This window comes from Kribbella sp. NPDC026596 (assembly GCF_040638415.1).
Taxonomy (GTDB): Bacteria; Actinomycetota; Actinomycetes; order Propionibacteriales; family Kribbellaceae; genus Kribbella.
The window spans coordinates 1-56,425 of record NZ_JBEZYF010000001.1 but is presented as its reverse complement, the minus strand read 5'-3'; the positions used below and the strand labels follow the sequence as shown (position 1 = coordinate 56,425).

General features: G+C 68.4%; 54 protein-coding genes and 1 tRNA gene. 16 read left to right on the top strand and 39 right to left on the bottom strand.

Annotated elements, in window-relative coordinates:
* Positions 1-50 precede the first annotated feature (50 nt).
* From AB0E63_RS00275 to AB0E63_RS00265, 3 genes are all read left to right on the top strand, one after another.
* Positions 51-428 carry a DoxX family protein gene (locus AB0E63_RS00275; protein WP_360358982.1) on the top strand — a complete coding sequence of 126 codons (378 nt, stop codon included), beginning with the start codon at positions 51-53 and terminating at the stop codon, positions 426-428.
* Positions 429-596: 168 nt separating this feature from the next.
* Positions 597-1,673, top strand: a complete 1,077-nt coding sequence (locus AB0E63_RS00270) for an FAD-dependent oxidoreductase (RefSeq protein WP_360358980.1) — start codon at positions 597-599, stop codon at positions 1,671-1,673.
* A 2-nt stretch (positions 1,674-1,675) separates the two neighbouring features.
* Positions 1,676-2,758 (top strand): amidohydrolase family protein, encoded by a 1,083-nt coding sequence (locus tag AB0E63_RS00265; protein WP_360358978.1) that lies wholly within the window; start codon positions 1,676-1,678, stop codon positions 2,756-2,758.
* Positions 2,759-2,797: 39 nt separating this feature from the next.
* On the opposite strand, the gene AB0E63_RS00260 is transcribed toward AB0E63_RS00265, so the two are convergent.
* The 6 genes from AB0E63_RS00260 to AB0E63_RS00235 form a co-directional block, all read right to left on the bottom strand.
* Complete coding sequence (locus AB0E63_RS00260; RefSeq protein WP_131517625.1) at positions 2,798-3,091, bottom strand: co-chaperone GroES; 294 nt, start codon at positions 3,089-3,091, stop codon at positions 2,798-2,800.
* A gap of 41 nt (positions 3,092-3,132) precedes the next feature.
* On the bottom strand, positions 3,133-3,396 hold the full coding sequence (locus AB0E63_RS00255; protein WP_360358976.1) for a DUF3618 domain-containing protein: 264 nt from the start codon (positions 3,394-3,396) through the stop codon (positions 3,133-3,135).
* A gap of 77 nt (positions 3,397-3,473) precedes the next feature.
* Positions 3,474-4,517: a glucose 1-dehydrogenase gene (locus AB0E63_RS00250; RefSeq protein WP_360358974.1), complete on the bottom strand. Its 1,044-nt coding sequence runs from the start codon at positions 4,515-4,517 to the stop codon at positions 3,474-3,476.
* A 4-nt stretch (positions 4,518-4,521) separates the two neighbouring features.
* Complete coding sequence (locus AB0E63_RS00245) at positions 4,522-5,346, bottom strand: transglutaminase family protein (RefSeq protein WP_360358972.1); 825 nt, start codon at positions 5,344-5,346, stop codon at positions 4,522-4,524.
* Positions 5,347-5,393: 47 nt separating this feature from the next.
* Entirely contained in the window at positions 5,394-6,338 is a 945-nt protein-coding gene (locus AB0E63_RS00240) for an alpha-E domain-containing protein (protein WP_360358970.1), read from the bottom strand.
* Positions 6,339-6,354: 16 nt separating this feature from the next.
* Positions 6,355-7,953, bottom strand: coding sequence for a circularly permuted type 2 ATP-grasp protein (locus AB0E63_RS00235; protein ID WP_360358968.1), 1,599 nt, complete (start codon positions 7,951-7,953; stop codon positions 6,355-6,357).
* A 186-nt stretch (positions 7,954-8,139) separates the two neighbouring features.
* Between AB0E63_RS00235 and bcp the strand changes: the two genes are divergently transcribed.
* The 3 genes from bcp (at position 8,140) to AB0E63_RS00220 (ending at position 10,731) form a co-directional block, all read left to right on the top strand.
* Positions 8,140-8,607: a thioredoxin-dependent thiol peroxidase gene (gene bcp / locus AB0E63_RS00230; RefSeq protein ID WP_360358966.1), complete on the top strand. Its 468-nt coding sequence runs from the start codon at positions 8,140-8,142 to the stop codon at positions 8,605-8,607.
* A gap of 387 nt (positions 8,608-8,994) precedes the next feature.
* Complete coding sequence (locus AB0E63_RS00225) at positions 8,995-10,599, top strand: substrate-binding domain-containing protein (protein WP_360358964.1); 1,605 nt, start codon at positions 8,995-8,997, stop codon at positions 10,597-10,599.
* A 51-nt stretch (positions 10,600-10,650) separates the two neighbouring features.
* Positions 10,651-10,731 (top strand) — tRNA-Leu (locus tag AB0E63_RS00220).
* A gap of 18 nt (positions 10,732-10,749) precedes the next feature.
* Here the strand turns inward: AB0E63_RS00220 and AB0E63_RS00215 are convergent.
* Genes AB0E63_RS00215 through AB0E63_RS00200 form a run of 4 tightly spaced genes read right to left on the bottom strand, consistent with a single transcriptional unit; the run spans position 10,750 to position 13,528 of the window.
* Complete coding sequence (locus AB0E63_RS00215; protein ID WP_360358962.1) at positions 10,750-11,337, bottom strand: hypothetical protein; 588 nt, start codon at positions 11,335-11,337, stop codon at positions 10,750-10,752.
* Positions 11,338-11,341: 4 nt separating this feature from the next.
* A complete protein-coding gene (rdgB, locus tag AB0E63_RS00210; RefSeq protein ID WP_360358960.1) occupies positions 11,342-11,947 on the bottom strand; it encodes an RdgB/HAM1 family non-canonical purine NTP pyrophosphatase in 606 nt (201 codons plus the stop codon).
* Positions 11,944-12,660 (bottom strand): ribonuclease PH, encoded by a 717-nt coding sequence (gene rph, locus AB0E63_RS00205; RefSeq protein ID WP_360358958.1) that lies wholly within the window; start codon positions 12,658-12,660, stop codon positions 11,944-11,946. The genes rdgB and rph overlap by 4 nt, the downstream gene beginning before the upstream one ends.
* A 10-nt stretch (positions 12,661-12,670) precedes the next feature.
* The gene (locus AB0E63_RS00200; RefSeq protein WP_360358956.1) at positions 12,671-13,528 is read right to left on the bottom strand and encodes an SGNH/GDSL hydrolase family protein; all 858 of its coding nucleotides are present in this window, start codon (positions 13,526-13,528) and stop codon (positions 12,671-12,673) included.
* A gap of 157 nt (positions 13,529-13,685) precedes the next feature.
* Between AB0E63_RS00200 and AB0E63_RS00195 the strand changes: the two genes are divergently transcribed.
* A complete protein-coding gene (locus AB0E63_RS00195; protein ID WP_360358954.1) occupies positions 13,686-14,858 on the top strand; it encodes a Gfo/Idh/MocA family oxidoreductase in 1,173 nt (390 codons plus the stop codon).
* Positions 14,859-15,021: 163 nt separating this feature from the next.
* A complete protein-coding gene (locus AB0E63_RS00190; protein WP_360358952.1) occupies positions 15,022-15,870 on the top strand; it encodes an SAM hydroxide adenosyltransferase in 849 nt (282 codons plus the stop codon).
* Between the two features lie 6 nt (positions 15,871-15,876).
* Here the strand turns inward: AB0E63_RS00190 and AB0E63_RS00185 are convergent, their stop codons facing one another.
* From AB0E63_RS00185 to murI, 6 genes are all read right to left on the bottom strand, one after another.
* Entirely contained in the window at positions 15,877-19,416 is a 3,540-nt protein-coding gene (locus AB0E63_RS00185; RefSeq protein ID WP_360358950.1) for a PQQ-dependent sugar dehydrogenase, read from the bottom strand.
* Between the two features lie 118 nt (positions 19,417-19,534).
* Positions 19,535-20,134 carry a TetR family transcriptional regulator gene (locus AB0E63_RS00180; protein ID WP_360358948.1) on the bottom strand — a complete coding sequence of 200 codons (600 nt, stop codon included), beginning with the start codon at positions 20,132-20,134 and terminating at the stop codon, positions 19,535-19,537.
* The gene (locus tag AB0E63_RS00175) at positions 20,131-21,648 is read right to left on the bottom strand and encodes a DHA2 family efflux MFS transporter permease subunit (RefSeq protein WP_360358946.1); all 1,518 of its coding nucleotides are present in this window, start codon (positions 21,646-21,648) and stop codon (positions 20,131-20,133) included. The genes AB0E63_RS00180 and AB0E63_RS00175 overlap by 4 nt, the downstream gene beginning before the upstream one ends.
* 84 nt (positions 21,649-21,732) lie before the next feature.
* On the bottom strand, positions 21,733-22,572 hold the full coding sequence (locus AB0E63_RS00170; protein WP_360358944.1) for an alpha/beta hydrolase: 840 nt from the start codon (positions 22,570-22,572) through the stop codon (positions 21,733-21,735).
* On the bottom strand, positions 22,553-23,299 hold the full coding sequence (locus AB0E63_RS00165; RefSeq protein WP_360358942.1) for an MBL fold metallo-hydrolase: 747 nt from the start codon (positions 23,297-23,299) through the stop codon (positions 22,553-22,555). Before AB0E63_RS00165 ends, AB0E63_RS00170 begins: the two co-directional genes overlap by 20 nt.
* Positions 23,300-23,390: 91 nt before the next feature.
* Positions 23,391-24,194 carry a glutamate racemase gene (murI, locus tag AB0E63_RS00160; protein ID WP_360358940.1) on the bottom strand — a complete coding sequence of 268 codons (804 nt, stop codon included), beginning with the start codon at positions 24,192-24,194 and terminating at the stop codon, positions 23,391-23,393.
* Positions 24,195-24,359: 165 nt separating this feature from the next.
* Between murI and AB0E63_RS00155 the strand changes: the two genes are divergently transcribed.
* On the top strand, positions 24,360-24,707 hold the full coding sequence (locus AB0E63_RS00155; RefSeq protein WP_360358938.1) for a hypothetical protein: 348 nt from the start codon (positions 24,360-24,362) through the stop codon (positions 24,705-24,707).
* A 16-nt stretch (positions 24,708-24,723) separates the two neighbouring features.
* Here the strand turns inward: AB0E63_RS00155 and AB0E63_RS00150 are convergent, their stop codons facing one another.
* The 7 genes from AB0E63_RS00150 to clpS form a co-directional block, all read right to left on the bottom strand.
* Positions 24,724-25,674, bottom strand: a complete 951-nt coding sequence (locus AB0E63_RS00150) for a cysteine synthase family protein (protein ID WP_360359618.1) — start codon at positions 25,672-25,674, stop codon at positions 24,724-24,726.
* Positions 25,674-25,952: a MoaD/ThiS family protein gene (locus tag AB0E63_RS00145; RefSeq protein ID WP_360358936.1), complete on the bottom strand. Its 279-nt coding sequence runs from the start codon at positions 25,950-25,952 to the stop codon at positions 25,674-25,676. The genes AB0E63_RS00150 and AB0E63_RS00145 overlap by 1 nt, the downstream gene beginning before the upstream one ends.
* A 3-nt stretch (positions 25,953-25,955) precedes the next feature.
* Positions 25,956-26,411 (bottom strand): M67 family metallopeptidase, encoded by a 456-nt coding sequence (locus AB0E63_RS00140; protein ID WP_360358934.1) that lies wholly within the window; start codon positions 26,409-26,411, stop codon positions 25,956-25,958.
* 72 nt (positions 26,412-26,483) lie between these two features.
* A complete protein-coding gene (locus tag AB0E63_RS00135) occupies positions 26,484-27,461 on the bottom strand; it encodes an aldo/keto reductase (RefSeq protein ID WP_360358932.1) in 978 nt (325 codons plus the stop codon).
* A 10-nt stretch (positions 27,462-27,471) separates the two neighbouring features.
* Positions 27,472-30,552 (bottom strand): isoleucine--tRNA ligase, encoded by a 3,081-nt coding sequence (ileS, locus tag AB0E63_RS00130; RefSeq protein WP_360358930.1) that lies wholly within the window; start codon positions 30,550-30,552, stop codon positions 27,472-27,474.
* Positions 30,553-31,107: a DUF2017 domain-containing protein gene (locus AB0E63_RS00125; protein WP_360358928.1), complete on the bottom strand. Its 555-nt coding sequence runs from the start codon at positions 31,105-31,107 to the stop codon at positions 30,553-30,555.
* Positions 31,104-31,391 (bottom strand): ATP-dependent Clp protease adapter ClpS, encoded by a 288-nt coding sequence (gene clpS / locus AB0E63_RS00120; protein ID WP_360358926.1) that lies wholly within the window; start codon positions 31,389-31,391, stop codon positions 31,104-31,106. The genes AB0E63_RS00125 and clpS overlap by 4 nt, the downstream gene beginning before the upstream one ends.
* Before the next feature lie 49 nt (positions 31,392-31,440).
* Between clpS and AB0E63_RS00115 the strand changes: the two genes are divergently transcribed.
* Positions 31,441-32,787 (top strand): nicotinate phosphoribosyltransferase, encoded by a 1,347-nt coding sequence (locus tag AB0E63_RS00115; RefSeq protein ID WP_360358924.1) that lies wholly within the window; start codon positions 31,441-31,443, stop codon positions 32,785-32,787.
* The gene (locus AB0E63_RS00110) at positions 32,784-33,314 is read left to right on the top strand and encodes a MarR family transcriptional regulator (protein ID WP_360358923.1); all 531 of its coding nucleotides are present in this window, start codon (positions 32,784-32,786) and stop codon (positions 33,312-33,314) included. The genes AB0E63_RS00115 and AB0E63_RS00110 overlap by 4 nt, the downstream gene beginning before the upstream one ends.
* Positions 33,315-33,418: 104 nt before the next feature.
* On the opposite strand, the gene AB0E63_RS00105 is transcribed toward AB0E63_RS00110, so the two are convergent.
* From AB0E63_RS00105 to AB0E63_RS00075, 7 genes are all read right to left on the bottom strand, one after another.
* Positions 33,419-34,126: a hypothetical protein gene (locus AB0E63_RS00105; RefSeq protein ID WP_360358921.1), complete on the bottom strand. Its 708-nt coding sequence runs from the start codon at positions 34,124-34,126 to the stop codon at positions 33,419-33,421.
* A gap of 112 nt (positions 34,127-34,238) precedes the next feature.
* Entirely contained in the window at positions 34,239-35,552 is a 1,314-nt protein-coding gene (gabT, locus tag AB0E63_RS00100; RefSeq protein WP_360358920.1) for a 4-aminobutyrate--2-oxoglutarate transaminase, read from the bottom strand.
* Positions 35,549-36,358 (bottom strand): ABC transporter permease, encoded by an 810-nt coding sequence (locus tag AB0E63_RS00095; RefSeq protein WP_360358918.1) that lies wholly within the window; start codon positions 36,356-36,358, stop codon positions 35,549-35,551. Before AB0E63_RS00095 ends, gabT begins: the two co-directional genes overlap by 4 nt.
* On the bottom strand, positions 36,358-37,149 hold the full coding sequence (locus AB0E63_RS00090) for an ABC transporter permease (RefSeq protein ID WP_360358917.1): 792 nt from the start codon (positions 37,147-37,149) through the stop codon (positions 36,358-36,360). Before AB0E63_RS00090 ends, AB0E63_RS00095 begins: the two co-directional genes overlap by 1 nt.
* A gap of 53 nt (positions 37,150-37,202) precedes the next feature.
* Positions 37,203-38,414 (bottom strand): ABC transporter substrate-binding protein, encoded by a 1,212-nt coding sequence (locus tag AB0E63_RS00085; protein ID WP_360358916.1) that lies wholly within the window; start codon positions 38,412-38,414, stop codon positions 37,203-37,205.
* A gap of 70 nt (positions 38,415-38,484) precedes the next feature.
* Positions 38,485-39,561, bottom strand: a complete 1,077-nt coding sequence (locus AB0E63_RS00080; protein WP_360358915.1) for an ABC transporter ATP-binding protein — start codon at positions 39,559-39,561, stop codon at positions 38,485-38,487.
* Positions 39,558-40,994 carry an aminobutyraldehyde dehydrogenase gene (locus AB0E63_RS00075; RefSeq protein WP_360358913.1) on the bottom strand — a complete coding sequence of 479 codons (1,437 nt, stop codon included), beginning with the start codon at positions 40,992-40,994 and terminating at the stop codon, positions 39,558-39,560. Before AB0E63_RS00075 ends, AB0E63_RS00080 begins: the two co-directional genes overlap by 4 nt.
* Before the next feature lie 131 nt (positions 40,995-41,125).
* Here AB0E63_RS00075 and AB0E63_RS00070 point away from each other — a divergent pair, with 131 nt between their 5' ends.
* Together AB0E63_RS00070 and AB0E63_RS00065 are read left to right on the top strand one after the other, a co-directional pair.
* Positions 41,126-41,872 (top strand): FCD domain-containing protein, encoded by a 747-nt coding sequence (locus tag AB0E63_RS00070; protein ID WP_360358911.1) that lies wholly within the window; start codon positions 41,126-41,128, stop codon positions 41,870-41,872.
* Positions 41,869-42,591: a cache domain-containing protein gene (locus AB0E63_RS00065; RefSeq protein WP_360358909.1), complete on the top strand. Its 723-nt coding sequence runs from the start codon at positions 41,869-41,871 to the stop codon at positions 42,589-42,591. Before AB0E63_RS00070 ends, AB0E63_RS00065 begins: the two co-directional genes overlap by 4 nt.
* On the opposite strand, the gene AB0E63_RS00060 is transcribed toward AB0E63_RS00065, so the two are convergent.
* Positions 42,584-43,816 (bottom strand): D-arabinono-1,4-lactone oxidase, encoded by a 1,233-nt coding sequence (locus AB0E63_RS00060; RefSeq protein WP_360358907.1) that lies wholly within the window; start codon positions 43,814-43,816, stop codon positions 42,584-42,586. The genes AB0E63_RS00065 and AB0E63_RS00060 overlap by 8 nt on opposite strands.
* Before the next feature lie 178 nt (positions 43,817-43,994).
* Here AB0E63_RS00060 and AB0E63_RS00055 point away from each other — a divergent pair, with 178 nt between their 5' ends.
* Positions 43,995-44,993 (top strand): YdcF family protein, encoded by a 999-nt coding sequence (locus AB0E63_RS00055; protein WP_360358906.1) that lies wholly within the window; start codon positions 43,995-43,997, stop codon positions 44,991-44,993.
* On the opposite strand, the gene AB0E63_RS00050 is transcribed toward AB0E63_RS00055, so the two are convergent.
* The 3 genes from AB0E63_RS00050 to AB0E63_RS00040 all read right to left on the bottom strand — a co-directional run bounded on the left by AB0E63_RS00050 (position 44,990) and on the right by AB0E63_RS00040 (position 48,776).
* Positions 44,990-45,754 carry a sulfite exporter TauE/SafE family protein gene (locus AB0E63_RS00050; RefSeq protein ID WP_360358904.1) on the bottom strand — a complete coding sequence of 255 codons (765 nt, stop codon included), beginning with the start codon at positions 45,752-45,754 and terminating at the stop codon, positions 44,990-44,992. The genes AB0E63_RS00055 and AB0E63_RS00050 overlap by 4 nt on opposite strands.
* A 33-nt stretch (positions 45,755-45,787) precedes the next feature.
* Entirely contained in the window at positions 45,788-47,059 is a 1,272-nt protein-coding gene (locus AB0E63_RS00045) for an MFS transporter (protein WP_360358903.1), read from the bottom strand.
* A 175-nt stretch (positions 47,060-47,234) separates the two neighbouring features.
* Complete coding sequence (locus AB0E63_RS00040) at positions 47,235-48,776, bottom strand: fibronectin type III domain-containing protein (RefSeq protein WP_360358901.1); 1,542 nt, start codon at positions 48,774-48,776, stop codon at positions 47,235-47,237.
* 181 nt (positions 48,777-48,957) lie between these two features.
* On the opposite strand from AB0E63_RS00040, the gene AB0E63_RS00035 reads away from it, so the two are divergent.
* Positions 48,958-49,737, top strand: a complete 780-nt coding sequence (locus tag AB0E63_RS00035; RefSeq protein ID WP_360358899.1) for an SDR family oxidoreductase — start codon at positions 48,958-48,960, stop codon at positions 49,735-49,737.
* A gap of 83 nt (positions 49,738-49,820) precedes the next feature.
* Complete coding sequence (locus AB0E63_RS00030; protein ID WP_360358897.1) at positions 49,821-50,399, top strand: nicotinamidase; 579 nt, start codon at positions 49,821-49,823, stop codon at positions 50,397-50,399.
* Here AB0E63_RS00030 and AB0E63_RS00025 read toward each other — a convergent pair.
* The 5 genes from AB0E63_RS00025 to AB0E63_RS00005 all read right to left on the bottom strand — a co-directional run.
* Positions 50,392-51,924 (bottom strand): AbgT family transporter, encoded by a 1,533-nt coding sequence (locus AB0E63_RS00025; protein WP_360358895.1) that lies wholly within the window; start codon positions 51,922-51,924, stop codon positions 50,392-50,394. The genes AB0E63_RS00030 and AB0E63_RS00025 overlap by 8 nt on opposite strands.
* Positions 51,921-52,853: a poly(3-hydroxybutyrate) depolymerase gene (locus AB0E63_RS00020; RefSeq protein ID WP_360358893.1), complete on the bottom strand. Its 933-nt coding sequence runs from the start codon at positions 52,851-52,853 to the stop codon at positions 51,921-51,923. The genes AB0E63_RS00025 and AB0E63_RS00020 overlap by 4 nt, the downstream gene beginning before the upstream one ends.
* An 88-nt stretch (positions 52,854-52,941) precedes the next feature.
* Entirely contained in the window at positions 52,942-53,670 is a 729-nt protein-coding gene (locus AB0E63_RS00015; RefSeq protein ID WP_360358891.1) for a creatininase family protein, read from the bottom strand.
* 59 nt (positions 53,671-53,729) lie between these two features.
* Positions 53,730-54,419 (bottom strand): FCD domain-containing protein, encoded by a 690-nt coding sequence (locus AB0E63_RS00010; protein ID WP_360358889.1) that lies wholly within the window; start codon positions 54,417-54,419, stop codon positions 53,730-53,732.
* A 224-nt stretch (positions 54,420-54,643) separates the two neighbouring features.
* Positions 54,644-56,425: 5'-nucleotidase C-terminal domain-containing protein (locus AB0E63_RS00005; RefSeq protein WP_360358887.1), on the bottom strand; the 1,782-nt coding region annotated here is incomplete at its 5' end.

Sequence of the window (56,425 nt, the reverse complement as noted above, 5' to 3'; positions counted from 1 at the left end):
ACCCGAGCTACCTTTGGGTTGACGCATCAACTGATGACCGAGAGTGAGACATGAACATCTTTCTGTGGATCGTCGCCGGAGTCCTGGCCGCCTTCTTCCTGGCCGCCGGCGCGACCAAGCTGACCCAGAGCCGGCGCAAGCTGCTGGCGAACCCGAACATGAAGTGGGTCGAGGACTTCTCCGCCGGCACCATCAAGCTGATCGGCACCGCCGAGGTACTCGGTGCGCTCGGCCTGATCCTGCCCGGCGCCCTCGACATCGCCCCGATCCTGGTCCCGCTCGCCGCGACCGGGCTCGGCGTGATCATGATCGGCGCGATCATCACGCACGGCCGCCGCAAGGAGGCGCAGCCGATCGTGATCAACGCTGTCGTACTGATCCTGGCCGCGCTGGTGGCCATCCTCCGTTTCGGCCCCAACAGCTTCTGAGCCACCTGCCACGTCCTGCTCCGTCATAGCCTCCTACTCTGCCGGGAGTTGGCGGCAGCGTTCACCCTGCACGCGGAGCAGGTCCCCGCGAAGGTGAAGATGGGTCAGAACCGGACCGAGGGCGACCGAGGGACGATGGCCGCACACGACCGTGCAAAGGGGTGAGGGATGACGTACGACGTGGCAGTGGTGGGGGCCGGGGCTATGGGGTCGGCGGCGGCGCGTGCACTGGCGGCGGCCGGGCGTGAGGTCGTCGTACTGGAGCAGTACACGCTCGGGCACGACCGTGGTGGGTCGCACGGAGCCACGCGGCTGTTCCGGCCGTCGGCGGACAACGCGGAGGTGGCGCGGCTGACCGAGCAGGCCAGGCCGCTGTGGCGTGAGCTGGAGGAGGACTCCGGTCAGACGCTCTTCGAGGTGACCGGGGGTATCGACCATGGCGCGGATGACGCGATGGTCGAGGCCTTCCGGTCGTTGCACGCGGCAACCGGTGAGGTGCTCGCCCCGGAAGCGGCGACGGAGCGCTGGCCAGGCTTCCGGTTCGAGACGCCGGTGCTCTATCAGCCGAACTCGGGACGCCTGTACGCCGATCGCACTGTCAGAGCACTCCAGTCCGTGGCAACGCGGCTGGGTGCGGAGTTCCGGGTGCAGTCGCCGGTGCGGGCGCTGCGGGTCCACGACGACCTGGTGGAGCTCGACGTACCGGGTGGTGCGGTGCGGGCGCGGCACGTGGTGGTGACGGCTGGGTCGTGGGCGCCCAAGTTGCTGACCGGACTGGTGCCGTTGCCGGAGTTCACGGTGACGCAGGAACAGCCACGGTTCTTCGCGCCGGTGTCGGACGAGCTGGACTGGCCGAGCTTCGTGCACTCGGGTCCTGGCAGCTACGGGTTGTTCGAGCCCGGGTCCGGTGTAAAGGTCGGACTTCACGCAACTGGTCCGGTGGTCGACCCGGACATGCGTGACTTCGCGGTAGAGCCGGAGCGGGACGCCAAGCTGCTCCAGTACGTCGAGGAGTGGTTCCCCGGCCTGGACACCGGGAATTCGACGGCGATCAGCTGCCTGTACGACAACACACCGTCGGACAACTTCGTCATCGACCGGGCCGGCCCGATCACGGTCGCGGTGGGCTTCTGCGGCCAGGGCTTCAAATTCGTACCGCTGGTCGGCGCTTTCGTTCGCGACCTGGTGCTCGGCGAGGGCGCTGTCCCGGCACGGTTCCGCCTCGCGAGCCACGCGGGGGTCTAGCGTTGTTCACCGACGATCTGGCGTTGATCGACCACCACGTGCACGGGGTGGCCCAGGGCCCCTTCGACCGTGCGGGCTTCGAGCAACTGATCACCGAGTCCGACCGTCCAGTCCCGCCCTGGATGTCGACGTTCGACTCTCAGCTGGGCCTGGCGATCCGCCGGTACTGTGCTCCCCTGCTCGGACTGGAGCCACATGCGTCGGCCGACGACTACCTGGCTGCGCGGGCCCACCAGGACGAGGGCGTCTTCCTCAGGGCGGCGGGTGTCAGCGACTATCTCGTCGACACCGGATACCTGGGTGACATGGACGGATTGGCGAAGGTGAGCGGGGCACGCACCCATGAGATCGTCCGCCTCGAGACGGAACTCGAGTACATCGCGGCCCACGAGTCCACGGCGTCCGGCGTACCAGATGCGTTGGTACGGCGGCTGGAGGCTCGGACTGCTGACGCGGTGGGCCTGAAGAGCATCGTGGCCTATCGGCACGGGTTCGACTTCGATCCGACCGAGCCGAGCGTCGCAGAGGTCCAGGCCGCGCTCGACCGTTGGTACTCCGCGGGTGCCGACCGCGTGACCGACCCCGTGCTGCTGCGCTGGCTGCTCTGGCTGGGAGCGCGACGCGGTCTCCCGTTACAACTGCATGTGGGCTTCGGCGACCCGGATCTGAACCTGCGGACCGCCGACCCGCTCCTGCTGACCGAATGGCTGCGACTGGTGGAGCCACTTGGCACACAGGTCGTGTTGCTGCATTGCTACCCGTTCCACCGCGAGGCCGGATACCTCGCGCATGCCTTTCCCCACGTGAGCTTCGACCTCGGCCTCACCACCATGTACGTCGGAGCACGCGCGTCCGCCGTGATCGCGGAGGGGCTGGAACTAGCGCCGTTCGCGAAGCTGCTCTACTCCTCCGACGCCGCCGGTCCGGCCGAGCTGCACTACCTCGGCGCCCTGTTGTGGCGGCGGGCCGTCGACACTGTCCTCAGTGGGTTCGTCGAGCAGGGCGACTGGTCCGCCACCGATGCCCATCGAGTCGCGACACTGTGGGGCCGCGACAACGCCCAGCGGCTGTACGGGATCGAGTGACAGTGACGAGTGTGTGCTGCGGGCAACGAGACAGATGACCTACAGGTAGAGGCCGGTCTGGCCGTCCTCGAGGCGGCCGGCCGCGACCGCGTGCAGGTCGCGTTCGCGGAGCAGGATGTAGTCGTCGCCGCGGACCTCCACCTCGGCCCGGTCCTCCGGGTCGAACAGGACCCGGTCGTCCACCTCGACGGTCCGGACGTTGGCGCCGATCGCGACCACCTTCGCCCAGGCGAGCCGGCGGCCCATCTGCGCGGTGGCCGGGATCAGGATGCCGGCCGACGACTTCCGCTCGCCCTCCTGCTCGACCGAGACCAGCACGCGGTCGTGCAGCATCCGGATCGGCAGTTTGTCGTCGGACAGCCGCTTGCGAGAAGTCACCGGCGACCCACCAGCCGGCGGATCAGCAGCAGGACGGCGATCACGCCGACCGCGGCGCCACCGACCGCGACGATCTTCTGGGTGCGCAACTGACCGCTCTCGTCGAAGACCTGGGCCTTGGCCTGCTCGACCTGGCGCAGCGCGACGTTCTTCGGGTTCGCCCGGTCGACCAGCTCGTCCACGGTCGAGGCCAAGCGCGCCCGGGTGGCGGCGATGTCCGCCTCGATCTGCTCGGCGGTCCGAGCCTTCGTGTCCGACACCTGTCGACGCTCCCTTCACATATCGGGCCTGCTCCGGGATGGCCGGGCCTGCCCCTGTCTGCTCCCATCCTCGCAGGTCATCCCCGCAAGTCCACGACCACCTTGATGTCATCCGGCTCCCGGACCAGTGCCGACGGCCAGTCCGACAGCGGCACGGTCCGCGTGATCAGCCGCTCCAGCCAGGACCGGTCGGCCGCGAGCAACACGTCCACAGCGTCCGCGTAGTGGCGCTTACCCGCGTTCACCGACCCGACCAGAGCCACGTTGCGGACCACCAGTTGCCGGATCAGTGCGTCCAGCTGGACGTCGATCGACGCCGGTCCGGGTGAGATGCCGGTCAGGCACATCACTCCGGCAGGCGCGAGCAGCTTCGCGCAGTCGAACACCACCTGCCCGGCCCCGGTCGCCTCGATCACCACATCGGGTACGACGTCCAGGTCGCTCAGGTCGGTCAGGTACGTCCCACCAAGTGCCCGCACCAACTCCGGTTTCGGCCCGTCCACGACCCGGTCCAGCACATGTACGTCGTACCCACGCTGGCTGGCGATCAGTGCGGCGAGCAGGCCGATCGGTCCGGCGCCGGTGACGAGCACGTGCTTCGGGCCGAACCACGACCGCCCGCCGACCTGGTCCACCTGCTCCCAAGCCTTTGTGAGGATGCTGGCCGGCTCCACGAGTACGCCGAGGTGCCCGAGCTCACTGGGGACCGGTACGGCGAAGTACGGGTCCACGCGCCACCGCTCGGCGCCGTACCCGTCCATCTCCTTGATGCCGCGCTCGGTGTACAGCCCGTTGCGGCAGAAGTCCCACTCACCGCGTGCACAGGCCGGACAGGGCTCCGGGTCGGGCCTGCGAACCACACCGGCGACCAGGTCCCCACTGCCGAAGCCAGAACCTGCTGGAGCCTCCAACACGCGGCCCAGCGACTCATGGCCGAGGACAAGATGGTCGGCGCCTGGCCTGCCGCTCCCGAACGCACCGGAGACCAACTCGATGTCGGTCCCGCAGATGCCGGTGAACAGGCCCTCCACCAGGACCGATCCATCGCCGTCGGGTGGCGCTGGTACCTCTTCGACCCTGGCCGAGTCGGCTTTCCCCGGCGTGACTGTCATGGCCCGCATGCGCTCAGGCTAACCGGGTCATGTCGACGGTGACCTCGATGGCGGTCGCCGCGCCACCGGAGTAGATGCCCTTCAGCGGTGACACGTCGGCGTAGTCGCGGCCGGTCGCGACCCACACGTGCCGGTGGCCGATCGGGATGTCGTTGGTCGGATCGAAGCCCCACCAGTTACCGGTCCACGCCTCCACCCACGCATGGCTCTCGCCCACCACCGTCTCACCGACAGCGGCGTCGGGCTTGGTGTGCAGGTAGCCGGACACGTACCGCGCTGGTACGCCGACCGCACGCAGCATGGCGAGCGTGAGGTGCGCGTAGTCCTGGCACACGCCCTCACCGGCCTGCCACGCGTCGATGGCGGACGAGTGCACCCCAGTGGTGCCGCGCTGGTACTTCAGCGTGTCGTGCACCCACTGGGAAACGGCCAGCACCGTGTCCTGCGGCGTACGGCCGGTGCGCAGGGACCTGGCCACCGCGGCCAGCTCACGGTGCTTCGGGACGTAGTCGGTCCACTCGAGGTACTCGGCGTACCTGTCGAGGGTCTCGTGGGCCCGGATGTCGGGCCAGCTCGCGTCGACGGCCGGCGGTGGCTCCGCGGTGGTTTCGACCACAGAGGCCGCTATCACCTTCAGCTCGGTGTGCGGGGTGTGCAGGTCGAACGAGTTGACCTCAGTGCCCCAGTAGTCGTTGTACTTGTACGCACGGGTCGGGGGAACCGTCTCCAGCCGGGCGACCATGAGGTTCTGCCGGGCATCACTGCGTGGAGTGAGCCGCGCCTCGTTGTAGGACTGAGTGACTGCGGTCGCATAGCGATAGCCAGTGGTGTGGACCACCCGGAGACGCCATGCTTGATTCCTGCCCCGCCCCACCGCCCCGGTCTTCACAGGTTCACCTCCGCGTTGTTCCACTCGATCCAGGGCACCGCATGGAAGTACTGACGCGACACTGCCTCGCCCACCTCGCGGACTGTGGTCTGGAGCGCCTGCAGTCTGCCGGTGAGGTCGTCGAGCAGCTCGGCCGGTCGCAGGAACTCCAGATCGCTCCGGGCCTTACCCAACAGCCGTGATGCCTCAGCCCCCGCGCCGATCCGGGCGGACGGGCCATGGTCGAGCGCTTCGAGGCACGACTCCGCCTGCATAAGTGCGTGGAACGCGGACCGCGGGAACAGTCTGTCCAGCAACAGGAACTGCACCACCCGGGACGCATCCAGTGCACCCCGATAGGTGCGCAAGTACGTGTCATGTGCACCAGCGGAACGCAGTACTGTCACCCAGCCCGGCGATGTCGGCTTGTCACCCACACGCGACATCAGCAGCCGGACAATCATGTCCACCCGCTCCACCGACCGTCCGAGGACCAGGAATCGCCATCCGTCGTCCCGGCTCATCGTGGAGTCGGTCAGCCCGGCGAACATCGCGGCCCGGTCCTCCACGAACGTGAAGAACTCGTGCGGCCCCACTCGGCGCGCAGCTCGCTGCCGCTCGGGTACGGCGTTCCACATGGCGTTGATGCATTGCCACAGCTCGCTGGACACCACCTCGCGGGCGACCCGGGTGTTCTCGCGGGCGCTGCCGATCGAGGAGACGATCGAGCCGGACTCCGGCGACATCGCGACCAGCTCGGTCAGTCCCCACACGTCCAGCGGGGTCCCGTCGGGTGGCGTGATGCCCAGAACCGCGAGCAGCGTGCGGCTGGCCGTATCCGCGTCGACTGTGGCGTCCTCGAGCAGTTGGTGAACCGACACGTCGAGGATCCGCGCGGTGTCGTCCGCGCGTTCGACGTACCGGCCGATCCAGTACAGCGACTCGGCGTTGCGTGCGAGCATCGTCAGCACCTCCTCATCACTGTTGCTGCTGCTGTTGGGCGACGTTCAGCTCCGGACCGCGCTCTGGGGTGGACGCCTCGTCGGACTTGAGCCCTGTCGCTCCCAGGCCCTGCCCGCGCAGCTCCGCGTCCTCACCGGACGCTCTGGGCGCCAGCACCCAGGTGTCCTTGGACCCGCCGCCCTGTGACGAGTTCACGATCAGACTGCCCTCGGGAATCGCGACTCTGGTCAGCCCACCGGGCAGGACGAAGACGGAGTCGCCATCGTTCACCGCGAACGGCCGCAGGTCCACATGCCTCGGCTGCAGCCGCTCACCCACCTTGGTCGGCACGGTGGACAGCTGAACGACCGGTTGCGCGATCCAGCCGCGCGGGTTGGCCTTGATCCGTCGCCGCTGGGCCTGCAGCTCCTTCGTCGAGGCGTCTGGCCCGAAGACGATGCCATAGCCGCCAGAGCCCTCCACAGGCTTCGTGACAAGCTCGTCCAGCCGGTCCAGCACTTCCGCCTGCTCTATGGGCAACCAGCAGCGGTAGGTGTCCACGTTCGGCAGGAGCGGCGTTTCACCCAGGTAGTACTTCAGAATCTCCGGCAGATACGTGTAGATCAGCTTGTCGTCGCCCACGCCGTTGCCGATCGCGTTGGCGATCACCACGTTGCCGGCCCGGGCCGCGTTCACCAGGCCCGCGACACCGAGCACGGAGTCCGGTACGAAGTGCACCGGGTCCAGGAACTCGTCGTCGATCCGCCGGTAGATCACATCCACCCGCTGCTCGCCCTCGGTGGTGCGCAGGTAGATCACGTTGTTACGGGCGAGCAGGTCCCGCCCTTCCACCAGCTCCACACCCATCTGGCGCGCCAGCAGGGAGTGCTCGAAGTACGCCGAGTTGTAGACGCCTGGCGTGAGCACCACGACGTTGGGATCGGTAGCACTCGGCGGAGCCGCAGCCCTGAGCGACCTGAGCAGATGTACGGCGTAGTCGCCGACCGCACGCACCCGGTGCTTGGCGAACAGGTCCGGGAACACCCGGGCCATCGTCCGGCGGTTCTCCATCACGTAGGACACCCCGGACGGACTGCGCAGGTTGTCCTCCAGTACCCGGAAGTCACCCTGCTCGTCGCGGACCACGTCGATGCCGGCCACGTGGATGCGGACGCCGTTCGGCGGCGCGATACCGGCCGCCTGCCGGTGGAAGTGCTCGCATGAGGTGATCAGCCGGCGCGGCAGGACGCCGTCCGCCACGATCTGCTGCTCGCCGTAGATATCGGCCAGGAACGCTTCCAGGGCCCGCACCCGCTGCACGATGCCGCGCTCCAGCCGGGACCACTCCGACGCCGTGATCACCCGCGGCACCAGGTCCAGCGGGAACGGCCGCTCCTCCCCGGACAGGCTGAACGTGATGCCTTGGTCCACGAGCGCCCGGTCGAGTGCATCGGCCCGGGTAGTGAGGTCCGCGGGTTGCAGTGGCGTGAGTGAGTCGTGCAGCCGCTTGTACGCCGTACGGACGCCGTCGACCGGGTCGAACATCTCGTCGTACGCACCGGCGTGCGGGCGGCGCGGGTCCAGGTACCCGTCGAACAACTGGGGACCCGCGGGGCGGGCGGATGCGTTGCTCATCCACGTCCTCGCTTCGCTCCGGGCGCGGATGAGGCTCGAAGGGCGCTGTGTTGAATGATGACCTCGCTCCGCTCGCTCATCTGCGCATCTTCACCCACTCCGGCTCCGCTCGCACCCTGACGGCCCGGCAGTTATTCCGCACGTAACATTGCGAGGAGTTCACTAGATCCCCCTGTGGAGGGCCTGATGTCCGAACGTCTGTCCGCCGGCGACACCGCACCCGACTTCACGCTGCCCGATGCCGACGGCAACGAAGTGGCACTGAAGGACCTGCGCGGGAAGAACGTGATCGTGTACTTCTACCCGGCCGCGATGACCCCGGGCTGCACCAAGCAGGCCTGCGACTTCCGCGACTCGCTGGACTCGCTGCAGGCCGCGGGGTACGCCGTACTGGGGATCTCACCGGACAAGCCGGCCAAGCTGGCCAAGTTCCGGGAGCGCGACGGTGTGACGTTCCCGCTGCTGAGCGACCCGGACAAGGACGTCCTGACGGCGTACGGCGCCTTCGGCGAGAAGACCATGTACGGCAAGAAGGTCACCGGCGTGATCCGGTCCACCTTCGTCGTGGACCCCGAGGGCAAGATCGCGGTGGCCCAGTACAACGTCAAGGCGACCGGTCACGTGGCCAAGCTCCGGCGCGACCTCGGTCTGTAAGCCAGGTGGTGACCTGCGCCGATAGTGAAATGGCAACCTTGTCAGGACGTAGTCCGGAGGGAAACCTTCGACCGTTTCATGTGCGTGGTCCATGGAACGGTCGTTTGAGCCAAGTCGTTCGTGTGATTTGGGTCACACGCTGATCTCACCGGACCGCAGCCGAAGGACTACCGTCGGTGAGTTTTCCAGCGTTCCTGCGAAAGAGCGATACTCCCCGGACCACCCGCGTCCAGCCAACGGTGTGTCAAGAACGGCCGGGACCTTCGCCGTGACCAGCCGAAACCGGGTAATCTGCGCGCGCAGTCAGCCTCTGGGAGGGAGGGACCTGCCGCGATGGGAAAACATTCCTCTGCGGTCACGCGAAGTAACAACAACAACCGTCGGTCGGTGTACATCACCGCGATCGGGCTACTGGTGCTGTCTCTGGGCGCCGTGTTCGTGGTTCGCTCCTTCGGATCCGAGTCGGGAGCCGATGGCTTCCTCGGTGGCTCCAAGTCGTGCGACGACCCGGCACAGATCCAGTTGACCACGACGCCCGAGATGCAGTCCTCGCTGGAAGCGGCCGCCAAGTCGCTGTCGAGCAAGGGCGGCAAGGACGGCACTCCGTGTCTGCAGTTCACCATCACCGCGGCTCCCTCGTCGAAGGTCGCCCAGGACGTCGCCAACGGCGCGGACAGCCGGCCCGACCTGTGGGTCCCGGACTCGTCGCTGTGGGTCGCCCAGGCCGATGACGGCGACAGCGTCCCGACCATCGCCGTACCGTCCATCGCGACCTCACCGCTGGTGCTCGTCGGCCGCAACTCGAACTTCGCCGACACCTCGTCCTGGCTGCGCAGCCTCGCCGGAGTCAAGGCGCCGGCCCTGCTGGACCCGCTGAGCACCTCACCCGGTGCGCTCGCCCTGCTGGCGATCCAGTCGGAGCGGCAGAAGACGTCCGCGCCCGACACCGTGGTGAACCAGCTGGTCGTGCCGCTGGCGCAGAGCCTCGGCTCGATGGCCAAGCCGTACACCGACGTCAACGTGGTCTTCGGTCGCGCCGCCCAGGCCGACAGCCAGACCGTCGTCCCGGCGTCGGAGCAGAGCTTCGTGCAGTACCAGGAGCAGCACCCCGAGGCGCAGCTGAAGGCGATCGTGCCGGGCACCGGGACGCTCTTCCTGGACTACCCGATCGTCGTCACCGCGAAGTCGGAGACCGAGCAGGCCACCTCTGCCGCGAACGCACTGGCCGGCGAGATGCTGTCCGACGCGTTCGGGCAGGCTCGCGACGACGCCGGATTCCGGGACTCCTCGCAGAGCCCGCTCAGCGGCGGCCGGGGCGTCGGCGACGTCAACCAGCTGACCAAGCCGACCGCCGAGGCGATCGACAAGACGCTGCTGAACTGGACCCGGCTGTCGCTGTCCACGCACTCGCTGGCGGTGATCGACATCTCCGGCTCGATGGCGGAGAAGGTCCTCGGCAAGACCCGGATGCAGCTGACCATCGAGGCGGCCGGTGGCGGCCTGTCGCTGTTCCCGAACAGCGCCTCGCTCGGCCTGTGGACGTTCTCGACCAAGATCGGCCCGGACGACGCCGACTACAAGGAACTGGTCCCGATCGCTCCCCTGTCGGCCGTGCAGCGAAGCAAGATCCTCAGCCAGCTGAAGATCCAGCACCCGGTCCCGAACGGCGGCACCGGCCTGTACGACACCGCGATCGCGGCGGTCCGCGCGGTCCGGAAGAACTACGACTCGAAGGCGGTCAACTCGATCCTGCTGTTCACCGACGGCAAGAACGACGACCCGGGCAGCCCGACCCTGCAGGAAACCGTGCGGACGCTCGAGGGCCTGACCGACCCGGCCCGCCCGGTCCGGATCATCGCCCTGGGCATGGGCCCGGACGCCAACCCGGACGAGCTCCGCACTCTGGCCAAGGCCACCGGCGGTCTGTCCTACGTCGCCCGCAACCCCGGCGACCTCCGCCAGGTCTTCATCGACGCCCTGCAAAGCCGCTGACACAGGCTGCTCCCCCTTAGGATGTCTCTCCGAGGGGGAGCAGCCCCTCCAGCCAGAGTGGTGGAACGGCAGACACGCCGGCTTTAGGTGCCGGTGCCCCCGGGCGTGCGGGTTCGAGTCCCGCCTCTGGCACCCGCGTGACGCGAGTTCCTAATCCAAGGTCGCCAGGTAGGCGGTGCCTCGGGGGCTCAGTTCGTAGCCGACTTCGAGGCTGTGGGTCAGGCCCAGGTTCTTGAGTTTGCGGACGTCGAGTTTGAAGGGCGCGGTTTCGCGGCCTACCGAGGCGGCCAGGTCGGCGGCCCGGACAGCGGGCTGGGATTGGATCAGGCGGAGGGTGTCCGTGGTCCAGGCGCCGTGGTGGCTGGCCTCGTCGAAGCGGGCGAGGCGGTCGGTGAGGTCCGCGAGGTCGTCGGGGGTCAGGGTCGTCTGGGCCGCGAGCTGCTCGCGGGGGTCGGGGCCTTCGACGAGGTGGAAGCGGATCAGGAACGTCGGCTGGCTGTCGTTGCCGCGGAGGCGGCGGCGGACGTCCTTGGCGTTGCGGCGGTCCGCGTCGGCGACATCGGCGTCAGTGTCGGCGATCAGCTCCGGGTTCACCTGGCGGACGCTGTCGATCTCGATCCGGCCCGCGTTGGTGCGGTAGATCCGGCCCTCGACCACGCGCGCTTCGGCCCACCGCCGGTACGCAACGGTGATCTTTCCGTTCGCGACCCCGTCGCGATCCGATCCGGCGAACAACATGGCGTTACCCTCCCAGCGCCTTCGCGACGATCGGGGCGAGCGCACGCAACGCCTTGCCCCGGTGGCTGATCGCGTCCTTCTCCTCGATCGACAGTTCCGCCGTGGTCCGGTCGTACCCCTCGGCCTGGAACAGCACGTCGTACCCGAACCCGCCGGTCCCGCGCAGCTCGTGGATGACCGATCCGCGCATCTCGCCGAGCACCAGTTCGTCGGCGGCGTCGGGCCGGACGAAGGCGACCGCGGCGATGAACGACGCACCGCGGCGCTCGTCGGGTACGTCCTCGAGCTGCCCGAGCAGCAGCAGGTTGTTCGCGTGGTTGTCCTTCAACGGCCCGGACCAGCGCGCCGACAGTACGCCGGGCATCCCGTTCAACGCGTCGACGCAGATGCCGCTGTCGTCCGCGATCGACGGCAATCCGGTCGCCGCCAGGGCCGCATGCGCCTTCAGCAGCGCGTTGCCCTCGAACGTGGGCTCGGTCTCGGCCGGCTCGTCGTACGCCGGTACGTCGCCCAGCCCGAGCACCTCGATGCCCGGCACGATCGGGGTCAGGATGCGGCGCAGTTCCTCGAGCTTCTTCGTGTTGTTCGAGGCGAGGAGGACCTTGGTCACGCGAGAGCCTCCTGCTGCAACTTCGTCAGCTCCGCGCACCCCGCCGTACCGAGCTCCAGCAGGCTGTCCAGCTCGGCGCGGTCGAACGGCGCGCCCTCGGCCGTGCCCTGCACCTCGATGAACTTGCCGTCGCCGGTGATGACCAGGTTCATGTCCGTCTCGGCCCGCACGTCCTCCTCGTAGCAAAGGTCGAGCATCGGAGCGCCGTCGATGATGCCGACCGACACCGCGGACACCGAGCCGGTCAGCGGCTCGCTCTTCAGCAGCTTCCGCTCACGCAGGAAAGACACCGCATCGGCGAGCGCGACGTACGCGCCGGTGATCGCCGCGGTCCGCGTCCCGCCGTCGGCCTGCAGTACGTCGCAGTCGAGCAGGATCGTGTTCTCACCGAGGGCCTTGTAGTCGATCACGGCGCGCAGCGAGCGGCCGATCAGCCGGGAGATCTCGTGCGTCCGGCCGCCGATCCTGCCCTTCACGGACTCGCGGTCCGAGCGGGTGTTCGTCGCCCGCGGCAGCATCGCGTACTCGGCGCTGACCCAGCCGAGGCCGGAGCCCTTCCGCCACCGCGGCACGCCCTCGGTCACGCTGGCCGCGCACAGCACCCGGGTCCGCCCGAACTCCACCAGCACCGACCCTTCGGCGTGGTCGAGCCACTTCCGGGTCAGCGTCACGGGCCGAAGCTGATCCGCACTACGTCCATCGATACGTGCCATGGATCAGACCCTATGCCTCCAGGCGCTGGACCTCCGAACTGGTGGACGGCGGCAGCGCCAGCGGGCTGGGCGACGGACGGAACTGCGTGACGGCCATCCGGGCCGCCCACGGAACCAGGTCGTTGGCCCGCCGGCCGAGCCAGGGGACACCTTCCCGGACCAGCCAGACCGCGTCCGCCCACTTGCTCGGCGGCCGGTACGCGCAGTCCAGCTCCGGCCGTACGTCGATCCGCAGCCCGCGCCGCGCGAGTTCGTCGGCGAACGCCCGGGCCAGCTTGCGGTGACCGCGTTCCCCCGGGTGCAGCCGGTCGATGCTCCAGAAGTCCCGGCGGTACACCTCGGGGTAGTCGGCCATGTCCAGCCGGATCCCGCCGTACCTCGCGTGCAGGTCGTCGTACGCGAGGTTGACCTGCTCGATCCGCTGCCACAGTGGCCGGCGCAGCCACACCGGCAGGCCGAACACCTGGCCGTGGTCGTGGAAACGAACGGTGAGCAGCAGTGCGCCGCGGGCGGTGAGTTGCTCCGCGCACAGCTGCAGGCTGTCCCGGATGCGGCCCGCGTCGAAGCTGGATCGCAGGGTGTCGTTGACCCCGACGATGAGGGAGGCGACGTCGATCGGACCGGTGGACACAGCCTCGGGCAGTTGCTCGGTCGCCACCGCGGACACGGTCGCACCGCTGGTCGCGAAGTTGGAGAACGTCACACGGTGGGAGCTGGCCAGGGAGTCGGCGAGCAGCGAGGCCCAGCCCCGCCACCCTTCGCCCGGGCGCGCGCCGGCACCGGAGAGGTCGGTCGTGCTGTTGCCGTTCATCGGGTCCCCGACCCCTACGGTGGTCGAGTCCCCCAGTGCCACGTAGTGGAGGCTCACATTCCGCCACGGTGACGGCACGGAGCGAGGTCCCGGTGAGACCGAGGTTGCCGTCATGTCAACACCAACCGAGCATTGGGGATCGGATCACCATTGAGTGACGGAAATGCTCGGAGTTAGGGTGTTGCAAACAACTATGTGCAGGAGTTGCTAGCTGATGAGTGATCTTCGGTTTGGTCTGGTGGGACTCGGCTCCCGGAGCCGGATCGCGCAGTACGCCCACAAGCCCGGCGAGGGCTCCACGATCGTCGCAGTCTGCGACCCGGTCGCGGGCCAGCGGGATCTTGCCGTGGAGCGCTACCCCGGTGCGGCGGCGTACGCCGACCACACCGAGCTGCTCGACCAGAAGCTCGACGGGGTCTTCCTGACCACCCCGGACGATCTGCACGAGCAACCGGCGATCGACTTCCTCAAGGCGGGTGTCTCGGTCTTCGTGGAGAAGCCGCTGGCGATCACCACCGACGGATGTGACCGGGTGCTGCAGGCGGCGTACGACTCCGGCGCCCGGCTGTACGTCGGGCACAACATGCGGCACATGCCCGTGGTCCTGACGATGCGGCAGCTGATCCAGGACGGCGCGATCGGTGACGTGAAGGCGATCTGGTGCCGGCACTTCGTCGGCCACGGCGGCGACTTCTACTTCAAGGACTGGCACGCCGACCGCAGCCGGACCACCGGACTGCTGCTGCAGAAGGGTGCCCACGACATCGATGTGATGCACTGGCTGGCCGGCGGCTACACGACCCGCGTCAACGCCATGGGCGCCCTCACGCTGTACGGCGGGATCGAGGACCGGCTCGACCGGTCGGGGCAGCGGTTCGGCGACTTCGTCAGCGAGAGCAACTGGCCTCCGCTGGAGCAGAAGGGCCTGGCGCCGGTGATGGACGTCGAGGACATCTCGATGGCGAATCTCCTGCTGGACAACGGGGTCTTCCTCACCTACGAGCAGTGCCACTACACGCCGGACTACTGGCGCAACTACACGGTGATCGGCACGCACGGCCGGCTGGAGAACTTCGGCGACACCGCCGGCGGCGTGGTGAAGGTCTGGAACAGCCGTCGCTCCGGCTACCGCGAGGACGCCGACCAGGTCGTCGAGATCTCCGGCGAGACCGACCACCACGGCGGCGCCGACCCGCACCTGGTGGCCGAGTTCATCCGGTTCGTCCGCGACGGCGGGACGACCCTCACCTCTCCGGTCGCGGCCCGTGCCGCGGTCGCCGCCGGTTACGCCGCGACCATGTCGCTGCGCTCCAACGGCACCCCGATCGACATCCCGGCGCTGGACCCGGCCCTGGTCACCTATTTCGACAACGGGCAGTCGCGGTGAGGGTGCTACTCTCTCCGACATGACCCGGTACGCCGCTGTGCGAATGCTGAGCCCTCGATGCGGAGGACTCTAGCGGCGTAGGCGCATGTGCTTGCAGCGAGAGGCCCCCGATGTCGGGGGCCTCTCTCTTTTTGTTCTCAGCTGCAGACACCAGGAGCCACGCATGTACCCGATCACCTATGTCACCGACTGTTCGGACGGTAACGCCCGGGCCAGACTCAGCACCCGGATCGGCGCCCTGTTCGGGCAGTCGCCGACTATCGTCGCGGCCGACGGGCCTGATCCGGAGTCGTTCGCTGCACTCACCTTGCTGGATTGTCTACAATCCGCGACCACGTTGGGCGAGGCCGGCCATCCCACCATCACGCTGCTGAACATCGCGCCCCGCGACGGCGTCTGGCCGAACGGCGTCCCGTTCTGCTTCTTCACCTACGGGCGGCACCTGGTCGCCAGTACCTTCAACGCTCGCGCGCTGTCCCTGGTACGACGTGAACTCGGTGTCGACCGCGTCTACGTCACCGACATCCGCGAGGTCGTCGAGGCGGCCGGCGCTTGGGCCGACTTCAGCGCCACGGAGATCGACAAGATCGTCGGCACCCAGTTCCGCAGCCTGTGGTACCTGCCCCTGCTGGCCAAGTGGGTCGCCGACGGGCACGCGGTCCCCGCGACCGAGACCGCCGTACCTCACACGCTCGACGACGACCCGACCGTGAGCGTCGTCGACAACTTCGGCAACTGCAAACTCGCCTGCCGACCCGAGGACCTCGGTTTCACCCTCGGCAAGTCCCTCCCCGTCACCCGCCGCAACCCCGACGGCACCACGGACGAGGTCGACGTCACCTGCTACTCCCACCTGACCGCCGTACCGAGTGGTGCCGCGGGCCTCATCGTGGGCAGCTCGGGCACGGGGTTCGTCGAGTTGGTGGTGCGCGGTGGCTCGGCTGCGGGCAGATTCGGGCTCCAGGCCGGCGACCGGCCGCTGCGGCGTACTGCCGTGGAGTACGCCGCGTGACCGGCGCTAGCTGATTCCGGTGTCCCGGTCGGCCTGGATCTCGGTGGTGGTCAGGGCGCGGTTGTAGATGCGGATGTCGTCGATCAGCCCGCGCCAGCGTTCGCCGCCGCAACTGCTGCAGGCGGACTGGCCGAACACCAGTGCCTGGGTGTTGGGGACCGGCGAGACGGTCTGCGCCGCGGTCAGGATCGCCGTGCCGTTGAGGTAGAGGGTGTACGTGTTCGCGGTGTCGTTGAAGACGGCGGCCAGATGCGACCACTGGTTGAGCGGCACGGTTGGCGTCGTGCTGACGAACTCACGGCATCCGCCGTTGCTGAATCCGCTGGCGATGCGGTTGCCGGTCGTCTGCAGCCAGTAGCCGCAGCCACCGGTCACCTCCTTGATCAGGACGGTCTCGTAGTTGCTCAGTGCGGTCGGGTTGACCCAGGCCTCGAGGGTGTAGCTGGAGCTGAAGTTGAGCGAGGCGGCGTTCGGCACGGTCACGTTGCCCGACGAGCCGTTGAAGGACAGGGCTCCGCCGTACTTGCCGGCCGTGGTCCTGGTAACGCCCGCACCAGACATCGTCCCGTTGTTCCCACTGCCGGACGAGTCGCTGGCCGTCGTACCGGAGACCTCGTTGAAGCCCCACGCACCCACCAGTCCGGTCGGGAGTTGCGTCGCGGTGTACGTCGCCACGTAGCTCTGCGGGGTGTCGGGCACCGTGATGGTGTGTTGCTGACCGCCGCCGTCGGACCACGACGAGAACGTGTACGACGTGTTGCCCGCGGTCTGGTTGCGCGCCTCGACGACGTGGTTGTAGCCGATCAGAGTGTCGGCGACGAACGGCGTGGCCCGCGCGATCCCGTCGAGATACAGCGTCCGGCCCGTTGGCACGGTGTCGAAGTTCAGGTTCACCTTGTCCGGCCAGACCGTGACCGACTGCGTCGAGGTCAGGCCGGTCGAGTCGCGGACCGTCAAGGTGATGCGATACCTGGTGTTCCCGGTGAAGTCGTGTCCCGTCACCGGGATGGTGAACGTGCCGCCCGTGACCCCGGTGATCGGCGTCCCGGGATGCACGTGGCCGTCGTGCAGGAAGTCGATGTTCCAGGTGAAGGCGCTCGCGGGCAGCGCGCCGTCGTCGGGATCGTTGCCCGCACCGCTGTAGGTGATCACGTCCCCGGCCCGGAAGTGGACGCCGTCGGTCGGCGAGAGGATAGTTGCCGTCGGCACACTTCCCGCGCTGATCGTGAGCGGTGTCGAGAGCGAGCTGTTCACCCCGTCGGACACGGTCAGCCGAACCTGGTACGCGCCGGCGGTCGTGTACGTGTGGGTCGGATTCGCCTCGGTGGATGTCGTGCCGTCGCCGAACGCCCAGGAGTACGTGAGCGGTTGGCCCTCGGGATCGGACGAGCCGGCGCTCGAGAACGACACGTTCAGCGGTGCCGGGCCCGACGTGGGTGTGGCCGAGGCGTTGACGATCGGTGCCTGGTTGTTCTGCACGTACTTGATCCGGCGGATCTTGCTGACTCCGAACTGGCCACTCTCGTCCGAGTAGCCCAGATCCGCGTAGTACAAGGCGCCGTCGGGTCCCTCGGCCAGGTAGACGATGTCGCCGTACGGTCCGTCGACCGAGCCGTCGGCGGGCTCGAAGTTGAAGGTGCCGGCGACCGCGCCGTTCGCGTCCAGGGTGAGACCGCGGATCCAGTTCTGCGTGTAGTCGGCGTAGAAATAGGCGCCGCGGTACGCCGGCGGGAACGCGGTGCCGTGGTAGACGAAGCCGCCGGTCACCGCAGCGTCACGACCGCTGTGCGGGTACCACAGCAACGGGCTGGTGCACGGCGCCGAACAGGGACCTTCGGTGGCGGGCCACCCGTAGTCCGCACCGCGTACGCCGAGATCGATCTCCTCCTTCGAGGTGGAGGGATCGTTGCCTCCGACATCACCGATGAACAAGCGCCCGGTCGGCGGGTCGTAGTACGCGCGGAACGGGTTGCGCAGACCGCGGGCCCAGATCGTGTCGACGTTCGGGCCCGCACCGTCGTAGAACGGGTTGTCGGTCGGCGCGGTGCCGTCGGTGTTGATCCGGTGCACCTTGCCGCGCGGACTGGTGAGCAGCGGCGCGGCCGACGGGACGAAGTGCTCGCCCGTGGTGAACAGGAGCTTGCCGTCGTTCGCGAAGTTCAGCGCGCCGCCGTGGTGCTCGGCGTTCGCGTCCTGCGGATCCTCGTACAGCACGAACTCGCTGCCGGCCACGGTGCCGTCCAGGTTGGCGTTCGCGGTGAACCGGGAGACGCGGTCGTGGTTCGGCGTACCGAGTGTGTAGAAGACGTAGTAGAAGTGGTTCGTCGTGAACGCGGGGTCGAGGACGAGGTCGTAGATGCCCTGCTGGACACCCGCCTGACCGATGTTGGTGATCTGCAGGAACAGCGTCGGACTCGGCGTCGTGTACGGCGGCGGCAGCACCTTGATCTTGCCCTCGAGCTCGGCGACCAGCATCCGGCCGTCGGGCAGGAACTCGAACGTCGTCGGCAGGTCGAACCCGGTCGCCAGGATCTGGTTCTGGAAGTAGTTCGTGTTCGTGACGTTGACGTTCACCACCGCCGACGTCGTCGTGTTCCCGGACGCGTCCCGGACCCGCGCGGTGAGGGTGTGTGCGCCGTTGCCGACCGTCCGGCTGTCCCAGGTCAGCGCGTACGGCGACGCCGTGTCCTCGGGCCCCGTCGCCGTACCGTCGACGAAGAACTGCACGCCCGCGACGCGATCGTTGTCGGCGGCATCGGCTGACACCGTCACGATGTCGTTGACCGTCGCCATGTTGGCCGGTGAGGTGATGGCGACTGTCGGCGGTGTGGTGTCGGCAGGAGTCGAGTCGGCCTTGAAGGCCACCATGTGCATCACCCAGGAGGCGCCGTTCTGGGTGGCGGTGGCGTTGTACGGCCCCGCCGTACTGACGATTTTGTCCTCGGTCCGGTTGCCGAAGTTGCTGCGCCGGGTGGTGAAGCCCGTACCGGCAGCGTTCACGTTGCTGGTCGACGCGCCCGCACCGAAGATCAGGTCCGACGCGTTGGTGGTGGTTGCCGTACCACTGTCCATCGCGGCCGTCGTGCCGACCGCGGCCGACGACACGTCGAGCGGGTTTGTCTTGTCCAGGCCGGAATATTCGTGGATGTACAGGTCCGCCCACGCGGTGATCGCGGCCGAGAACGTGGCCCGCACGGTGTTCGCGCCGGCGCCGATGTTCTTGGCGTAGAACACCTGCGAACTCCAGGTGTTGTTGTTCCACCGCGTCACCGGCGCGGCCGCGGCGTACGCGTTGCCCCTGGTGTCGGACATGGTCACCGACGCGCTCGTGTTCCAGATCAGGTAGACGACGATCAGGTTCCCGGCCGTGTTCGCGGACGAGAACGCCAGGCTGTTGAGCGTGCCCGAAGTGATCTCCTTGGCCCGGCTCTGGACATGCGCCGGCGTTGCCGCCACGGCCGGCCCCGTGGTCGCGACCAAGCCCACCGCGGCCAACGCGAGCGCAAGCAGAATCCCCAGCGGTTTCCAGGCACGTCGACGCACCATCGCCCCCACCCCCAACACGAGCTCCACGCGCCCCCCGCGCGCCCCCCAACCCTGGATTGCAGTGTGATCCGATCCGGGGCACCACGGCAAGGGGGGGCTTCGGGGTGTGCCGACCCGGCTACGGTGCGAGTGGCAAGCCGGCACCGAGGAGGTCGAAGGCGCGGTCGATCGTGGCGAGGTACTCGAGCATGGGAGCGTCGACGGCTCGTTGGTAGGTGGCCATGACGACGCCGATGACGGCGCCGGCCCAGGCTCGGACGGCGAAGTCGGTGGGGGCGCGGCCGGTGCGTTCGGCGGCGAGGTCGGCGAGCAGGTCGATGCCGGCGTAGAGCTGGTCGAGCATCCGGACACGGAGCTCGGGGGCGTTCATGACGAGCTGCTGGCGTTCGGACTCCAGTTCCCACTCGTCCTCGGAGAGGGTGGTCATGCTCTGCCGGATCGCCGCCTGGAGGGCCTCGGTCGGGCCGAGCTCGGGCGGCTGGGCGCGGAACAGCTCGATCATCAGCGGGTCGAGCCGGTCGAGGACGACGGTGTCCTCCTTGGTCGCGAAGTACCGGAAGAAGGTCGCCGGCGACACCTCGGCCGCGGCCGCGATCTCCTGCACGGTCGTCTCGGCGTACCCCTGGTCGCGGAACAACCGCAGCGCGTGCTCCTGGATGGCCGCCCGCGTCTTCGCCTTCTTGCGCTCCCGCAGCCCAGGCGGCTTGTCCGTCTTCATGCTCCGATTGTGGCAACTTCCTGCTGCTCCGGCTCGGCGGGCGAGGTACGGCGTGGCAGGAAGGCCAGCGCGAGCACGATCCCGACGAGGGCGAGCCCGGTGCACACCCACAGCGTGATGTCCATGCCGTGCACAAAGGCTTCGCGTGCAGATCGGGTGAGAGCCGGCGAGCCGATCGCGACCCCGGCCGACGCACTCTCGCGGGCCGCGTCGGCCACGGCCGGCGGCAGACCGCCGACGTCCAGGTGGTTCCGGTACGCCGCGTTCAGCACCGTCCCGAGAATCGCGACACCGAGCGTGCCGCCGACCTGCCGGCACGCCTGGATCAGCGCGGACCCGGATCCGCTCTGTTCGATCGGCAGGGCCGCGAGCGCCAGCCCGTTCATCGGCGGCAGCGTGAACCCGATGCTGACCCCGACCAGGCTGACCCAGACCGCCGTGAACCCATAGCCGTTGCCGACTCCGGTGAAGGCTCCGATCGCCAGGCCGAGCAGCATCAGCAGGAAGCCGACGACCACCGAGACCCGCGCTCCCGCCACGGTGACCAGTCGCTCGGCGGCCTTCGCCCCGATCAGCATTCCGCCGATGATCGGCAGCAACCGCAGCCCGGTCTGCAACGCGTCCGCGCCCTGCACGGCCTGGAACAGCTGCGGCAGCACGAACAGCAGACCCACCAACGCGAACGACGCCATCGTCGCGAGCACAGTCCCCCACGTGAAGCCCGCCGATCGGAACAGACCCAGGTCGACCAAGGGGTCCGACGTACGCCGTGCCCACACGACGAACGCCGCCAGCAGAACCACGCCGGCCGCGATCCCACCGATCGCCCACACCGAGCCCCAGCCGCGCTCGCCTGCCTCGATGAACCCGTAGGTCAGCGACACGAGCCCAGCGCCGGTCAGCAGGATCCCCGGTACGTCGATCCGCCGCGAACGGTGGCCTGGAGTCAGCGGAATGAGAAGCGCCACCGCGAGCAGGCCGATCGCGACCAGCGGCAGGTTGATCAGGAAGATCGAGCCCCAGCGGTAGTGGTCGAGCAGCCATCCGCCGAGCACCGGGCCGAGCGGGATGCCGATCGAGTTCGCCATCAGCCACAGCGTCATCGCACGCTGGCGCTCCTCCGGCGCGAACAGGATGTTGAGCAACGACATCGACAGCGGAATCAGGAACGCCGAGCCGATGCCGAGCGCTGCCCGCGCCGCGATCAGTTCGCCCGGCGAGTCGGCGAACGCGCAGGCCGCGGAGGCAAGCCCGAACACCACGAGCGCACCCAGCATCAACCGCTTCGGCCCGTACCGGTCGCCGAGCAGCCCGGCGGGAAGCAGCAGTGAGGCAAGCACGAGCGTGTAGGCGTTCGCGAACCACTGCAGCTGACTCGTCGACGCATCCAGCTCGGTCGCCAGGGTCGGCAGCGCGACGTTCAGCACGGTGAGATCCAGCCCGATCACGATCAGGCTGAGCGACATCGCCCCCAGCGCCCACCACCGGCGCGGGTCGAGTGTGACTGCGGTCATGACGGAACACCTTTCTGAGATCAGCTCTAATTTGAGAGTAGATCTCAGAATCCGAATCTGTCCAGTCCCTCAAGTCCGGACCGGTCAGCACATGCCGGAGACCGCGTGCCGAAGCACGTTGCGGAGCTCCTCCGGTCTCTCACGCCAGGGTGAATGGCCGGCGCCCGGGATCAGGTGGAAGGCGTGGTCCGGGGTGTGCGCAGCCAACATCTGGACGAACGAGACCGGGCGTGGATCGCCGTCACCATGGACGAAAGTGACGGGCATCGGGAGGGTGGCGGCGAGGCCGGCGAGGTAGCTGGCCGGCCAGGACCTGGTCTCGTCGTTCAGCGCCCGGTTCGCGGCGAAGTTGATCGGCAGGTCAACGGACGCTTCCTCGTGGGCCCACGCGAGCGCCATCGACTGATCCGCGTGACTGGTGAACCAGCTCAGCACCCGGAACTCGATCTCTTCGTCCGGAGTCCGTGTGCTCCTGGTGAGGGCGTCCAGCCGATCTCGCTGGGCCGGCGTCATCCGGCGCTCGAGCTCCGCGTAGTACGGCGTACGCCAGTCACCGATTCCGACGCCGCCCAGGTAGACCACTCCGGCCGTGTGGTCGGGATAGGCCGCCGCGTAGATCACCGCGAGCGTGGCACCGGCGGAGTGGCCGAGGACGACGATGCGCTCGTGTCCCCAGTACTCGCGGAGTTCGTCGATGTCCTGCGCCAGTCGAGCCATCGTTTGTTCGTCCGACGGATCCGAGCGACCGCAACCACGCTGGTCGAAGCGATGCACGACGGTCAGATCGTCCAGCATCTCCGCGAGGACGGCATAGTCGTCCCAGAGACCAGGCCCGCCGTGCAGGATGACCACGGGCGGGGCGGAGGTCGGCGTCCCGGTGGTTGCGGTCCACAACCGCACGCCGTCAGATGTCGAAAACGGCATGCGGGGTGGCGATCTCGACCGGACCGGGGTAGGTCCGACGGGCGTTCTCGGCTTGGGTCTCGCGGTCGTACCAGGGTGGGACGTGGGTGATGACGAGGCGTTTGACGCCGGCCTTCTTGGCCTGTTCGCCGGCGTCGGCGGGCGTCAGGTGGAGGTCGGTCGGGTTGTGCGGATCGTTGTCCGGCAACGCCGCCTCGGACAGCAGTACGTCGGCGCCGCGAGCGAGCTCGATCAGCGCGTCGTTGGGACCGGTGTCGCCGGTGTAGACGAGTGACTTGTTGCCGTGTTCAACCCGGATCGCGTACGCCGGGACCGGGTGCACCATCCGCGCGGTCCGGACGGTGAAGGGGCCGATGGTCTGAACTTCCTGCCAGGCATGGAATTCCAGTTCCTCCTCCATCCCGGGATTCGTCGGCAGGTCGTAGGCCAGCGCCATCCGGCCGGCTGTCCCGGGCGGCCCGAAGACGGGGATCCGCGGGATCGGCGCGCCCGGCGCGTACTTGGCCGCGACGTACAGCCCGCACAGATCCATGCAGTGGTCAGGATGCAAGTGGGACAGGCCGATCGCGCCGATCTCCGGGACGGCGAGGTGCCGCTGGAGCGAGCCGAGCGCGCCACTGCCGAGGTCGAGGATCAGGTGGAAACCCTCGGCGGTGACCAGATAGCTCGAGGCGGCCGAGTCCGGCCCGGGGACGGACCCGGAGCAACCGATCACGGTGAGCTTCATAGCTTGAACACTACCGGCGGGTTGGCCCGCTCGCAGGAAGGCCGGTGCCGTCGACAACCTTCGGTGCGAGCTGGATCACATCCCTGATGGGCTAACGGATCCAGGCGAACTGGTCGACCGACGACAGCACCGGGCCGAGGAAGCGCGAGCCGATCGCCGCGAATTCGTCCGGGCTGCCCGTGGTGACGAAGCGGTGTGGCGGTTCGGGCAGGTTGTCCGGGCGGAGCAGGCCCGTCTTGGTCAGGACGCCGTACACGTCCTTGGCGCACTCCTCCGCACTGCTGACCAGGGTGACGTTGTCACCCATCACGTACGAGATCACGCCGGTCAGCAGTGGATAGTGGGTGCAGCCGAGGATGAGCGTGTCCACGCCGGCTTCGACCAGTGGGTCGAGGTACTCGTGCGCGGCCTCGAGCAACTCCGGCCCGGACGTCACGCCCCGCTCGACGAAGTCGACGAACTCCGGGCAGGCGCGGGTGAACAGCTCCACCTGCGGCGCGGCGGCGAACCCGTCCTCGTAGGCGAGCGACTGCGCGGTCGCCCTGGTGCAGATCACGCCGACGCGCTGGTTCCGGGTCGCGGCGACGGCGCGGCGGGCGGCCGGGAGGATCACTTCCACCACCGGAACGTCGTACCGCTCGCGGGCGTCACGGAGCATCGCGGCGCTGGCCGAGTTGCACGCGATGACGAGCATCTTCACGCCGGCCTCGACGAGGTGGTCCAGGCACTCCAGCGCGTACTCGCGGACTTCGGCGATCGGCTTGGGTCCGTACGGCTGGCGGGCGGTGTCACCGAGATACAGGATCGGTTCGTGCGGCAACTGGTCGAGCACTGCGCGGGCGACCGTGAGTCCGCCGAAGCCTGAGTCGAAGATCCCCACCGGTGCGTCTGCCACACCGGAGAGCTTATACAGGTCCGGTCGCGGGCAGGTCCGAAGGCAGCCTTACCTAACCTGGCGATCCGACACGCCGAGGTTGTCCACATCTTTACGTTATGGAATTGCCTTTTCGCGTGATGCAGGACACTCTGGAGCGATGTTTGTTCGACCGCCCGTGATGCCATGAGTCTGGCGCACCACATCGCGATGGTGTTGAGCACCACCGCCGTACCGCATCCGCAACCGAACGACGCTACGGCGGCGAATCAGGCTACGGACACCCACAGCACGTTCGCCGACATCGCCGCGTCCCTCGGGCCGACGGGGATGATGGTGGTGCTGGCCATAGCGGCGTTCGCTCTGTACGTCGTCTCGCTGTCCCTGCACCCGAACGCGAAATGCAACCGGTGCAAGGGCGCCGGCCGCCATCGCGGCGCGCTCTTCAGCTACGCCCAACGACCGTGCAACAGCTGCAAGGGCCGCGGCGTGCATCCGCGACTGGGACGAAAAGTGCTCTTCAAGCAACCGTAGGAGCCCAAAGCAACGATCAGGCCCACAACTGCCCTTCGAGGCGATCCTCGGCCTCGTCGATAGTGCCTTCGTAGGCGCCGGTGGACAGGTACTTCCAGCCGCCGTCGGCGACCACGAAGGCGATGTCCGCGGATTCACCGTCCCGGACACACTTGGCCGCCTGGCCGAGGGCGGCGTGCAGGATCGCGCCGGTGGAGATGCCGGCGAAGATGCCTTCGTTGTCGAGCAGTTCGCGGACCCGGCGGACGGCATCCCGCGGGCCGACCGAGAACCGCGCGTCGATCAGCGTCTCGTCGTACAACTCGGGGACGAAGCCCTCGTCGAGATTGCGCAGTCCGTAGACAAGTTCGCCGTACCGGGGTTCGGCGGCGACGATGCGCACCTCGGGCTTGTGCTCGCGGAAGAACCGGCCGGCGCCCATCAGCGTGCCGGTGGTGCCGAGGCCGGCCACGAAGTGGGTCACCGACGGGAGGTCGGTCAGGATCTCCCGGGCCGTGCCGTCGTAGTGGGCGGCCGCGTTCGACGGGTTGCCGTACTGGTAGAGCATCACCCAGTCGGGGTGTTCCTCCGCAACCTGCTTGGCCACCCGGACCGCCTCGTTCGAACCACCCGCGGCCGGGGAGGAGATGATCTCGACTCCCCACATCCGCAGGATCTGGCGGCGCTCCTCGGAGGTGTTCTCCGGCATCACGCAGACCATCCGGTACCCGCGCAGCTTGGCCGCCATCGCCAGCGAGATCCCGGTGTTGCCCGAGGTCGGCTCGAGGATCGTGTTCCCGGGCCGCAGCCGGCCGTCCTTCTCGGCGTCGAGCAGCATCCGCAGCGCCGCCCGGTCCTTGATCGAACCGGTCGGGTTGTGGTCCTCCAGCTTCGCCCAGAGCCGGACGTCGGCCGAGGGCGAGAGCTTCGGCAGGCCCACCAGCGGGGTGCCGCCGACCGAGTCCAGCAGGCTGTCGAAACGCACGATCAGCCGCCGGCGACCGCGGGCAGCACGACGACCACGTCGCCGTCCTTGACCTCGGTCTTCAGGCCGCCGGTGAACCGGACGTCCTCGTCGTTCACGTACACGTTCACGAACCGGCGCAGCTCCTGCGGCTCGCCCTCGACGATGCGCTCCTTCAGGCCCGGGTTGGCGCCCTCCACATCGTCGATGAACTCGGCCAAGGTCGCACCGTCGCCGCTGACCGCCTTCTCACCCTTGGTGTAGGTGCGCAGAATCGTCGGCACGCGCAGCTCGATCGCCATATCTCAGTTCTCTCCTTCGGTTTCTCTATAAGAACCAACCACGCGCACTTCTTCTTCCACGACCTCGCCGTCGACGATCCGGTACGACCGGAACTCGACGGGTCCGTCGTACGCCGGGGAGTCCGCGCCGTCCCGGGTCGACACCAGCACGTAGTGGGCGCCCGGCTCCTGGGCCAGGTTGATGTCGGTGCGTGACGGATACGCCTCGGTGGCGGTGTGCGAGTGGTAGATCACCACCGGTTCCTCGTCGCGCTCGTCCATCTCCTTGTACAGCCGGAGCAGGTCGCCGGAGTCGAACTCGTAGAACGTCGGCGACATGGCCGCGTTGAGCATCGGCACGAACCGCACCGCCCGGTCCGACCCGGCCGGCCCCGCGACCACGCCGCACGCCTCGTCCGGGTGGTCCTTGCGGGCATGCTCGACGATCGCGTCGTACGTCGCGCTCTCGATGATCAACACGACAACCACGGTACGGCGACCGCCGGACCGACCCCGCCAACCCGGGAGTCGGTCCAGTATGCGGACAGGGCGCTACCAGCGGTCGTGGATCTGTGGCCGGATCAGGTCGTCGTACGTCTGCTGGACGGCGGCCAGCTGGTCGGCCGTGAGCGGGGACACAGTGGCGGCGGAGATGTTACCGGCGACCTGGGCGGGGTTGCGGGCGCCGGGGATGACGACGGTCACACCCGGTTGGTCGAGGATCCAGCGGAGGGCGAACTGGGCCATCGTGGTGCCGGCGGGGAGCCAGGGCATCAGGCGGCGGACGGCCTCCAGGCCGGTGCCGAAGTCGACGCCGGAGAAGGTCTCGCCGACGTCGAAGGCCTCGCCATGGCGGTTGTACGTGCGGTGGTCGTCGGCTCCGAAGGCGGTGTTCTCGTCGTACTTGCCCGACAGCAGACCGCTGGCCAGCGGGACGCGGGCGATGATGCCGACGCCGGCTGCCTGGGCGGCCGGGAGTACCTCGTCGAGCGGCTTCAGGCGGAACGCGTTCAGGATGATCTGCACCGACGCCACGTTCGGCCGGGCGATCGCGGTGAGCGCCTCGGCGCAGGTCTCCACGCTCACGCCGTACGCCGCGATCCGGCCCTCGGCCACCATTGCGTCGAGCGCGTCGAAGACCGCGTCCGTCGAGTAGACCGGCGTCGGCGGGCAGTGCAGCTGGACCAGGTCGATCGTGTCCACACCGAGGTTCTGGCGGGACCGGTCGTTCCAGGCGCGGAAGTTCTCCGGCGAGTAGTTCTCCGGGACCTGCTCGACCCGGCGGCCCATCTTGGTGGCCACCGTCAAGCCGTCGTACTCCTTCAGGACCTGCCCGACCAGGCGCTCGCTGCGGCCGTCGCCGTACACGTCCGCCGTGTCAATGAACGTGACGCCGCCCTCGACGGCCGTCCGCAGCACCGCCAGCGCGTCACTCTCGTCCACCGATCCCCAGTCGGCGCCCAGCTGCCAGGCACCGAGCCCGACCACGCCTACGTCCCGACCAGTCCGACCAAGCCTCCGCGTCTCCATGTCGCCAACCCTAGGCAGTGACGCTGATCCGCAGTTCGGGACCCTCCGCAACATCGAGCTCGACCGCCAGCGTCTCCGCCATGATCAGCTCCCGATGCGTCTCGACGGCGGCCACCACAGCGGGCTCCGCGGTCAGCGACAGCCGGACCCGATCGGTCACTTCCAGGCCGGCATCGCGCCGCGCCTGCTGCACCGAGCGGATGACGTCGCGCGCAGTCCCCTCGGCCTCGAGCTCGGGTGTGACCGTCGTGTCCAGTACGACGAATCCGCCGCCGGAGAGCAGCCCGCTCGCGGAACCGCCTTCGGCCAATGTGGTTTCGAGCGTGTATTCCTCCGGGAGCAACTCGATGCCCCCGGCAACCACCGCGCCGGCCGGCGACACCGACCAGTCGCCGCTCTTCGACGCCTTGATCACCGTCTGGACGTCCCGCCCCAACCGCGGTCCCGCCGCCCGGGCGTTCACGGTCAGCCGCTGCGACACCGGCGCATCCACCGCGTCCGCCGAGGTCAGCACGACCTCCCGGACGTTCACCTCGGCCGCGATGATCGACACCAGCGGCTCGAGGTCGGCCGCCGCGGCGGTTGCCACCGTCAGCGACCGCAAGGGCTGCCGGCCGCGGATGCCCTCGGCCTTCCGGATCGACGAAGCGACCGAGCACACCTCGCGGACCCGGTCCATCCGCGCGACCAACTCGGGATCGTCCGGCAGATTGTCAACAATCGGCCAATCGGACAAATGGACCGACCGCTCACCGGTCAGCCCGCGCCACACCTGTTCCGAGACCAGCGGAAGCAGCGGGGCCGCGGTCCGGCAGACCACCTCCAGCGCGGTGTAGAGCGTGTTGATCGCCACCTGATCGCCGGCCCAGAACCGCTCCCGGGAGCGGCGGATGTACCAGTTCGTCAGCACCTCGAGGTAGTCGCCCACCGCGTCACAGGCCGACGCCACGTCGTACCGATCGAGTTTGGCCTGCACGTCGCCGACGAAGATCCGCAGCCGCGCGAGCAGGTACCGATCCAGTTGGTCCGGCGATTCCGTCGACCAGGATCCGGAGGCGCCGGCGGCGTTCGCGTACAGGGCGAAGAAGTACCACGCGTTCCACAGCGGGATCAGCACCTGCCGGACGCCGTCGCGGATGGCGTCCTCGGTGACGACCAGGTTCCCGCCGCGCAGGATCGGGCTCGACATCAGGAACCAGCGCATCGCGTCCGCGCCGTCGCGGTCGAACACCTCGGACACATCTGGGTAGTTCCGCAGCGACTTGCTCATCTTCTGCCCGTCGTTGCCGAGCACGATCCCGTGACTCAGGCAGGACGAGAACGCCGGCCGGTCGAACAACGCCGTCGACAACACGTGCAACGTGTAGAACCAGCCTCGCGTCTGCCCGATGTACTCGACGATGAAGTCACCCGGGAAGTGGTGCTCGAACCAGTCGGTGTTCTCGAACGGGTAGTGCACCTGCGCGAAACTCATCGACCCCGAGTCGAACCACACGTCCAGGACGTCGGGCACCCGCCGCATCGTCGATCGCCCGGTCGGGTCGTCCGGATTCGGTCGCGTGAGGTCGTCGACGTACGGGCGGTGCAGGTCCGGAACCGGTACGCCGAAGTCCCGCTCGAGCTCCTCGATCGACCCATAGACGTCGATCCGCGGGTACGCCGGGTCGTCGGACCGCCAGACCGGGAGCGGGCTGCCCCAGAACCGGTTCCGGCTGATCGACCAGTCCCGCGCGTTCGACAGCCACTTGCCGAACTGCCCGTGCTTGACGTGCTCGGGCACCCAGGTGATCTGCTCGTTCAGCTCGACCATCCGGTCCCGGATCCGGGTCACCTCGACGAACCAGCTCGACACCGCCTTGTAGATCAGCGGATTGCGGCACCGCCAGCAGTGCGGGTAGCTGTGCACGTAGCTGTCTTCACGCACCAGAGAACCGGCCGCCCGCAGGTCCCGGATGATCGGCCGGTTCGCCTCGAACACGTGCAGACCCTGGTACGGCGGAACCACACCAGTGAAGTGCGCTGCGTCATCGACGGTCAGCAGCGTGGGGATCCCGACGGCATCACAGGCGATCTGGTCCTCCTCGCCGTACGCCGGGGCCATATGAACGACGCCCGTGCCCTCGTCGGTGGTGACGTGCTCGGCCGCGATCACCTGGAACGCGTTCTGGGTCCCCCACCGCTCGGTGTCAGCGAAGAAGCCGAACAGCGGGGTGTAGCGCAGCCCGATCAGCTCGGAACCCTTCAGCCGGCGGATGACATCTGTGTAGCCATAGGCGGCCAAACGGGACTCAGCCAGGATCGTCGGATGACCGTCCACTTGGACCACCACATAGTCGACATCCGAACCGACGGCCATCGCGAGGTTGCTCGGCAGGGTCCACGGTGTCGTCGTCCACGCCAGCAGTCGCTCACCGGTCTCCAGCACGACCGCGACCGTCACCGACGGGTCCTGCCGCGGCTGGTAGACGTCGTCGTCCATCCGCAGCTCGTGGTTGGACAGCGGGGTCTCGTCGTTCCAGCAGTACGGGAGCACTCGCAGGCCCTCGTACACCAGCCCCTTGTCGTAGAGCGTCTTGAACGCCCAGATCACCGACTCCATGTAGTCGCGATTGAGCGTTTTGTAGTCATGGTCGAAGTCGACCCACCGCGCCTGCCGGGTGACGTAACTGCGCCACTCACCGGTGTACTTCAGCACCGAGGCCCGGCAGGCCTCGTTGAACTTCTCGATCCCGAGCGCGAGGATCTCGGCCTTCGTCTTCAGCCCGAGCACCCGCTGAGCCTCCAGCTCGGCCGGCAACCCGTGCGTGTCCCACCCGAACCGCCGCTCGACCCGCCGCCCGCGCATGGTCTGGTACCGCGGTACGACGTCCTTCACGTACCCCGTCAGCAGATGCCCGTAATGCGGCAACCCGTTAGCGAACGGCGGCCCGTCGTAGAAGACGAACTCGTTAGCCCCGTCCTCCCCCGCCGCCCGCCCCTCCACCGAAGCCCGGAACGTCCCGTCGTCCTCCCAGTACCCCAACACCTCCCGCTCAATACCCGGAAAGTCAGCACTAGCAGTCAGTCGCGCACCAGTCTTCGGATAGCTCACTCACCGCATGTTATGCAGCAACGCCGATTGGAGATATCCCAGCCAGTCGTACAGGTCGTACGTGAGGCGGCGGGGGTCGTCGTCGGGGAGTTTTTCCCAGGTGGCGTAGTCGTCTTCTTCTTTGATGTCCAGGCGGGTGCCGATGGCCAGGCGGAGGTCGTTCAGGGCGCGGAGCCAGGAGAGTTGCTCGTCGGGTTCGAGGGCGATCTCGTCGGCGCCGGACTCCTCCAGGGCGGACAGCACCCGCCGCGCGTCGGAGACCTTGCCCTCGCGCAGGCCGCGCTCGGTGAAGCGGCGGAACTCGGCCGATGCCTGGTCGTCGGACTTGTACGCGTCCGGCAGCAACCGCTGAAGTACGACGTCCTCCGGCGGCGACGTGGGTCCGTCGGTGTCGATCAGCAGGGCGGCGAGCGGGTCGGAGGACTCAGCCGCGCGCGGCGGCATCCCGTCGTACAGGAGTTCGACCAGGTTGCGGAGCAGGTTCGCCAGGATGTCCGCCTCGTGCTCGGCGAAACTGACGATGACGGTCTTGCGGCGCTTGCGGAACCGGGTCACGACTTCTCGCAGGTGGCCCACAGGCCGTAGGTGTGCATCGCCTCGACGTCACGTTCCATCGACTCGCGGTTACCGTTCGACACCGCGGACTTGCCGTCCTGGTGCACCTGCAGCATGAGCTTCTCCGCCTTGTGCTTCGAGTAGCCGAAGTAGGTCTGGAACACGAACGTGACGTAGTCCATCAGGTTGACCGGGTCGTTCCAGACGATCGTCACCCAGGGTGGACTCAGCTCGATGGCCTCGTCGACCTCGGCGCTCTCGAGTTCGCTCGGTGCGGTGCTCACCTGTCCATTCTCTCCATCATCGGTTCGGTGTTCGCAATAGGCTGCCCTTGTGACCAACACGGCGAGTGAGTCGACCGCGCTCCTGACCGACCATTACGAGCTCACCATGCTGCAGGCCAGCCTGGCCGACGGCACGGCGCAGCGCCGCTCGGTCTTCGAACTGTTCGGCCGCCGGCTGCCCGACGGCCGCCGGTATGGCGTGGTCGCCGGCGTCAACCGGCTGCTCGACGCGCTCGAACAGTTCCGCTTCGACGAGCGAGCAATCGCTTTCCTCGCCGATCACGGCGTCGTCGACCAGGCTACCCGGGACTGGCTGGCCGACTACCGGTTCACCGGCGACATCTCCGGCTACGCCGACGGGGAGATCTTCTTCCCCGGCTCCCCGGTGCTGGTGGTCGAGTCGAGTTTCGCCGAGGCGGTGCTGCTGGAAACCGTCTTCCTGTCCATCCTGAACCACGACTCCGCGGTCGCGTCGGCGGCCTCGAGGATGACCTGGTGGGCCGGTGGGCGGCCCTGTATCGAGATGGGCTCGCGCCGGACCCACGAGGAGGCCGCGGTCGCCTCGGCGCTGGCGGCGTACATCGCCGGGTTCGCGACCACCTCCAACCTGGAGGCGGCCAGCCGGTACGGCATCCCCAGCGCGGGGACGGCGGCGCACTCGTTCACGCTGCTGCACGACACCGAGCGGGAGGCGTTCACCTCCCAGGTCGATGCCCTCGGCAAGGGGACGACGCTGCTGGTGGACACCTACGACGTGGCCGAGGCGGTCCGGACGGCGATCGAGATCACCGGTCCGGAGCTCGGCGCGGTCCGGCTCGACTCCGGTGACCTGCCGTCGCTGGCCGGGCAGGTCCGCGAGCAGCTGGACGCGCTCGGGGCCACCAAGACCCGGATCATCGTGACCAGCGACCTGGACGAGTACCAGATCGCCGCGCTCGCCCCGGCGCCGGTCGACGGGTACGGCGTGGGCACGTCGCTCGTCACCGGGAGCGGGTACCCGACCTGCGGGTTCGTGTACAAACTGGTCGCCCGGGAGGACGCGAGCGGGAACCTGGTCCCGGTGGCGAAGAGGAGCCCGGACAAGATCTCCATCGGCGGCCGCAAGTGGGCGCTCCGGCGCCGGTCGGCCACGGGCGTCGCGGAGGTCGAGCTGATCGGGGTCGGCGAACAGCCGGTCGACGACGGTGACGACCGGGTCCTGCTGAAGCCGCTGGTCGAGGCCGGCAAGATCATCGGCCGTACGACGCCCGCCGAGTCGCAGGCCCATCACCTGAAGGTCCGCGACGAGCTCCCCCGCTACGCCAGCCAGCTGAGCCGCGGCGAGCCCGCCATCCCGACCGAGTACACCGGCGACTACGACGCCCGCAACCCCTTCCTCCCCCGGAGCCACACGTGAGCACCGAGCCACACGTGACCACCGAGCCAGAGGTGACCGCCGAGCCGGCGGTGGGGACGGGGCACGCGGCGCCGTCGGGTGCGGAGGCGTGGCCGCCCGACGCGCCGGCCTCGGCGACGGATGTGCTGATCGCACTGCGGTTCGCCGATCGCGCCGCCCGGAAAGCCGTCGGTGCGGAGTTGGCCGGCACCGGCCTGCACACCGGACAGGAGCTGGTGCTCGCCAAGCTCCTGCACCATGGCTCGCTCCCGGTCGCGAAGCTCGCGCACGTACTGGACGTCGAGGTCCCCACCGCGACCAAGACCACCCAGCGGATGGAGACCGCGGGCCTCGTCCGCCGGCTGAAGAACAGCGCGGACGCCCGTCAGGTGAGCATCGAGCTCACCGACCGCGGCGTCGAGCTGGCCCACACCGTCCAGGAGGTCTACGACCGCGCCGGCCGGCGCGCGCTCGCCGCCCTCTCCCCCGAGGACCGCCGCATCATGCGCAACCTCCTCTGGACCATCACCACCACCCTCGAGCCCTGAGGTGCAGGCCGACAGGAGGTGTCCGGCGATCGACTCATCGCACCGCGACCTCTGAGCGTGGCGAGCGTCTGCCCGACCCGACACCTCCTGTCGAGATGCACGCCCTAGATCGGAATGCCCGGGGTGCGCGGTGCTCTGAGGCTCCGGCGTTGCGCGACCGTCAGCCAGGCAGCGCCGGCGCAGAAGACGGCCGCGAACAGCCAGAAGTTGTCGGCCAAGCTCGGCGCCAGGAAATCGGCGAGGAGAAAGAGCGCGACCGCGGAGAAGAGCCCTATGAAGGGCAGCTGTACGCCCAGGGCGAGGGTGGCTTCGATGGCTGGGGTCACGCGGCGGCGTTGCAGCCGCCAAGCGCAGGCGACGATCACGAGCAGGCCGCTGGAGGCCAGGATCAGCGCCAGGATGTCGGGCCCGCCCCCGCCCGCCGGGGCCCATCTGGTCTCCTGGGCGGCGCCGTTGGCCGTGATCTCGGTCATCCGGCCGCGCCAGATGGTCCCGGTCACCCGGTCGCCCTCGTCGAGTTGCTCCAGGACAGGGCCACTCTGGTTGAACCCCGTGTTCCACCTGGCGCCGGACGCGCCGGTCAGGACCGCGCTGCGTTCGCCCTGCTGGTAGTTCTTGACGACGTGGACGCCGGACACGGTGAACACCTCCGTCCACCGGCATTCAGCCGGTGTGGACGGAGCGGCCGAGCAGCGCGGAGCAGCCTCGTAGGCGTGGAGCTCGCGGACGTTGTCCGGCGCCACCACGGTGGCGAGGTCGGTAGCACCACCTACCACGGCAACGCCGCCCAGGAGAGCTAAGAGTGTCGTCACGGTTCTATCGAGGATCCCCACGTCTTAACGACGGGGGCGACAGGGCATAGGTCAGGCCATGCTGGTGTGATGCGCGCTACACCCGGTGATCCACCACCCTCGAATGCCTTCCCTAACGCGCGTCGAACACCTTCGCCAGCAGGCTCATTGCCTCTCGGAGCAGGTCCGGGGGCATGACGAGCGGCGGCAGGAACCGCAGGACGTTGCCGTAGGTGCCCGCCGTCAGCACGACCATCCCCTCGGCGTGGCAGGCCTTGGCGACCTCGCCGGTCGCGATCGGATCCGGCTCCCCCGCAGAGTTCACCAGTTCGATGGCGATCATCGCGCCGCGGCCGCGGACGTCGCCGATCACCGGGTGCCGCGCGGCCAGGTCGTGCAGCGCGGGCAGCATGATGCCGCCGATCTCCCGCGCCCGGGCCGGCAGGTCCTCGGCCTCGCTGGTCTCGATCGCCGCCAGCGCGGCCGCGCACGCCACCGGGTTACCGCCGTACGTCCCGCCGAGACCACTCACGTGTGGCGCGTCCATGATCTCGGCCCGCCCGGTGACCGCGGCCAGCGGCAACCCACCCGCGATCCCCTTCGCGAGCGTGATCAGGTCCGGTACGACGCCCTCGCGAGTACACGCGAACAGCTCACCGGTCCGCCCGAACCCGGTTTGGATCTCGTCCGCGACGAACACGACCCCCTGGGAACGGCACCACTCCGCAACAGCGGGCAGGAACCCGTCCGCCGGTACGACGAAGCCGCCCTCCCCATGAATCGGCTCGATCACCACACACGCCACGTTCGACGCACCGACGTACTTCTCGATCGCCGCCACCGACCGTGCCGCCGCCTCCGGCCCGCTCAACCCGTCCCGGTACGGGTACGACGTCGGCACCCGATAGACCTCCGGCGCGAACGGGCCGAACCCGTCCTTGTACGGCATGTTCTTCGCCGTCATCGCCATGGTCAGGTTGGTCCGCCCGTGGTACCCGTGGTCGAACACCACCACCGCGTCCCGGTGGGTGTGCGCACGAGCGATCTTCACCGCGTTCTCCACCGCCTCGGCGCCGGAGTTCAGCAGCACCGACCGCTTCTCGTGATCGCCGGGCGTGATCCGGTTCAGCGCCTCGCACACCTCGAGGTAACCGTCGTACGGCGTGACCATGAAGCACGTGTGGGTGAACCGGGCCACCTGCTCCTGCACCGCGCTCACCACCCGCGGCGCCGCGTTCCCGACGTTCACCACCGCGATGCCGGACCCGAGATCGATCAAGTGGTTGCCATCGGCATCCACCACGATCCCGCCCCCGGCCTCGGTGACGAACACCGGCAGCGTGATCCCGACCCCGCGCGCGACCGAGCGCCGTACCCTCCCCAGCAGTTCGACGGACCGCGGCCCGGGAATCTCCGTGACCAGCTTCCGTTCCTGCGTGACACTCATCGTCCAGCTCCCAAGGATTCGGCATCGCCTGACAGTCGTTGTGCCAGCCAGACCGGGATCACCGAGAACACGATCAGCGTGGCCGCGACCACGTTGACGATCGGCGCCTGGTTCGGCCGGAACAGGTTGTTGAAGATCCAGATCGGCAGCGTCTGCTGGTTCGCGCCGGCGGTGAACGTGGTCACGATGATCTCGTCGAACGACAGCGCGAACGCGAGCAAGGCCCCCGCCAGCAGTGCCGACCGGATCATCGGGAACGTCACCAGCCGGAACGTCGTGAACCCCGACGCCCCCAGATCCGCCGACGCCTGCTCCAACTGCACGCCGGTACGCCGCAACCGGGCGATCACGTTGTTGAACACGGTGACGATGCAGAACGTCGCGTGGGCGATCACGATCGTGGCGAACCCGAGTTCCCACCCGAAGAGCGTCCGGAACGCGTTGTTCAGCGCGATCCCGGTGACGATGCCCGGCAGTGCGATCGGCAGGATCACCAGCAGCGACACCGTCTCGCGACCGTAGAACTTGAACCGCTGCAGCGCGAACGCGATCATCGTGCCGAGCACCAGCGCGATCACGGTCGCGGCCAGTCCCACCCGCACGCTCACCCAGAGCGCGTCCAGCGCACCCTGGCTCTCGGCCGCCCGGCGCCACCACTCCAGGGTGAAGTCCCGCGGCGGCCAGGCGAACGTCTTGTTCACATTGAACGAGTTCACCAGAACCAGCAGCAGCGGTACATAGATGAAGCAGAGAATCAGCACGGTCAGCACCCGCAGCACGATCCGGGTCGATCGGGACAGCGTCATCACAGGCTCTCCATCGCTCCGGTACGGCGTACCGCGGCCAGGTAGCCGAGCATCACGACGACCGGGATCGTCGCGACCGCGGCCGCGAACGGCAGGTTGTTGGCGGCACCCACGTTGTCGTACACCACGTTGCCCAGCAACTGGTTGGTGCCGCCGACGATCCGGACCGCGATGTAGTCACCCAGCGTCAGGCTGAAGGTGAAGATCGAGCCCGCCACCATGGCCGGGACGATCATCGGCATGACCACCCGCCGCAGCGTCTGGGAGGTCCGCCCGCCCAGATCCGCCGAGGCCTCCAGCAGCGAGTTCGGCAGCCGTTCGAGGCCGGCGTAGATCGGCAGGATCATGTACGGCAGCCACAGGTACGCCAGCGTCACGATCGTCGCCGTCAGGCCGTACCCGGGCGACTTCAGCCCGACCGCCTCGAACGCCGACGACACCAGCCCGCCCTCGGAGAACATCCCGCGCCACGCGTACGCCTTGACGAGGTAACTCGCCCACAACGGCATCAGCACCGCCACCAGCAGGAACCGGCGCAATCCCGGCCCCGCCACCTTCGCCATGTAGAGCGCGATCGGCAACGCGACCACCGCGTCGATCACGGTCACCAGCAGGGCGACCGCGACCGTCCGCAGCGCGATCGTCCGGTACACGTCGACGGTGAACAGCGTCCGGAAGCTGTCCAGCGTCCACACCCGCTCGATCTGCCCGGTGAACCCGTTCTGCGTCCAGAGGGCAGTGACGAACAACGCCGCCAACGCCCCCAGATACGCAACCCCAAGCCACAACATCGGCGGCCCCAGCAAGAGCCCCAACCGAGCCTTGGGGTGACGGTGCAGAGTGCTCATCCCTTGATCTGGGTCCAGGCTTGGGTCCACTTGCTGTAGTCGGTGCACTTGACGTCGGTGCGGCCGTCGAGGCACTGCTCGATGGGGGTGGTCCAGTACCAGATCTTCTCGGCGTACGCCGCGTCGCCCGCGTGGAACGTCGTGCAGTGGTTCTTGTCGGCCGTCTTCGCGCAGGCCTTGCCGTTCGCCGGCGACTCACCGAAGTACTCGGCCACGGCCGCGTTCGCCTCGGGGCTGATGATGTGGTTCATCCACAGGTACGCGCAGTTCTTGTTCTTCGACGTCGCGCTGACCATCCAGGTGTCGGACCAGCCGGTCACGCCCTCGGTCGGCACGGTCACCTGCACCGGCACCTTCTCGCCGGTCGCCACATTCGCGATCACCTGCCAGGTGGTGCCGATCACCGAGTTGCCGCTGGTGAACGCCTGCACCTCCTTCAGGTAGTCCGACCAGTACTCCGAGACGAGCGTCTTCTGCGTCTTGAGCAGGTCGACGGTGGCCTGGAACTGCTTGTCGTCCAGCGCGTACGGGTTCTTGATCCCCAGGTCCGGCTTGGTCGCCATCAGGTACATCGCGGCGTCGGCGATGTAGATCGGCGAGTCGTACGCCGTCACCGCGCCCTTGTACGGCGAGTTCGCGTCGAAGACCGCGCCCCACGACGTCGGGGCCGGCTTCACCTTGTCGGTCCGCCACATCAGCAGGTTCGCACCGTACCCGTGCGGTACGCCGTACATCTGGTCCTTCACCGAGTTCCACGGGCGGTTCTTCAGGAACGGGTAGATGTCGGCGTAGTTCGGGATCAGGTCGGTGTTCACCGGCTCGACGTTCCCGGCCGCGATCAGCCGCAGCGACGCGTCGCCGGAGGCCGACACCACGTCGTACTGCCCGGTCTTCATCAGCGTGACGGCCTCGTCGGAGGTGCCGAACGTCTTCACCGTCACCTGGCAGCCGGTCTGCTTCTCGAACGGCGTCACCCAGTCGACCTTCGGGTCGTTCGAGCCGTCCTCGGCGTACCCGGGCCAGGCCAGCACGCTGAGCTTGCCTTCCCCGGTGCCGAGCGTCTCGAGCTTCTTCAGGTCCGGCGGGGTGAAGCCACTGGTCCCGGCCGCTCCGTCGCCGGAGTCCCCGGAATCGCCGCCGGACGTGCCACACGCGGTCGCCAGCAGCGCGAGCACTGCCAGACTCGCCGCCACACTGAGTTTCTTCATCGGAAACCTCCTTGGTTCGGGGCGGGAGTTGAAAGGAAGGAAGGAAGGCGTGGGTTCGAGAGCGGAGTTGCTAGGGCTGACCGCCGATCGCGACGGTGTGTTCGCGGTGCCAGGTCAGCCGGACCTGGGCACCCCGAAGTTCGAGTTTGTCCTGCACGGATCCGTGCTGGTTCTGCTGCAGGACGATGAGCGAGCCACCGGCGTCCAGGTCGACCACGGACTGGGTGGCCGAGCCCAGGTACACCACCTCACGGACCACTCCGGTCGCCGTACACAGCTCCGGTTCGGCGGCCGCGTCGCGCGGGTGCAGCTGGATCTTCTCCGGGCGCACCGTGTAGAGCCCGGCCGTCCCGAGGATCGCGGCCGCGACCTCACCCTCGAGCAGGTTGGACGTGCCGACGAACCCGGCGACGAACGCGCTCGCCGGGTGCTCGTACAGCTCGGCCGGCGCGGCCAGCTGCTCGATCCGGCCGCCGTTGAACACGGCGATCCGGTCGCTCATCGTCAGCGCCTCTTCCTGGTCGTGGGTGACGAACACGAAGGTGATCCCGACATCGCGCTGCATCGCCTTCAACTCGATCTGCATCTCCCGCCGGAGCTTCAGATCGAGCGCACCGAGCGGCTCGTCGAGCAGCAGCACCTTGGGCCGGTTCACCAGGGCCCGGGCCAGCGCGACTCGTTGCCGTTGGCCACCGGACAACTGGCTCGGCCGGCGGTCGCCGTACCCCTCCAGCCGGACCGTCTCGAGCGCTTCGACGGCCCTGGCACGGCGTCTGCGCCGGTCGACACCCTTCACCCGCAGCCCGTACTCGACGTTCTGCAGCACATTCATGTGCGGGAACAGCGCGTAGTCCTGGAAGACCGTGTTCACATCCCGCGCGTACGGCGCCTGGTCGGTGACGTCGACGCCGCCGAGCAGGATCCGGCCGGCCGTGGGCACCTCGAAGCCGGCGATCATCCGCAGCACAGTGGTCTTGCCGGAACCGGACGGGCCGAGCATCGAGAAGAACTCGCCCTCGGCCAGGTCGAGATCGATACCGTCGACCGCGGTGACGTCGCCGAACGTCTTCCGCAACCCACGCAGGCTGACGGCCGTGGCATCGGTCGCCACGGCCTCGACCTGCTCGTCGGTTGCCAACGTCCTCATCCGATCGCCGACATCACATGCTTGACCCGCGTGTAGTCCTCGACGCCGTACAACGACAGGTCCTTGCCGTGACCCGAGTGCTTGAAGCCACCGTGCGGCATCTCGGCCACTAGCGGGATGTGCGTGTTGATCCAGACGCACCCGAAGTCGAGGGCCTTGGACATCCGCAGCGCCCGGGAGTGGTCTGCGGTGAACACGCTCGACGCCAGGCCGTAGCGCACGCCGTTGGCCATCCGGAGCGCCTCGTCCTCATCGGCGAACGACTGCACGGTGATGACCGGCCCGAACACCTCGTCCTGGATCATCTCGTCGTCCTGCCGCAGCCCGGTGACGACGGTCGCGTCCAGGAAGTAGCCGTCGGCAAGGGTTCCGCCGGATCGTTCACCACCGAGGACGATCGACCCGTGCTCGGGCATCCGGGCGAGGAAGCCGCGGACGCGGTCGAGTTGCAGGCTGCTGTTCAACGGCCCGTACAGCGCGTCCGTGTCGTCGGCGAGCCCCGGTCGTGCGTTCGCGCGAGCCCACTCCACCAGCGTCCGGACGAACTCGTCGTGGACGCTCGCGTCGACGATCACCCGGCAGGCCGCCGTACAGTCCTGGCCGGCGTTGAAGTAGCCGCCGACGCCGATGGCTTCGGCCGCGGCCGCGAGGTCCGCGTCGGCGAAGACGACCGCCGGTGCCTTGCCGCCCAGTTCGAGGTGCGTGCGCTTCAGGTCGAGAGCCGCCGTACTCGCGACTTCGGAGCCGGCCCGCGTCGAGCCGGTGATGCTGACCAGGCCGGGCGCCGGGTGCGCGACCACGGCCTGCCCGGTCGCGCGATCACCACAGACGACGTTGAAGACGCCGGGCGGCAGCACCTCGGCCGCGATCTCCGCGAGCATCGCCGTGGACACCGGAGTGGTCTCGGCGGGCTTCAGTACGACGGTGTTGCCGGCGGCAAGGGCCGGACCGAACTTCCAGACCGCCATCATCATCGGGTAGTTCCACGGCGTCACCTGACCGACGACCCCGATCGGTTCGCGGCGGATCCAGGACGTGTGGCCGGCCATGTACTCACCGGCAGACTTTCCTTCGAGCAATCGCGCCGCACCGGCGAAGAAGCGCATCTGGTCGACCATGACCGTGAGCTCCTCGGTCTTGGTCAGCTCCAGCGGCTTGCCGGTGTTCTGCGATTCGGCGGCGACGAGATCATCCGCCCGGGCCTCGACGAGGTCGGCGAACCGGAGCAGTGCCCGCTGCCGTTCGGCCGGCGTCGCACCGCCCCAGCCAGGTGCGGCGGCGGTCGCAGCCTCGTACGCCGCGTCCACATCCTCGTCGCCGGACAGCGGCGCCGTACCGAAGACCTTGCCGGTGGCCGGATCGATCAGTTCGCTGGTGGCGCCGCTGAGCGCGTCGCGCGGGGTGCCGTTGATCAGGTTCCGGACTGTTCGCATCGCTCACTCCCGAAGTGGGGGACGGACACCGTGTGGCCGTAAACATATGAAAACAGATGTTAAAGTTCAAGCGATCGGTGAGAATGTTCCGGAGTTGTTGTGGCCGGGGACCGAGGAGAGAGTGAGTCGGGATGGCGCTGCGGTTCTACGGCAGTGGCGCGGCGGCGGTGTTCGCACCGCTCGAGCCGCTGAGCCGCTCGGAACTGGTGGCGCGCCGGCTGACCGACGCGATCGCGCTCGGCCTGATCCCGGACTCCGAGCAACTCCCCGGCGAGGCCGACCTGGCCGGCATCTTCGGGGTCTCCACCACGACGATCCGCGAAGCGCTGTCCTCGTTGCGATTGCGCGGACTGATCCACACCCGGCGAGGTCGCGGCGGTGGCAGCTTCGTCCGCGCGCAAGAGGAGATGTCGACCGCGATCGTCCGCGACCGGCTGGAGGAGCTGAGCCTCGCGCAACTCCGCGACCTCGGCGACCACTACAGCGCCATCGCCGGTACGGCGGCCCGGCTCGCGGCCGAGCGGGCCACACCGGACGACGTACAACGGCTCACCGCGGTCTGCGACAGCCTCGAGCTCGCCAAGGGCCTCGGCGGTCGCCGCCGGGCCGACGCCCAGTTCCACATCGAGGTCGCCGCGACCGCGCAGTCCACCCGGCTCTACCGGGCCGAGGTGAGCCTGCAGGCGGAGGTCGGCACCTTGCTGTGGCTTGCGTTCGGAGATGACGAGAGCCACCGCGGGACTGTGCAGAGCTGCCGGGACATCGTCGCGGCGATCGACCGCACCGACGGCGACGCGGCCCGCGCTGCCGCCGAAGAACGCGTCGCTGACTCGACGGCACGCCTGATCGACCTCAGACTGGCTTTGGAGGTCCCATGAGCACGGATGCTGAGTTGACATCGTTTGCGGGCGCTGCCTTGACGTTGGATGCAGGTCTCGAAGCCGTTCTCGAACTGGTCGAGTCGGTGGTCGGGGAAGCGTTCGGTCTGGCGGAGCGGGTCGCGAATCAGGTCAGCGAGGTGTTCGCCGGGCAGGACCGTGTGCGGCGAGGCGACCTGACCGGTGTCGCCACCATCGTCCACCCCGCGCTGACCGATCCGGACGGCAGAATCCAGGGCGCCGGGTTCGTCGCCGCCGTCGACGCGCTGGCCGATTCCCGCTGGTGGCTCGAGTGGTTCATGCTCAGCAACGGCTCGGCCGAGCGTCTCCTGGTCGACACCGACCCGCGCGGGGAGAACTTCTACGACTACGAGTCCCTGCCCTGGTACGACGTACCTCGCACGACCGGGCGGCGGCACATCACCGGGCCGTACGTCGACTATCTCTGCACCGACGACTACACGCTGACCTTCACCGTGCCGGTCCTGGCCGGGGAACGGTTCGTCGGCGTGGCCGGTGCGGACGTCCGCGTGTTCACCTTCGAGAAGGCCGTGCTGCCGTGTCTTCGGGCGACCCGCCGTACCGTTGCCATCGTCAACGATCAGGGCCGGGTCGTGCTCAGCAACAGCGCCCGCCATGTCAGCGGGACGCTGCTCCGTTCGCCGTCCCCGTCGTACCCGATCGACGATATGCCCTTGTCGCTGGTCGACCTCAGCTAGGGAGGTACGTGTCCAGGTAAGGGTTGCGGAACTTGCCGGCGGGGTCGTACTTCGCGGCGAGCGCGATGAAGTCGGGCACCTTGGGGTAGCGCTCGCGGAGCGTCGCGGCGTCGGCGGCGAACACCTTGCCCCAGTGCGGCCGGACGTCCAGCGGTGCGAGCGCCGCCTCGAGATTGGCGACGATCGGCCGGACCGCAGCTTCGTCCTGGATCCAGGTGAAGTGCAGGGCGACGGTGTCGCGGCCTTGGCTCGGGCTCAGCCAGAGGTCGTCGGCGGCGATCGTCCGTACCTCGGACACCTGGATGACCGGCGCGAACTGGTTGCCTAGGGTCCGTAGTTCGTCGAACGCCTCGGCCGCGCGCTCGCGGGGGACGAAGTACTCCGACTGCAGCTCGTCACCGTTGCTCGGGGTGAACTCGAGCCGGAAGTGCGGCAGACGCTCGTTCCACGGGCCGGGCAGGCCGCCTTGCTGGGTGGCGTAGTCCGCCGGCATCGCCTTGATCGGGTGACGGGGGCCATCGGCAACCGTTGCGCCGAGCCAGGTGGGCTCGATCGGTTGGTGGCCGCGCTGCTTGCGCCACACCATCACGTCCGGGTCGACCCAGTCGGTGAACGCGCTGACGCTGTACGCACTTCCCATCACGTCGGCGAAGTCCGTGCTGAGCCGCTCCACCGGCAGGCCGTCGTACACGACCTGACTGACCTGGTACGACGGCTGGACGTCGAGCGTGAGGCTCACCGTCACTCCGAGTGCGCCGAGCGAGATCACCGAGCCGGCGAAGTCCGCGTCGTCCCGCGTGAGCGTGACGAGCTCGCCCCGCGCATCGACGAAAGTGATCGAGTTGACGGCGTCCGCGAGCGGTCCGTTGGTGTCACCGGATCCGTGTGTCCCGGTCGAGCACGCCCCGGCCACGGAGATGTGCGGCAACGACCCCAGGTTGTGCAACGCGAGCCCGTGCTGCTCGAGCACCGCCGTGATCTCGCCGTACCGCAGGCCGGCCGACACGGTCACCCCACGCTCGCCGACCTCGACCACCTTCGGCAGGTCCGCGACGGTGAGAAGCACACCGGCACTGTCGGCAATCCGGTTGAACGAGTGCCCGGTCCCCAGCACCCGGACTTTCTCACTGCCGGCCACGAGCTCCTGCACCTCGGCGACGGAGCGCGGCCGCTCCAGCGCGCTCGCGAAGCTCACGTTGCCCGCCCAGTTCGTGACATTTGTCATGGTGCGCACCTTCCTCGCATGCCGGTCCCGGCACGACTCTCGCACATCGGTGAAGGTGGAAGATCGACGGTCTTACCCATTGGAGAGGAACGGTTCAGCAACAGCGCCGCGCTGATCTCGTCACTGACCAGCCTGGTGTGAGCCGATCGGGCGCCATCAGATGGTTTGATGGCGCCCGATGCTCATCTCGTTCGGAATTGCCGGGTTCTGGTTCCTCGTCTTCGCCATCAGCTTCTGGCGGGATCGGCGGCTGTTCAAGAACGCCGTCTTCCTCGTTCTGACGCTGATGTTCGCCGGGCTCGGCGTGATCTTCGCGCTCGAGTCCGTCAACGAGACCGCGGCCCGGCTGCTGGTGGTCGCGATCCTGGTCGCGATCCCGGTGGCGATCGCCGTCCTCGCGGTGTTCCTGGTGGTCAACGGGGTCACCATGCTGCGTCGCGAGGGCCGGCGGCCGGCCAACCTGCTGTCGCTGGCGGCCGGGCTCGGGATCATCGGGCTCGTCATCTTCGGCGTGGCGGTGCAGAAGATCGGCTGGGAGCCGCTCGCGGCGGTGCGGACGGCGCTGATCGGCGTACTGACCTACATCTCGTTCCTGTTCGTCTGCTTCCTCGCCTACGCCTTCGTCTACAGCCGGGTCCGCTCGTCCCGGAAGGTCGACTTCGTCATCGTGCTCGGCTCCGGGCTGCGCGGTTCACGGGTCCCGCCGCTGCTCGCCAGCCGGCTGGACCGCGCCAAGCAGGTGTACGACCGGGCGATCCGCCGGGGCCGGTCAACGCTGATCATCACGTCCGGCGGCCAGGGTCCGGACGAGGACATCCCCGAGTCGCACGCGATGGCGTCGTACCTGATCGAGCGGGGCGTGCCGGAGGACCGGGTGCTGCGCGAGGACGAGTCGACGAGCACCTGGGAGAACCTGACCTTCAGCCGGGAGTTGATGGTTGCGCGGCAGCCGAAGTACCGCTGCCTCATCGTGACGAACAACTTCCACGCCTTCCGGGCCGCGCTCACCGCCCGGCGAGCCAAGGTCAACGGCCAGGTGGTCGGCTCCCCCACCGCGGCCTACTACTGGCCGACGGCAACGATCCGTGAGTTCGTCGCGATCCTGTTCACCCACAAGTACCTGAACGGCGGCATCTGTGTGCTGATCACGGTGGGCGCCATCTTTCAGCACGTTTAGCGCAGCATCAGTACGGCGGCCGTCACGCCGGCCAGCACGATCAGGACGCGCAGCAACGTCGCGGGCAGCCGACGGCCGATGTGGGCACCGACATAGCCGCCGACCACCGAGCCGACGGCCAGCAGACCGGCCGCGGACAGGTCGAGATCCGCGATGAAGACGAAGATCACGCTCGCGACCAGGTTCGCGGCGAGCAGGGCCAACGTCTTGAGCGCATTCACGACCCGGAGCTCCAGATCGAGGCCGAGCCCGAGCACCGCCATCATCATCACGCCCGCACCGGCGCCGAAGTACCCGCCGTACACACCGGTCAGCCCGGCGAAGAAGGTCGTCGCCGGCGTCATCGTCATCCGCGTCCCGTGCGGCTCCTCGTGCCGGGAGCGCAGCCAGCGCGAGATCCACGGCTGCACGCCGACGATCAGGCAGGTGAAGAGGATCAGCCAGGGCGCCGCGGCCGCGAACACGCCCGGCGGCAGGGCCAGCAGCAGCGCCGCACCACCGATCGCGCCGATCGCACAGGTCAGCACGACCACGATCGTGGTCGGCCGGGACACCTCGCGAAGCTCGCGGCGGTAGCCGAACGAGCCGCTCAAGGCACCCGGCAGCAGCCCGATCGTGTTCGACGCGTTGGCGACGACCGGCGGGATCCCGAGCGCGATCAGCGCCGGAAAGCTGATCAGCGACGCGACGCCAACGGTCGAGGTGAGCAGGCCCGCGCCCAGCCCAGCGGCAACGACGGCCAGTTGCTCCGGCCCCGTCACGCGTCCCTCACTATGAGTGTCATCTGTGAGTGATTATCCCAGGCTGCGACCGACGCGAGCCAGCGGGGACAGGCTCAGGCACAGCGGAGACAGGAACAGACCCGCGGTGGCGGTGACGAGCGCCACACGGATGCCGAAGGCGCTTGCCACCGCGCCGCCGAGCAGGGCACCGACCGGCGTCAGCCCCAGGCCGAGAAAGTTGATCGTGGCAACGACGCGTCCCTGGATCGCGAGCGGCGTGATCGCCTGCCGGACGGACGTGACCGCGATGTCGACGCATTGACTGAAGAGCCCGTACAGGACGTTGATAGCGATCAACGCGGCGACGGTGGCCGAGCACCCGCCGTCGAGCACGGACGTGGACAGCATGACGACGTCGGAGACGAGGGCGGCGAACACCAGTACTCGCCCGTAGCCGAACCGTCTGGGTAGCCAGCCGGACAGGAGCGACCCGACCAGCACGCCCGGCCCGAAGGCCGCCAGCACCAGGCCGACGACCGCACCCGGCAGGTCCAGCGTGCGCGTCAGGAAGAGCAGGTAGACGGTGGTCAGCGCAGTGAAGGAGAACTGGTAGACACACGTCGCCGTCGCGATCGCCCGCAACGCTCCGTCACGAACCACGATCCGTAAGCCGTCGCTCAACTGTCGACGCAGACCCGTCGGCGAGCTCAGCGGCAAGTCCGTCGGCACGCCCTGCGGCGTGGCCGGCGAGTCGGTTGGTTCGGGCTCAGCAGGCAGGCCGAGGCGCCGGACGCGGCCGACCGACACCGCGGACACCAGGTAGAACGCCGCGCTCGCGAGGACAGCGATCGGGGCGGTCAGCAGCGAGACGAGCGCGCCGCCGAGCGCCGGGCCGCAGATCTGCGCGGCCGACCGGGTGGTCTCCAGCATGCTGTTGCCCTGGGCAAGCTGATCGCGAGCGACCAGCCGCGGCAGGCCGGCCATGTAGGCGACGTCGAAGCAGACCGTAAAGATGCCGGCCAGGAACCCCACGACGTACAGGTACGGCAGGCCGAGCACCCAGCCGAGCGGGATCGCCGCAAGCACGAGCGCCCGCCCGAGATCGGCATACACCATCATGGTGCGGGTCCGCCAACGATCGACGAGCACTCCGACGAACAGCGAGAAGATCAGGATCGGGAGCTGCTGCACGGCTCGGAGTACGCCGAGTTGCGCGGCGCCCGCCCCGAGCGCGGTCACCGCGACCAGTGGCAGGGTCACCTGATTGGCGAACGACGCCAGTTGCGATGCGCTCTGGCCGAGCCAGAGGCGGAGAAAGTCACGATCGGCCCACAAACTGGGCACGCGAGAAGACAGCGGCACGAAGAGGTCCTTCGAGTGAGCCCGGGCGGGCACGCACCAGGGCAGGGGGAACCGTGCCGCTTACACCGAAAGCAGCACGCGATGACGATTCAGGTCAGCGCGTGCTCGATCTACCGGGCATGTCCCAACTCCCTCGAAGTCGTCCGCAGCCTACCGGTCAGCGGACCTTGACGGCAGCCGTTTTTCCCTTGCGGACGTTGCGGCCGTCGGTGACCTCGACGTGGTAGGCGAGGGTCTGGCGGCTACTCAGGCCGCTGTCGGTGAAGGTCGTGACGGTCGGGTTCGTCCAGGGGTAGGAATAGCGTGACCAGGTCCCGATCCTGGTCTCGCCCCGGTACAGCGCATAGGTCAGCACGGTGTTGTCCGTGTCGACCACCGTGGCGAAGCTGACCGTCACCTTGTTCGCCCGGCTGCTGGACACCGTCGGCGCACCCGGCACGGCCGGCAGCGCACCACCCGGTCCGTTGGTGAAGCGCGTGAGTCCCTGCTGGGGTACGCCGTTCACCTCGGTGAAGTCGCCGCCCGCCCACAGGTCGTTGCCGCCGGACACGAACGCCAGCGGACCGACCAGAGTCTCGCCACCCGCGTCGGTGTTCGGGAACCACGAGCCGAGCTTGCCGTCGACCGTGCTCTCCACCAGCAGGTGGTGCATTCCGGTCTTGTCGCCGAAGCCGCCGTCCGCGCTGCAGTCGTGGGCGTGCGAGCCCTTGTAGAGCCAGTTGCCGATCGCCTTGATCGCCTCGGTCGCGCCCAGGCAGTGGTTCTGCCACAACAGCTTGCCGGTACTCGCGTCCGCTGCGAGCACACCGTCGTAGCAGCCGATGCCGGCGCCGGCGTTCGCCACGAACACCTTGTTGCCCTGCACCTCGATGTCCTTGACCCGGCTGTCGCAGTCGGGCGTCTCCTCCGGGATCGCCGCGGCCGCCGGCATCGAGAACGCGTCACCGGTGGTGGTGTTCACCATCGCGAGGGCATGGTGCTCCTGACCCTTCAGCGTCGTGAAACCGCCGCCGACGAAGACACGGGTCCCGTCCTGGTTCAGCTCGATCGCGTGCACGTCGTCGTCGGCGTCCGGGTTCCACGGCAGTACGGCGCCAGTACTCAAGCTGACCGCGGCGAGCCGGTTGCGGGTCAGCTTGCCGACCCGGCCGAACGACCCGCCCAGGTAGACGGTGTTGCCGGAGATCCGCAGCGCCGCGACCCGGTAATTGACCGCCGGCGCCCAAGCGTCCACAAGGTTGCCGGTGGCAACACTCAACAATGCGACGTGCTGCCGGGACACGCCGTTCACGACGGTGAAGTCACCGCCGATCGCGACCCACTTGCCGTCCGGGGAGGTCGCGATGCTCCAGACCGGTCCGTTGACCTTCGGTGCGAACCGCGTCGGCACGCCAGTCGTGCGGTTGAACGCAGCGAAGTACTTCCGGGCCGCGTCACCCTGACCCGCCGCGTTGCCCGGCGGCCGGACCCGCGTGAACAGCCCACCGGCGAAGACGGTGTTGCCGGTGACCGCGAGCGCGTTCACACTCGCGTTGGTCTGCCAGGTCGCCTGCTTGACCGCGGACAACGCCGACGCGAACCCCGTCGGAGTCCGGCTCGCCTGACCACCGGTCGCGGCCACCACCGGCCGGCCGGACGGAACCAGGGCCGCGGCCACCACGGTCGCAGCGGTGACCACTGCCAGAACTGCCTTCTTCATGAGCGCCCCCAAGGGCCGCTCCGGCGAAAGGTGCCAGCCCATGACTCGTACAGGTAACCGTATGCCACCACACGATAACTGTCCGCTCAATTCATCTCGGCAGCGGATTACTCTTGCGCGGCTTTAGTTAGTTGGCTAAGTTTTGTTCTTAGCCGACTAACCATTACACGAGGAGCGGTTCATGGAGCTGGGGCTGAGGGATGCGGCGGTGCTGGTGACCGGGGGGTCGTCCGGGATCGGGCGGGCCACCGCGGTCGCGTACGGGCGCGAAGGAGCCCGGGTCGCGATCACCTACAACTCCCGCAAGGACGCGGCCGAGACGGTCGCGGCGGAGATCGAGGCAGCGGGAGGTACGGCGTACGTCGTACCGATGGATCTGAACGAGCCGGAGACGATCGCGGCCGCGGTAACGTCGACGGTCGACCGGTGGGGCGGACTCGACGCGGTGGTCGCGAATGCGGTCAACTGGGGCAACGCCGGGTTCAACGACCGGCCGCAGAACATCGAGGACGCCAGGCCGGAGTGGTGGCTCCCGATCCTGCGGGCCAACCTCGAGGGCAACTTCCACCTGGTGCAGCAGGTGGCGCCGGCGCTGCGGCGCTCGGAGCACGGGCGCCTCGTCCTGCTGTCGACCGATGTGGCCGTGCGGCCGCTGCCGGGATCCTGGCCGTACGGCGCGGCGAAGGCCGGACTGCACGGGTTCGTCACCGCGCTCACGCACGACCTCGGCAGGGACGGCGTCCTGGTCAACATCGTGATGCCTGGAATCACGTTGGAGAACGGCGAGCACCGGGTCATCCCCAAGCCGGCGCTCGACCAGATCACGGCCGGATTCAGCGCCCGCAAACTGCCGGACACCAGCGACGTGGCCGACGCGATCCTCTACCTCACCTCGCCGCGGACCACCGCGGTCCAGGGCGAGATCCTGCGCGTGACCGGGGGCCAGTTGCTGGCCGGGTGACCCACCCGGCGGTGCGCAATCGCGGTCTGACGGCGGGAACGCTTGTACCGTGGGCCTAGGACACCTGGCGAAGGAGCGTCGCGATGGCCCGGGCACTGATCGTTGTTGATGTGCAGAACGACTTCTGCGAGGGCGGAAGCCTGGCCGTCGGCGGTGGAGCCGATGTCGCGTTCCGGATCGGCGAGCTGCTGCACAAGTGGCACGACGCCGAGCCGACGGACCGCCAGTACGCGTACGTCGTGGCCACCCGGGACCACCACATCGACCCGGGTGACCACTTCTCCGACCACCCCGACTACGAGAACTCCTGGCCGCGGCACTGCGTCGCCGGCACCGACGGCGTCAGCTTCCACCCGAACCTGGACCCGCAGCCGTTCGACGCGATCTTCGACAAGGGCGAGTACGCGGCCGCCTACTCGGGTTTCGAGGGCAAGTCCCACGAGGGTGGCCGCGACCTCGCCGACTGGCTGCGGGACAAGGGCGTCACCGACGTCGACGTGTGCGGGATCGCGACCGACTACTGCGTCCGTGCGACCGCCCTCGACGCCCGTCAGGCAGGCTTCGGTACGACGGTGCTCACCAAGCTGACCGCGGGCGTCGCGCCGGGCAGCACCGAGCAGGCGCTGCACGACCTCCGCGCGGCCGGCGTCACCCTCACCTGACCGGGGCTCCTGGTCCGAGCGGGATCCCGAACGCCCACCACGCGAGGAACAGCAGCGTCCACGCGACCGTCATCGCGATCGCCAGCGGCACCGTGTACGACGCCAGCGTGCCGACGCCGGCATCCTTGCGATAGCGCTGCAGGAACCCGAGTGCCATCACGAAGTACGGGCTCATCGGCGTGATCGCGGTCGAGCCCGAGTCGGCGATCCGGAACAACGCCTGCGTGGTCTCGGCGGGCACGCTCAGCAGCAGCATCATCGGCACCAGGATCGGCGCGGTCAGCGACCACATCGCCGAGCCGCTGGTCACCAGCACGTTGATCAGCGTCAGCAGCACCAGGATGCCGAGGAAGATCACCACCTTCGGCGCCCCGAGATCCCCGAGTACCCGAGCCGACTCCGCCGACAGCAGATCCCCGAGGTTGCTCCAGTCGAAGTAGGCGAGGAACTGCGCGATCGCGAAGAACAGCACCAGCACCGGCGCCATCTGCTTGATGCCCTCGGCCATCAACTTGGGTACGTCGGCCGCCCGCTCGATCGCCTTCACGGTCACGCCGTACGTGATGCCGACCAGGCCGAAGAGCACTGCGACGACCATCGCGATCCCGTCCAGGAACGGCGAGTCGACGATGCTGCCGTTCTCGCCTCTGAGCGGCGAGCTGTGTGGCACGAGGACGGCGACGATCGCGGCGGCCGCGACCAGGAAGACGATCCCGGCCCGGCGCAGACCGTTGCGCTCGGCAACCGATACCTTCAGCTGGTCCGGATCGTCACCGGGCGCGTCAGGGTCGGCTTCGAGGTCGGTCCGCTTGTTCAGTACCAGCCGTGTGACCAGCGTGATCACGAGCGCCAGCAGGATCGAGGACGCGATGTTGAAGAACCAGTTCGACAGCGGCGAGATGTAGGCGTCCGGATCCACGGTCTTCGCGGCCGCGGTGGTGATGCCGGCGAAGATCGCGTCGTTCGGGGTCGGGATCGGGCTGGCGTCGTACCCGGAGGCGATCGCGGTGTACGCGACCACGATGCCGAGGATCGGCGACCGGCCGACCGCGCGGAACGCGAGCCCGCCGAGCGGGACCAGGATGATGTACGCCGCCGCCGACGCGACGTGGGCCATCGTGCCGGCGAACGCGACCGCGAACACCACCATCGACTGTGGCACCCGGGACACGCTGACCCGCATCAGGGCCTGCAGGAACCCGGTCCGCTCGGCCAGCGCGACGCCCATGATCACGACCACAATCGTCGCCATCGGGGGGAACTCGGCGAAGTTCGAGATCGCCGTCGACACCGCCATCTGCAGACCGTCGCCGGACAGCAGGTTCTGCACCGCGACGGTCTTGCCGTCCTTCGGCGAGACCACTGAGACGTCGAACCCGGCCAGGATCGCGCTGACCACGGCGAGGATCGCGGACAGGATCCAGAACAACCAGAACGGATGCGGCAGCGCGTTGCCGGCCCGCTCGATCACGGCCATCGCCCGGACCAGGCGCGGCAGCTCCCTCGTGTCGGTCGCCGTACTCATGACAGCTTGTGTGCTGTGAAGAAGGCGCCGATCAGCTCATGCGCCTCGAACGTCTGGGTGACGTACCCCGGCCCGGAGCTCGCGTCCGATCCCGGCCAGGTGTGTCCGCCGTCGGTGACCGCGACGTGGACGACGTCGGCTTTGCAGCCCTTGTAGGTGAACTTGAGTACGTCGTCGCCCAGCTGGGTTGCCTTCGGATCAGGGTTGCAGTGGTCGCGAACGGACCAGTCGCGGACCCACGTCTCGACGCTCGGCAGGTCCCGCTGGCCGTCACCGCCGTACGGGATGGTGGTGTCGCCGGTGCCGTGGATGTCGAGCACCGGCACCGGGCGGCTCGGCGTACAACGCTTGCCCTGCTGGTAGAACGCCCCGGAGACCGGGGCGATCGCGGCGATCCGGTCGGCCAGCTCGCACGCCAGGATACCGGTGAAGCCGGCGCCGTTCGACTTCCCGGTCGCGTAGACGGCGTCGGTGTCGACGCAGAGCGTGCCCTCCAGGTGATCCAGCAGGTCGGTGGTGAACTTCACGTCGTCGACCCCCTTGGCCGAGTACGGCGCGCCCTGCCAGGCCTGCTTGTCCTCGTCGCCGATCACACCGTTGGGGTAGGCAACGATCGCGTCGAGCTTCGACAGGTCGGAGAAGGCCTCGGTCTGAGCGCCGGTCTTGCCGCGACCGTGGAAGGCGAGGATCAGCGGGTAAGTCTTGGCGGGGTTGTACTTCTCCGGCACATGCAAGCGGTAGGTGCGGGTCAGGCCGCCGCTGACGACTTCGTAGTCACCGGTGGAGACTGCTTGCTGACCGCAACCGGTACTCCGGGACGCGGTCGCTGCGGTTGCCTGCGGCAACGTGGTGGCGGCGGTCACCAGGCCGGCCGCGACCAGCAGCGCCGCGACCACGCGGGCGGGTGATTTCGGGCATGCGAGGTTCATCGGGGTGCCTCCTAGGGCAAACTGCCTGCGGGCGGGCAGGCTCACGCCTGGACCTCCCTGAGCGGGGTCCAGTCAGTCGGTGCGTGGATCAGGCCGAGAGCAACTCGTCGGCGAAGGCGGCTATCCGGTCGGCGGCGGTCTCGACCAGGAGACGACCGTTCTCGGCAGTGGCACGGCGGGGATCACCCAGCACGCCACGCTTGTGATACGCGTCGAACCCGACGGACAGGCGCGGACCGCGCGCCTGCCGGGACAGCCGGGCCGGTGTGGTCAGTTCGTCGAGCGAGGTTGCCCCCCGCTCCAGGCGATCGGCCTGGACGAGTTCGGGAGCCAGGTACAGCATCTGCGCGGTCTCCGCCTCACCGGCGTGACCGTGCACCGCGCTGACATCGGTGATCAGGTCCGAGACGACGGACGTGATCGGGGTCCACGCGAAGGTGAGGTCGCTGCGAACATACTCCTGCGCGAGTACGGACAAGGCGGCGTTGTTCCCTCCGTGCCCGGTGATGACGAGGAACTGACGCCAACCGTGCGTGTGCAGGCTGGCGATCACGTCGCGGACGATGCTCATGAATGTTGCCGGAGACAACGACATGGTCCCGGCGAAGGCCAGGTGGTGTGGTGAGACGCCGTACGGCACGACCGGCGCGACGACCGCCCGGCCGGCCAGCCGCTCCGCAACCCGGTCGGCAACCCCGACCGCGCGGACGGTGTCGGTGGACATCGCCATCCCGCCGCCGTGCTGCTCCTGCGCGCCGACCGGGATGATCGCGAGCGGCGCGGTCCGCACGGCCTCGAGCGCCTCGTCCGTCGTCATCTGCGCCAGTTTCCGGACACTTCTGGCCACCTGGTGACGGTTTCTTTCCGGAGATATCGTCATGACCACTCCGGGGCGGCTTCGGCCGCACGGCGGATGTTGTCGAGGTGCTCGCGGGTCAGGCGCTCGGCTTGCTCCGCGTCCTGCGCCCGGACGGCCTCCAGGATCGCCTGGTGTTCCTCGTGGTCACGCTCGCGGTTGTCGTAGAGGGCCCGGATCTGCTGCTGCTCACGGACGCGGACCTTCAGCAAGGACGCCAGTACCTCTTGCAGCAACGGATTGCCGGACGCGGCGGCGAGCTCGACGTGGAAGTTCAGCGCGAACGTCGGTCCGCCCGGCGGGATCAGTGCGTTGGTGACGGCAGCCTCGAGCCGCTCCAGGTTTTCGGCTTGCCGCGCGACCGCGGACTGCGCGGCGATGGCCGGCTCGAGCACCAGACGTGCGCTGATCAGCTGCAGCACCGACTCCTTGGTGATCGGCGGCCGATGCGGGTTCGCGAGTACGACGTTGTTGATCGTCGGGCCGACGTACGTCCCCGACCCGTGCCGGAACTCGACCGCCCCGGTCGCTTCCAGCTTCCGGAGCGCCTCCCGCACGGTCGGCGTGGTGATCGCAAACCGCTTGGCCAACTCCCGCGCCGACGGAATCGCATCCCCCGGGCCCAGCCCACCGCCTCGAATGATCCCGAGAATCGACTCGGTCAACCGGTCGGACAGACTAGGCGGCACCTCAGCAGCTGAGTAACTCACAAACTGACTAAATCACTTAGCCAATCTTGAGGTCAAGCCCTCACGCAAGGGACACCGCTCCGCGGCGGCTGAACTCGCGATGGACTGAGGAGGGTTTCTTCCCGATCCGGGGGTAATACCCTCCCCAGCCCACGGGTGGCGGTCGTCGGGCGTGCGCCGGTCCGGGGTGGTTGATCGCGCACGACAGCGCGCAGCACGCGTGGGTCGACCACCCCCCGGCGGGTTCAGGCTGTGATGGTGATCGGGGTGCCGTTGGTGGTGAGGGACCAGTCGGTGGTGTGGAAGGTGGTGGGGTCGACGGTGCCGGTGGCGGTGACGTAGTCGATCATCAGCTGGCGGATCTCGACCTGGCGGTTGTAGACGACCGGCGCGGTCTTCACGTGCGGGAAGTTGCCGCCGCCGGACTGGCGGTAGTTGTTGACCGCGACCACGAACTCCTGGTCGGCGGCCACCGGGGTGCCGTCGTACGCGAGGTCCGTGATCCGCGCGCCGACTGCCTTGGCGATGTCGATCGTGTAGGTGAGCGGCTTGGTCAGGCCGCCCATGACGTCGTAGTTGTAGTCCGGCGTCCCGAGCGGCGCGGTCGGGGTCGGCGCGTTGGTGACCTGGTCGGACGGGAACGGCCCGGTCCCGCTCACCTGCTTGTAGTACTGCGCGGAGAACTCGAGGTAGTCCTTGATCTGCGCGCCCGTCATCGTCACCCCGAGCAGGGTGTTGTCGAAGATGTAGAGCCCGGCGACGTCGCGGATCGAGACGTCCCCGGCCGGGATCGCGGCGCCGCGGTTGAACGGTGCCGCGATCGCCAGCACCGGCAGCGCGGCTTGCGGCGTACCGACGAGGGCCTTGGACACCGCGTCGGCCTGGATGAAGTTGACGAAGTCCAGCGCCGCGGTGTCCTCCCATGGTGCCGTCGCCGCGGACATCGCCTCGGTGCAGGTGCCGATCTTCGAGTTGACGTACTCGACGACCTTGTCGTGGTCCTTCTGCAGCACCGCGACGACCTTCGGGTCGGCGTCGACCGTGTTCGCGTTCAGCACCTGACCGTGCCGGCCGACGACCTTCCAGCGGCCGCGGACCTTCTGCAGGTCCAGGTCGATCAGCGACAGCCGCATGCCCCATTTCAGCGGCTCGCTCAGCACGACCTGCTCACCGGTGGTCTTGTTCGTCACCAGCCGCTCGGGGATCTCCAGGTGCGCGTGCCCGACGAGTACGGCGTCGATGCCGGGGACCGTCTCGGCCATCAGGGCCGACGCGTTCTCGGGGACCGGCAGGGCGTCGCCGTACGACGAGGACAGGTCCATCCCGGAGTGCGCGGACACGATCACCACGTCGGCGCCGGCCTTACGGACCCGCGGCACCCAGATCTTGGCGAGCTCGACGATGCCGCCGAACTTGATCTTGTTCTCGACGTTCGCCTTGTCCCAGATCGCGATCCCCGGGTTGGTCAGGCCGAGGATGCCGACGGTGATCGGCTTCTCGCCCGGTACGTGCACCCGCTTCAGCACGTACGGCGGGAACACCGGAAGGCCCGTGGTCCAGTCCTGGGCGTTGGCCCCGAGCAGCGGGAACCGCAGTTGCCGCTGGAACTTGCGCAGGATGTCGAGGCCGTAGTTGAACTCGTGGTTGCCCAGCGCGGCGGCGTCGTACCCGATCTCGTTCATCGCGGCGGCCATCGGGTGGGTGTGACCGCCGGTGATGGGCTCGATCTTGGCGAAGTAGTACGCGAGCGGGGTGCCCTGGATGGTGTCGCCGGCGTCCAGCAGCAGCGGGCGCGGGGCACGCCGGTCGGCGCCGATCCGGTCCCGGACCGCGGTGACCAGCGTGGAGATCTTGGCCAGGCCGATGTCGTTGTGCGCGGAGTCGTCGTACTCGGTGTTCTTGAAGTAGTCCCAGTTGAAGACGTTGCCGTGCAGGTCGGTGGTGCCCATCACGGTCAGCCGCACGGTCTTGTCACCGTGCCCCTGGCCGGCGTAGGCCGGGACTGCCTCGAAGCCGGCCGCGGCCAG

Excerpts from the sequence above, each read along its gene's own strand:
- AB0E63_RS00185 (WP_360358950.1), bottom strand. The coding sequence starts at position 19,416 with ATGGTGCGTCGACGTGCCTGGAAACCGCTGGGGATTCTGCTTGCGCTC.
- AB0E63_RS00165 (WP_360358942.1), bottom strand. The coding sequence starts at position 23,299 with ATGAAGCTCACCGTGATCGGTTGCTCCGGGTCCGTCCCCGGGCCGGAC.
- rph (WP_360358958.1), bottom strand. The coding sequence starts at position 12,660 with ATGGCACGTATCGATGGACGTAGTGCGGATCAGCTTCGGCCCGTGACG.
- AB0E63_RS00190 (WP_360358952.1), top strand. The coding sequence starts at position 15,022 with ATGTACCCGATCACCTATGTCACCGACTGTTCGGACGGTAACGCCCGG.
- AB0E63_RS00090 (WP_360358917.1), bottom strand. The coding sequence starts at position 37,149 with ATGTTGTGGCTTGGGGTTGCGTATCTGGGGGCGTTGGCGGCGTTGTTC.
- AB0E63_RS00145 (WP_360358936.1), bottom strand. The coding sequence starts at position 25,952 with ATGGCGATCGAGCTGCGCGTGCCGACGATTCTGCGCACCTACACCAAG.
- AB0E63_RS00235 (WP_360358968.1), bottom strand. The coding sequence starts at position 7,953 with ATGAGCAACGCATCCGCCCGCCCCGCGGGTCCCCAGTTGTTCGACGGG.
- AB0E63_RS00175 (WP_360358946.1), bottom strand. The coding sequence starts at position 21,648 with ATGACCGCAGTCACACTCGACCCGCGCCGGTGGTGGGCGCTGGGGGCG.
- AB0E63_RS00275 (WP_360358982.1), top strand. The coding sequence starts at position 51 with ATGAACATCTTTCTGTGGATCGTCGCCGGAGTCCTGGCCGCCTTCTTC.
- AB0E63_RS00085 (WP_360358916.1), bottom strand. The coding sequence starts at position 38,414 with ATGAAGAAACTCAGTGTGGCGGCGAGTCTGGCAGTGCTCGCGCTGCTG.
- AB0E63_RS00095 (WP_360358918.1), bottom strand. The coding sequence starts at position 36,358 with ATGACGCTGTCCCGATCGACCCGGATCGTGCTGCGGGTGCTGACCGTG.
- AB0E63_RS00195 (WP_360358954.1), top strand. The coding sequence starts at position 13,686 with ATGAGTGATCTTCGGTTTGGTCTGGTGGGACTCGGCTCCCGGAGCCGG.
- AB0E63_RS00080 (WP_360358915.1), bottom strand. The coding sequence starts at position 39,561 with ATGAGGACGTTGGCAACCGACGAGCAGGTCGAGGCCGTGGCGACCGAT.
- AB0E63_RS00170 (WP_360358944.1), bottom strand. The coding sequence starts at position 22,572 with ATGCCGTTTTCGACATCTGACGGCGTGCGGTTGTGGACCGCAACCACC.
- AB0E63_RS00040 (WP_360358901.1), bottom strand. The coding sequence starts at position 48,776 with ATGAAGAAGGCAGTTCTGGCAGTGGTCACCGCTGCGACCGTGGTGGCC.
- AB0E63_RS00135 (WP_360358932.1), bottom strand. The coding sequence starts at position 27,461 with ATGGAGACGCGGAGGCTTGGTCGGACTGGTCGGGACGTAGGCGTGGTC.
- AB0E63_RS00180 (WP_360358948.1), bottom strand. The coding sequence starts at position 20,134 with ATGAAGACGGACAAGCCGCCTGGGCTGCGGGAGCGCAAGAAGGCGAAG.
- AB0E63_RS00260 (WP_131517625.1), bottom strand. The coding sequence starts at position 3,091 with ATGCTGCACGACCGCGTGCTGGTCTCGGTCGAGCAGGAGGGCGAGCGG.
- AB0E63_RS00215 (WP_360358962.1), bottom strand. The coding sequence starts at position 11,337 with ATGTTGTTCGCCGGATCGGATCGCGACGGGGTCGCGAACGGAAAGATC.
- AB0E63_RS00025 (WP_360358895.1), bottom strand. The coding sequence starts at position 51,924 with ATGAGTACGGCGACCGACACGAGGGAGCTGCCGCGCCTGGTCCGGGCG.
- AB0E63_RS00070 (WP_360358911.1), top strand. The coding sequence starts at position 41,126 with ATGGCGCTGCGGTTCTACGGCAGTGGCGCGGCGGCGGTGTTCGCACCG.
- AB0E63_RS00035 (WP_360358899.1), top strand. The coding sequence starts at position 48,958 with ATGGAGCTGGGGCTGAGGGATGCGGCGGTGCTGGTGACCGGGGGGTCG.
- AB0E63_RS00060 (WP_360358907.1), bottom strand. The coding sequence starts at position 43,816 with ATGACAAATGTCACGAACTGGGCGGGCAACGTGAGCTTCGCGAGCGCG.
- AB0E63_RS00055 (WP_360358906.1), top strand. The coding sequence starts at position 43,995 with ATGCTCATCTCGTTCGGAATTGCCGGGTTCTGGTTCCTCGTCTTCGCC.
- bcp (WP_360358966.1), top strand. The coding sequence starts at position 8,140 with ATGTCCGAACGTCTGTCCGCCGGCGACACCGCACCCGACTTCACGCTG.
- AB0E63_RS00015 (WP_360358891.1), bottom strand. The coding sequence starts at position 53,670 with ATGACGACGGACGAGGCGCTCGAGGCCGTGCGGACCGCGCCGCTCGCG.
- AB0E63_RS00155 (WP_360358938.1), top strand. The coding sequence starts at position 24,360 with ATGAGTCTGGCGCACCACATCGCGATGGTGTTGAGCACCACCGCCGTA.
- AB0E63_RS00250 (WP_360358974.1), bottom strand. The coding sequence starts at position 4,517 with ATGCGGGCCATGACAGTCACGCCGGGGAAAGCCGACTCGGCCAGGGTC.
- AB0E63_RS00065 (WP_360358909.1), top strand. The coding sequence starts at position 41,869 with ATGAGCACGGATGCTGAGTTGACATCGTTTGCGGGCGCTGCCTTGACG.
- AB0E63_RS00240 (WP_360358970.1), bottom strand. The coding sequence starts at position 6,338 with ATGCTCGCACGCAACGCCGAGTCGCTGTACTGGATCGGCCGGTACGTC.
- AB0E63_RS00270 (WP_360358980.1), top strand. The coding sequence starts at position 597 with ATGACGTACGACGTGGCAGTGGTGGGGGCCGGGGCTATGGGGTCGGCG.
- AB0E63_RS00020 (WP_360358893.1), bottom strand. The coding sequence starts at position 52,853 with ATGAACCTCGCATGCCCGAAATCACCCGCCCGCGTGGTCGCGGCGCTG.
- AB0E63_RS00030 (WP_360358897.1), top strand. The coding sequence starts at position 49,821 with ATGGCCCGGGCACTGATCGTTGTTGATGTGCAGAACGACTTCTGCGAG.
- AB0E63_RS00075 (WP_360358913.1), bottom strand. The coding sequence starts at position 40,994 with ATGCGAACAGTCCGGAACCTGATCAACGGCACCCCGCGCGACGCGCTC.
- gabT (WP_360358920.1), bottom strand. The coding sequence starts at position 35,552 with ATGAGTGTCACGCAGGAACGGAAGCTGGTCACGGAGATTCCCGGGCCG.